Source organism: Pantoea vagans (genome assembly GCF_001506165.1).
Lineage (GTDB): Bacteria > Pseudomonadota > Gammaproteobacteria > Enterobacterales > Enterobacteriaceae > Pantoea > Pantoea vagans_C.
Genome location: NZ_CP011427.1, coordinates 3,448,413 through 3,506,083 on the forward strand (window position 1 = coordinate 3,448,413; position 57,671 = coordinate 3,506,083).

Consider the following 57,671-nt stretch of genomic DNA (forward strand, 5'->3'; position numbering starts at 1 on the left):
GTTGACGTACGGTGGTCAGCGTGGGGACATGAAACGCTGATTGATCGGTCCCGTTGAAGCACACCAGCGCGACATCTTGCGGCACACGCAAACCGTGCTCAGAGAGCGCACGGATGCAGCCTATCGCCTGGCCTTCATTACTGGTAAACAGGGCGCGCGGAACACGTCCGCTGGCGACCATACGCTTGGTTGCGTCGTAACCGCCCTGCCGCGTAAAGTTGGCTGGGAAAATCAGGGTTTCATCAATCGGTAAGCCCTGTTCGGCCATCGCCTCCCGCCAGCCCTGAATACGGTCCTGGGCATTGAGCATCTCCAGCGGGCCGCTGATGATGCCAACCTGCTGATAACCGTGGCTCAGTAAATGCGCCGTGACCTGACGTGAAGCCTCTTGTTCATTGACGCGTAACATGCTGACGCCAGGGCGCGGCTCAACGCGATCCAGCATCACCAACGGTGTTCCACTGGCCTGAATCACATCAATGTAGGGATGCCGATCAACGCTGTTATAAAACAGCCCATCAACCTGACGATTTAACAATCCCTGGATCAGTTCCAGTTCGCGTTTACGATCGTCCCCAGCATCACCCAGCAACATCACGTGGCCGTGATTAAGTGACTCCTGCAACAGCATATGCGCCATCGAAGCGACAAAGGGGTTGCTGATATTCGGCACCACCAACCCAAAAGTCTTGGTGCTGCCAGAAGCCAGCGCACGCGCCACGGCATTGGGCCGATAACCGGTTTGTTTGATCGCATCCAGTACACGCTGGCGCGTCGCTTCCGCCACCGGACGTGGACCGTTATTAATGACGTAGCTCACCACCGCCACTGAGGTTCCAGCGACTTTTGCCACATCACTGCGTGTCACATTTCCGCTTGGGGATTTCGCCAAGGATCTTGCCTCTGTATCAATGCCATTGGCCGGAGAATCCGGCCAATGGCGATGTTTAACTCATAACCTCTGAGCGCTAAATGGCATCTTCCGGGAGATTCAAATCGCGCCCGCGCGTTTCGGGTGCCACAAAAGTCGTGAGGAATCCGATGCTCGCCATCGCCGAGAAGTACACGGCAATCGCCCACCAGTGACCGGTGTAAGACAACAGCGCTGCAGCCACTAAAGGTGCGGTTCCACCTGAAAGGATAGACCCTAGCTCTTTCGCTACCGCCATCTTGGTGTAACGGTGTTTAACACCAAACATCTCAACGCCCCACGCAGCCTGCACGCCAAAAATGCCCAGCGAAGCCAGCGCCATACCGACCACAATCACCGGAATCACGATGGCCGGATCATGGCTATCCATCAGACTAAAGGCGGGCCAGGCGTAGATCATCAGCAACAGGCAGAAGCTACGATAGGTAATGCGGCGACCAAAGCGGTCTGATAACCAACCGGCAAAAGGAATGATCAGGAAACCCAGCAGCGAAGCGATAAACACCGCGGTGGTCGGCACCGATTTATCGAGCATCAGCACTTTGGCGACGTAGCCCACAATAAAGCCCTGCGCCAGATATGAAGGACCGTTTTCACCGATGCGCAAACCCACCATGGTCCAAAACGCACGGCTGCGTTGCCAGAAGCTGCGGGTATCAATCTCGGAAGCAGCCTGTTGCAAGGTGGCATTACGCTCGGCCTGCAATTCCGCCTGCTGGCGTTCAAAGACCGGGGTTTCACGCAGGTGACGACGAAGCCACAGCGCGACCACCGCGATCAGCACACTGCTGAGGAACGGGATGCGCCAGCCCCAGGCGAGCAGGCTTTCTTTATCCATCTGAATCACGGCCAGCCACACCAGTGAGGCGATCAGCGTGCCGCTGTTGGAGCCGAGGGCAATAACAGAGGAGACCAGGCCACGACGCTCAACCGGTGCATATTCACCTAACATCACGGTGCCGCCTGAAAGCTCAGCCCCTGCGCCAAGGCCTTGCGTAAAGCGCAGCAACACCAGACAAGCAGGCGCCCACACGCCAATGGTCGCGTAGGAAGGAATCAGACCAATTAAAGTGGTGGAAGCACCCATCAGGATGATGGTGGCGATCATCACGGTTTTTCGGCCTTTGCGATCGCCAATCCAACCAAACAGCAGCGCGCCGATGGGACGGGCAATAAAGCCGACCGACCAGGTGGCAAAGCTGGAGAGCAACGCCATTGTCGGGGTGGCATTGGGGAAGAATACATCGCCAAAAATGATACCGGCAGCCAGACCATAGAGCGCGAAATCCGCATATTCCATGGCAGTGCCCAGCCAACATGAAAAGGTAGCGCGCCAGAAATCTTTGCGGCCAGAGGGGGTTTCCAACCGCGCATCGGCAGCTGAAGTGGAGGTCAGTGAAGTTTGTTGCGAAACGGATTGATGTACCGTCATAACCCTTTCCCTGAAATAGGTGAAAACAGCAAACGCCCTTCCGTGGGTCGATTCCCTTGCAACAAGCGGAACACCCCGGTGACGACGTTCAGTAGGCAAACCTGGATGAAAGTCAAAGAATTCCCCTGGTGTTGGAATTCGCTTATTCGCCTGTTCTCGCCGATGTTATTTTCATCGATCGCATTAGTAAGGCAAATGTAACTGGGTCATCTCAAGGCCAACTTCGTCTCTGGCACCGTGAGCTATCACTTTGGATACAGTCTATCTACGCGCGTAGATAAATCAAGTGATAAAAGTAAAAACAATTAATTTATCTTTACTATAGCTCGGGATAAAAAGACAAAAATGGCGTCAATTCATGACATTACATCTCACGCGCCTGAATCATCATTCGTCAAACCGCATGTTATTAACGATGAATGCTTATCATTGGCAGAGTGGCAGCTGATCTTTCATCGCGGTTTTTTTCGCACAATACAGTTAAGCTTTGATGACAATTGCGAATTAATCTTAAAACGAGCTTACTCTCGCGGTTGAGTTGATGCCTGCATTACACTGGATAAAAATCAATCAGGACGCTTATGACTATCATCCTTATGCGACACGGCAAACCTGACCATCCGGTGAGCGGACGCTTCTCTGCGCGAGCGTTGGCAGACTGGTGCGAGGGATACGATCTGGCTGATATTTGTGACACGCCCCCGGCTCGCAGCAGGGCGATTGCGCATCTAGCCAGCGTGATTGCCTCCAGCTCGCTGCCGCGCGCGCGCTCATCCTTAGCACGTCTCGGTTTGCAACCGCATGCCGTGGATGACATTTTCAGCGAAGTGGCGATGCCCCTGCTGCCGTTTGAGCGCCTGCATCTGCCTCTGACGGTCTGGCTGGCACTGTTGCGCCTGTTATGGCTGTGTGGTTATGCCGGGCATGTGGAATCGGTTAAACACGCGCGAGAACGCGCGCGTCAGGCCGCAGACAAGTTGGTCACGCTGTCCAAACAGGGCACCGTTTTGTTAGTCGGCCATGGCATCATGAACAAATTGATTGCACGTGAGTTACGTAAGCGCGGCTGCCAAGCTGAGAAACATGCCAGCAGCCGCCACTGGAGCAGCGCGATTTACCACCGCCCATTCATTTAAGCTGGAAATAACTCAATATTTCACACCCTTTCCCCGCCGTCGGTGTAGCAACCACCTTCATCTGCTGCAAATCAATCACGCTCAACGAACCATCACCTTCATTGGCGATCAACAGCGTACGGTTGTCTGAGCTGAAACAGCCATCCATGGGTTTATTGCCGACCGGAATGTCACCGAGCGGATTGAGCAGATCGTCAAACAGCGTCACCAACGGCTCTTGATCGCCAATCGCCACTAAGCGTTCACCGTTGGCACTAAAACGCACCACCTGACAGGGTCGCTGATGGCCTGACAATCTAATGCGCTGACGAATACGATGACTTTGGCGATCGACCACATACAACAACGGCGCATCTGCGGCGCTCGCGACTAAATAGGGGTGCTTTGGTGAAGCGGCAATACCCGCGATGGGGCCGGGCATTAAAATATTATCAATGATGCGCCCTTCTGCCTCACACAGATCCACCACCGTGATGCTCGCGTCTTCCTCGTTCTCAGTAAACAACTTGCGCCCGCTGGGAGACAACGTCAGCCGATGGGCATTGTGTGAAGGCAGGGTGATCACTTTCTCGACTTTGTCGGTTAAAGGATCGATAACGGCCACGGCCGCACTGTTTTCACAACAGAGATACACTTTGCCATCACGCCCCAGTTGACCACTGTGGGGGGACTGCAAAGGCGATAAATCGATAAAACCGCTGATCTGGCGCTGGCGTAAATTGATCACAGCCACTTTATGGCCCGGATGCGGGTTGTCACCGTGAATGCCATCGCCATAGATCGGCACATAGGCCTTCTCCTGTTCGGGTAGCATCAACAGCTCATGCGGACGCGGCGGAAACGCATTCAACTCCTGCTGCACAGCATAGGTATCGGGATCGAGAAACAGGACACGATTCCCCTGTTTATCCACCGCCAGTAACCCACGGGTGTATGACTGCATAATGCCTCCTTTGTTTTTACCCTCTGGTGTAAGCGTAGCTAATCGGCATCAACGAGGGGCAAATCCCTGCCAGGCCAGTAGAAAATGTAGCCGCCTTAACCGATCTGATCAGCGGCTACTTTTAATCCAGGCCGCAGCTATCGCCATGCGTACGTTATTTTATTAGGAATAGTCCTAATGATGATTAATTAAAGAATCAGCAATCAACGCACTTATTTATCGAAAATTTTATGCTTAACGGATCCTTCATTTTCCGGTTTATCTGAAAGCAAAAAAAAGTAATAGCCTCTAAGGCCAGAATGTTTTATTAAGCTGAGGTGAGTACTTTTTACACACAGCCGTGAGGAAACATAAGAGCGCTTAAGCCGCCAGCATCAGGGAATCCTTGCCACCATAACCACAATAATTAGGTGCATCATGAAAACAAAACGTCTCCAGCCAGCGCTTGCGCTCTGGCATAACTGGAAAAAAATCGCCTTTACCAGCCAGACCTTACTACAGAAAAAACAGCATACTGCGCTCTGCGCGCCGGAGTACGATCCCAGCGAAGAGGACAATATCGTGTTGTTTTCTGGCGAGAAAGCCTTGCCGGAAATCCCGAAAAAAGTCTGGATGTATTGGGATGATGAGTATTTACCGAAATCAATGATGTTAAATATTCAAAAATTACGAAAAGATAATCCCGATCACGATATTTATTTATTAAATCGTTTAACAGTAAAAGAAGTGTTGCCTGATTTTATTTTCACTTCAACGCAATTAAGCAAACAGCAGAAAAGCGAAGTCATTCGTCTGGAGCTGTTATTACGCTACGGCGGCATTGCCATTGATTGCAGCACACTGTTATTTGAAGATCTCTCTTGGGTGCATCGTGCACATCAAGAGCGCCGTATGGATGTGATTGGTTACTATCGCGAAATTTCCACCGTCAACTATCTGGCTCCGGTGATTGAAAACTGGTTCCTCGCTGCTGCACCTAACAATCCGTTTATTCGCGAATGGCAGAAGCAGTACGCACCAATCAAGAACCTTGGCGAGCAAAACTACTTCAACGAACTCGCAAAGCGCGATGACTATGCGTTGCTGACACAAAAAATTGAGCAGCCCCAACAGCAGCTGGGTTCACTGGCGCAACAAGCCGCCATGCGCGAATATCGTCGCGTGAACCTCTATCTGCGTAAATGTGAAGCCAACGCCTATTATTATCAACGCCTGAGCGGCTGGAAAAGTGAAGCCTTCGCCCATGCGGTGCTATTCAACCAACGCCCAATGACACCGCCGCCGGTGATCAAATTGAGCGGCAATGAGCAACTGCATCTCGACTTTAACCTGCGCTTAGGTAATTACAACCGCAGTAGTTTGTTAGGTGAGATGATGCAACCGCAGGCCACTGTTGCACTGGCTTCAGCCATCAACAAAGCGCGCGCGTAGCCAATGGACAAAGGTGGTGACCGCCCGTGGCACTTGTGCGGCATACGGGCGCACCACCCATAAGCGATCGGCGAAAGCATCCACCGTTTGCCACTGCGGCAGAACGTGTGAAAGCGTCCCTGCGGATAACGCGGCGGTCGCGCTGAAATCCGGCAGCATGGCGATACCGAGCCCTTGCAGCGCGGCATCGCGAATCGACTCGCTATTATTGGTGGCAAAATTCCCCTGAATCTTCACCTGTACGGTCTCGCTTCCCCCGTTAAAAGGACGGAAACGCCACTGCGGTGATTCCAGCCCGCGCGGATAGTACAAACAGTTATGCTGCTGGAGTGCCTCCGGTGTCTGCGGTACGCCATTTTGTGCCAGATAAGCGGGCGAGGCCACCAGCAAAGCTTTCGTCTCACACAGCGGCAAAGCCACATGGGTTTCCGGCAATGTCTGGCTGTGACGAATCGCCAGGTCAAACCCTTCACTGCCGAGCGAGACCAAACGATCGGTCACGTCCAGTTGCAGGCGTACCTGAGGATATTCTCTGAGGAAATCGCCGATAATCGGCACCAACTGCTGGCGGGCAAACGCCACGGGCGCACTCACTCGCACCATACCCCTTACCGGCCCGGCTTCATCACGCACGCTGAAAAAGCTTTGTGCAATGCGCGCAAAAGGGTCACGCAATTCATCCACCAGTTTTTCACCGGCTGAGGTCAACCGCACGCTACGCGTGGTGCGCTGCACCAGCGAAACGCCCGCCATCTCTTCCAGCTCTTTAATTTTTTGACTCATGGCTGCTTTGCTGACGTCTAATCGTTCAGCTGCACGAGTAAAACTGCCCAACTCGGCTAATACGGTGAGCCAATGTAAATGCACCCAGAGGGCATCAGTTTTGATTTCTTTCATCGGGATTGTTCAAAATAATAAATAATCATTTCAACCAGCACGCTTTTTCTTTCCTGCAGCAAGCGGCAGCATAGAGCCACATCCTACTCTTATCTTGTGAGCAAAAACGAGGGTTTATTTATGCCGTTATTGACATTTGACATCATTCAGGGCCGTTCAGAATCAGAGATCCGCACCTTACTCGACGCCGCGCATCGCGCCGTGCTGACAGCGTTTAAAGTGCCCGCGCGCGACCGCTATCAGATTGTTCATGAAAACAAAAGCTACCAAATGGTATTCCAGGACACCGGCCTGGGATTTGAACGCACCGATAACCTGGTGATGGTACGGGTTTATACCAGCCCGAGAAGTGAAGAACAGAAATCGTTGTTCATGGCAGAGTTAGCACGCGAGCTTTTAGAAAATTGTGGCGTAAAGGGCACCGATCTGATGATTAGTTTTATCACCAACAGCAAAGGCGACTGGAGCTTCGCTGACGGTGAAGCGCAGTATCTGACTGGCAAACTCTAATCTCCCCTCCCTTCCCTCGCTGGCAGCCTCGGTGACGTTGCTGCCAGGTAAAACCATAGTCAGCCTAAACCCGCATTAAACGAATCGGAATGCGCCGCACAAATCTGTTTGGTTATGTTGCAGCCCTGTGACAGCCCAGATAGATTGACGCATAACCCCCAAAGAGGGCCGTGGGCGCAAGGATTGCGTCACTCTTCAATGTGAGGATCTGATCTTGTCCGAGATAGTTTCGGTTGTTCTCTTTTTGGCTGCAATCGCCGTTTACTCCTACAAAGCCGGGCGAAATAAATTCTGGTTTATCTTGATCTTACTGTTGTTAACACTGTTTATCGTGCTTAACGCCACGCTTTACGCCAGCAATTATTTTACTGGCGACGGCATTACCGATGCAGTGCTTTACACCTTAACCAACAGTTTGACCGGAGCAGGTGTCAGCAAATATGTGGTGCCCGCCATTGGATTAATCATTGGCCTGTTCCTGCTGTTTTGCCTGCTTTCCTGGCTGCTGCGCCGCCGAAAACGACCGCATCATTTGGGTTGGAGTCTCCTGGCCATTGCCTGTGCCGCCGGTTCAGTGCAAACCACACCTGCTTTTCGTCAGGTGAAGGATCTTATTGCCTCGCATACGCAGCAGGCAGACACTGACTTCGATGATTATTATAAAACGCCCAAAAAAGTCATCTCCGAGCCCAAGCTCAACCTGGTGTATATCTACGGTGAAAGCCTCGAGCGTACCTACTTTGATCAGCAGGCCTTCCCCGGCCTGGCACCTGAGCTCAGTCGTGAGAAAGATCAGAGCATCGACTTCAGCGAGACCGAGCAGCTTCCTGGTACGGATTACACCATTGCCGGTATGGTCGCTTCACAATGTGGCATTCCGTTGTTTGCGCCTTTTGATGGTAATGCGTCTGCTTCGCTCTCCAGCTTCTATCCACAGAACATCTGTCTGGGTGACATCCTGAAGAATTCCGGTTATGAAAACTGGTTTATTCAGGGGGCCGACCTGCGCTTCGCCGGAAAAGATACCTTCCTGAAATCACACGGGTTCTCCCCCGCGAATATGTACGGTTCGCAGGAGCTGCAAAGCCGCGTGGCCGATCCCAGTTATCGCAACAACTGGGGCTACTACGATGACACAGTGATGGACGAAGTGTTCGAGAAGTATCAGGAGCTGTCACGTCAGCAGAAGCGCTTTGCTCTGTTTACACTCACGGTGGATACCCATCATCCCGATGGTTTTATCTCTCGTAGCTGTCAACGAAAAAGCTACAGCTATGACGGCAAACCAAACCAATCCTTTAGCGCAGTGGCGTGTTCGCAGGAGCATGTCGCGCGTTTGATCGAGCGTATCAAAGCCTCACCCTGGTTTAAAAATACCATCATCGTCGTGAGCTCCGATCATCTGGCGATGAACAACACCGCGCACCAATACCTGATTAAACAGCCACGCCGTGATCTGTTTATGGTTATCCGAGGCGATCAACCTCAGGCAGAAGTGTTAACGGGCAAACGCAGCACCCTGGATAATGGCGCCACGGTGCTGGATATCATGGGCGGTGATAATGCCATTGGTCTGGGCCGCAGTGGGTTATCTTCAACCTCTCTGTCGACCCAATTCCAGGACATGACACAGAAGGTCACTGCGTGGAAAGCTGACATCATTCAGTTGTGGAATTTCCCGAAAAAACTGGATGCCTTTACCATCGATCAGCAAAAAAACACCTTCAGTTTCTCCGGTTCAACCTTCAAATTGCCGATTCTGTTTCGCGTGGGCAGCGATCGTGTTGAGCCGCTGCCCGAGGGGGAATATTCGGCACCGCTGCGTTTCCAGCTGGCCGATTTCACCTCTTCCGATAAATTCGTCTGGGTCGATCGCTGCTTTAAAATGGCACGTTTGTGGCAACCAGATTTAGCGCTGTCTACCGACCTCTGCCTTGCGATGGGTCAGATGGGTGCGCATCCCACCGTCACGCGCATAGATAAACCGCTGTGGAAGGGCAAAGCCAGTTTCCCGAAAGCCGAAGTCAGTGCTGCGACCTATCAACTTAATGAACAGCAGATACGCATTGAGGACAATGCCATTCGCTACCAGGCAGACAGTTTCTTACTAACCGTACCGGGCGCACCTGAGGGCGTGAAGAGCTTTAAAGGGATATCACGTCCTGAGAGCTGGGGGCGCTGGTCTAACGCCAATCTGGCACCGGAGGTTAACATCGAATATGTCGATCCCCTGCCGGCACGATTTGATGTGGTGATTACCGCTCGTGCTTTCGGTCCGAACGCGCATCGTCCCATCCCGGTACGCGTCGGTGATGAGGAGCAGCAGCTTAATCTGGGTGATGATTTCTCCACCACCACGCTGCATTTCAACAATCCTAACGGAAGCCACAATTTGGTTATTACGCCACCTGAGCCACAACTCTCCAATGAGGGCAATATCACCGGGCAGGACCCGCGCAAATTGGGTATCGGCATGGTGGATATAAAAATCGTCCCAACGCTGTAGCACTATAAAATATTATGTCACTCTTACTACTGGGGTGACATAATATTTCCAACGGTCACATATTATATATTTTGGATCTTTTAAGTGCAGCCTGCACACTCCACGAAATCATCATTACCCTATATTCCTCTCGCATCGATGTAACGCATGCAATAACTATGCTTTTAACCCCGCATAGAATCTCAATTGTGCAAACAATTAATTTACCCAATGAACTATGTCGTATTAAAACTTATTCTGGCACGCAACATGCTTATAAACCCTTGAGCGAATATATAAATCAAATGACCAGATCGCAGAGGTAATTTATGGCATCGAGCGGATTAAAACAAAAATTGGGGCTAGTCGATTTATCCTTGTTAGGCATAGGATCGATGATTGGTTCCGGGTGGCTGTATGCGGCATTAAATAGCTCAGGCTACGCGGGAAGCAATACTGGCTGGGCCTGGGTATTAGGTGCAGTGATAGTGCTGTTAATCGGGCTGGTCTATGCTGAGCTCTCCTCCGCCATTCCCCGTGCCGGGGGCTTTGTGCGTTATCCCAATTACTCGCACGGTAATATCGTGGGCTTTGTGATTGGCGTTAGTTCATTACTGGCGTATACCAGCACGGCGGGGGTCGAAGTTGAAGCCGTGCGTCAGTACGCGCTTTATTGGTGGCCAGCGTTAGGCCACAGTGATGGCAGTCCAACAGGACTCGGTTTTGCCGTGCAAATTGGTTTGTTAGTGGCCTTCTTTTTACTCAATTACTGGAGTGTCAGTTTCTTTGGCCGTGTGAATACCATTATCACCACGTTTAAATTTATCGTCCCTCTGTTAACCATTATCACCCTGCTGCTCTATTTCCACGCTCCTAACCTTTCCGTGCCTCCTGCACCTCCCGGCGGCGCACATGGTGTTTTCTCTTCTTTAACCGGGGCGGGAATTGTTTTTGCCTATCTCGGCTTTCGCCAGGCCGTTGATTTCGCCAGTGAGGCGAAAAATCCTCAACGCAATGTCCCCTTAGCGATTGGCATTGCGATTGTGGTGAGCTTTGTGATCTATCTGGCGTTGCAGTATGCCTTTATGGGTGCAGTGCCGACAGACGTGCTTAATCAACATGGATGGGCAGGCTTGAAGCAGGTATTCCAGTCTCCTTATGCAGATTTAGCGCGCAGTCTGGGGTTAACCTGGCTTATCAACTTAATACTGATCGATGCGGTCATCTCGCCTGCTGGCACCGGCAATATTTATCTGGCTGGCGCTGCGCGCGTGCTCTTTGCGTGGGCACGTAATGGCCATCTGTTTAAGGTGTTTGGCAAAGTGGATGCTAAGTCTGGCGTGCCGCGTGGTGCGTTATGGTTATCACTACTGTTGGCTATCGTCTGGACATTGCCTTCCGAATTTCAGGTCTGGGGAGGTTTAATTGGCGCAGTGACCTCAGCCACCGTCTTCACCTATATGCCTGGCCCAATTACGCTTGGTGCTTTTAGAAATCACCTTCCAGGGCTTAAGCGTCCCTTCCACTTGCCAGTTGCCGCTGTTTTGAGCCCGCTGGCATTTGTCGCCAGTACTCTGCTGATTTACTGGAGTGGCTGGTCAGTGAATGAAATTCTGGTGCCAATTTTAATGGTGGCATGGATTGGCTATGCGATTTTTGGCAAGAAGAACAATGAATTTCAGCAAGACCTCCATTGCGCCTGGTGGCTGTTAGCCTACTACATTGCGATCCTGGTCATTTCGATGCTGGGCAGCTACGGCGGCAGCGGCATAATCAGTTCACCCTTGGATATGATCCTGACGATCGTAGCTGCTCTGGTGTGTTACTTCTGGGGGGTTAAGGCCAGTTTACCTAAACCTGATATCAGTGATGACGAGGAAGACACTCCCACTTCCGACCGTTCTTTGAGTAAAAAATACGCCGCCAATTAACCTCTCAAGCCTGCTTATTTAAGCAGGCTTTTTCTTATACGAAAAATCGTTACCCTTTGTACTAATTGATTTTTTTCGAGGCATCGCGCAAAATAACAACGATTGCATAGGTAAACTATCACCTGTCGGATAGTCTTCCTTTTATTGAGGAAGATGACAGGAGTACACGGATGACACTCGCTATGATGAATACGCACAAAGCCTACAAATCTCTGCAACAGGCCGGTATTGAAGACAGGCAAGCAGAAGCCTTGGTTGAAATATTTGCGGAGATGCAGCAAGAAAATGCCTTAACTAAGTCTGACCTGTCTCAGGCGATGGGGAGTTTGGTGCGCGCCCAGAGTGACACCAATCATCGTATCGATAAGCTGGATATTCGCATTGCGCAATTTGAAAAGGAGGTGCGTTTACAGTTTCAGGGCATAGACCAACGCTTTGATGCTAATGATAAAGTCATTTTAAGTTTCAGGGAGAGATTCGATAAAATCGATGCCGAATTCGTCAAAATCTACGATAAATTTGACAAGATTGATGTGGAATTCGTCAAGATCAATGAGAGATTCGTTAAGATTGACGAAAAATTCGCGAAGATTGATGAGAAATTCGAGAAAATCGACGAGAAATTCGCGAAAATTGACGAGAAATTCGCGAAGATTGATGAGAAATTCGCGAAGATCGACGAGAGATTTGACAGGATCGATGAGAAGTTCGATAAGATCGATGAAAAGTTCGCTAAGATTGACGAAAAATTTGAGCAAATAGACCTTAAATTTATAAAAATGGACGCCAGGATCAGCGACTTAGATCAGCGAATGCAAATAGGCTTTGCGGAATTGAAGCGAGACAACATTTGGATCCGCCGACTGCTACTCGGGATGACCACCGCAACAGTACTCGCCGCCGCCAAATACATTTTTGTCGGTTAGCCGGGCCTGATGCCCGGCACGATCATCATCTTACACGCAGTGTCTCAAGCCTGGTGCGCTGCGCTCCATCCTCACTGAAATTCTCCACCGCCAGCCAGCGCTCAAATGCCTGTTTCAATTCCGGCCATTCACCATCAATCATCGAGAACCAGCAGGTATCACGGCTGCGGCCTTTATACACAATTGCCTGACGGAAAATACCTTCAAACTGGAAGCCCAGGCGTAATGCTGCCTTGCGTGAAGGCTGATTACAGCTGTCACATTTCCATTCGTAGCGGCGATAGCCTAATTGATCGAACACATAACGCATCAACAGATAGTGCGCCTCTGTCGCCATACAGGTTTGCTTGAGCAGCGGTGAAAAAGCCACATGCCCCACTTCAACCGACCCGTGCGCCGGGTCAATACGCATCAGCGCCAGAGTTCCCACCGCTCGCTGACTGTACAAATCAATCACTGCGAAATGCATCGGGTCACGGCCCTGTTCAATTTTTTGTGCATACGCGAGATAAGCCTCTTCATCCGGGAAAGGCTCTGCAAACATATAGGTCCAGTCGCGCCCATCAGCAGCTTGCGCGTAAGCGTTGTAGAGATCGCGCCCATGACGTTCAGCACTTAACGGCTCAAGGCGGCAATAATGGCCGGTGAAAATTTCGTAAGAGGGCCAACTGCGCGGTTGCCATGCTGTCAGTGGCGCGCCAACGGGTTGCCCGTAAGCATTAGTGTATTGCGTCATTGCTCAATTCCCTTGTCAGTGAAAGCCTGTTGCACAGCGTGCCAGTTAGCTGGCATGTTAAAAAGCACCACATTCGATGAAATTTATGGGTCCACGTGATGACCATGAACGAGAGTGAACTGCATCAACTCTTATTGGCTCCGCTGGAAATGAACAGCGAGCTGACGCTCCAACAGCAGTTGTTTAAGCGCATCAAGCAGGCCATTCTGACCGGCGCGCTCCCTGCTGGCACGCGTTTACCTTCGACCCGCCAATTAGCGGGTGATCTCAAGGTGTCACGTAACACCGTGACCGGGGTGTGGGCGCAGTTACAGGCTGAAGGATTTTTGCTCAGCGATCGCCAGGGCAGTCGCATCAGCGCTATCGCTCAACTTCCCTCTTCTCCATACGATGAAGTTGATGCCAGCAATATCACGCTATCCCCCAGAGTCGCTCAGTTGCGTTCGACCCATCGCATTTTGAGCCAGGAGATGGCACTGCGCCCTGGCATCCCAGCGCTGGCGCACTTTCCGCTGGCACAGTGGCGGCGAGCACTCAATCATGTGATGCAGCATCAACCCCAGCCATTGCTGGGCTATGGCGATCCGCTCGGTGAACACACGCTACGTGAAGCGTTGGCACAGCACCTGGCACTGGCGCGTGGGGTGCGCTGTACGCCCGAACAGATCGTCATTACCGATGGCGCACAGCAAGCGCTGACATTATGTGTGGCGTTGCTAAGCCAGCGCGGCGATATCGGATGGGTGGAAGAGCCGGGCTACCGTGGGGCTAAAGCCGCCATGCACCTGGGTGATATGTGTATTGAACCCATCGCGGTGGATGAGCAAGGATTGGCACCGCAAGCCAGCGACTGGCAACAACGCACACCGACGTTGATTTACACCACGCCCACCCATCAATATCCCACTGGCGTAGTGATGAGCGCCCCTCGTCGTTTGGCACTACTGGCTGCCGCTCGACAACATCAGTCATGGATCATAGAAGATGACTACGACAGTGATTTTCGTTACAGCGGCGAGCCGATTGCTGCGATGCAAGGCATGATGCAGCCCACGCCAGTGATTTACGTGGGATCGTTCAGCAAGACGCTGTTTCCATCACTGCGTATCGGTTTTATGGTGCTTCCTCCTCAATTACTGCCTCAGTTACGCCCGGCTTTGCATGAATTACTGCGCGGGGGAAACCGCCTCGAACAGCAAGCTCTGGCCCTGTTCCTCCGTAATGGGGATTTCAATCGCCATCTCAGCAAAATGCGCCGTCTTTATCGCCAGCGTCAGGCCAGCTTACGTAGCGCACTACAGCAGGTCTTTGGGGCACAGGTTCCGCTGTTGGGTGGTGAATGCGGTATGCATCTGGTGTTGCGTCTGTCTGAAGATCAACAGGACCGCGAACTGGTGGATAGATTGATATCCCATGGTTACGCACCTGGCGCACTATCAGGATTTTTTTGGGGAGAGGAAAAACAGCAGGGATTGGTGCTGGGTTATGGCAACACCAGCACCAGCCAGATGTTGGCTGGCGTTGCACATATCGCACAATATATATCTGGATAATCGCGGCGGCATCATGACCGCCGCAAAAAGGGATTAGCCTTTAAAGAAGATATCGCCAGATTTACCCATCACGATCTTGCCGCTATCGTCGGTGATCAGGATGTAGTTGGCATTAATATAAGCCCAGTGTGTCCCTGGCTGAGGTGCTGGCAGATGGCGTGGTTGCCACTCTACAATGGTGTACTGCTTTTTACGGTACTCATCCGGCACCACATCACCGACCTTGTACTCTTTGTAGTCGATCACAATAGTATGCAGGTCGTAGTTATTTTGGCCTGCTGGTGCATCTTGCATGCCATTTTGTGACGGGCGAATCGGTGCAACATCACCAGAGGACTCAGCCGGCTCATTGCTGGCAGGTGCATCTGCGGCCGGGGCCTGGGTTTGTGCATCAGGTGCCACCTGCTGAACTTGTGGTGGCGGTGGTACGTTATCCGTTTGCTCGCCTTCAGCCAGCGCGGCTGGGGTCAGGCTCAAAGCGCCCAGAAAAATTCCTGCAGAAAGAAGGGTGACGTGTGTCCTGCGCATTGGTGATTTCCACTCTGGTTAATTATTAACTGTCCAATTTAGTGACAAGTGCAGCACGCAGAAGGTTCCCTCCACGCGCTTAGCGCGTCAAATATTGCTGCACAGCATACCTCAGCGCTAGCTTTTTTTGGCGCAGCAAAATTGCAAGCAACCGTGTTCAGGGTTCAGCGTTTTTTTTCTGCGCCAGGTCCATTAGTAAGGCGATACCCAAATAGTTGCTCCAGTTAAATGCATTCTGCAGCACGACGATGGCATTACCATTCTGCTTATCAAAGCCGATAAAGCTGGCGTATCCGCCGATATAGCCCACTTGATAGGTAATTTTTTGTTGGCCGTAAGTATCGGTTACCCAGGCAATATTCTGCGTCTGATTACCGTGCTGCTCATAACCGCGATTCACCTGAGCAAAAGCCGCGTTAATCGGCGCATTCGCATCATCGTGCAGATGCGCATCCAGATAGCGGATCAGATCACGTGCGTTGCTGTAGAGACTCGCGGCGGCCACCATATTATTACTGAACGCCCAATCCGGCGTCAGATCGCCACGCGGGATGAACTTAGGCTGATCGCCTGCATGCCCCAAGGCGCGCCATGGATAGCCAGATAAGGTTTGTGGGTGGAAACTGCTGCTGGTCATGCCCAGTGGCTGGAACAGATTGCGTTGCGCCAGCGTCTCAATATCCTGGTGCAATTGATACTTGAGAATGTAACCGAGGAGCGCGTAACCCAGATTGGAGTATTGCGCCGCAGGTTTTGTGGGGGCATCAAAATCAGCCAGATAGCTCAGCACCGCATCGCTATCGAGATTGCCATAAAAATTCTCACCGCTGCGTAGATAAGCCATAAACTTCATGAACATCGGCAGGTCCATATCCTGCCGCGGCAAGCCGGAGGTATGCGTCACCAGTTGCAGCAGGGTGATACGTTTGGCATCGGCACTGAGCGGCACACCTGGCGGTAACAGTGTGGCGAGGGTGTCATTCCAGTGCAGTTCACCGCGATCCACCAGTTCAATGATCACCTCAGCCGTCATGCCTTTGCTGAGTGAACCGAGCGCAAACAGCGTATCCGGCGTAATGGGATAACGGTGCACGGCATCAGTGACGCCAAAGCTATAAAATTTCGGCGCGTGGCGTTCATGGATTATCGCAATGCTGATGCCAGACACCTGCTTTTGCTGCATGTAATGCTGCACAATGTCATCGACGTTTTCATTGAAGGTGGCATGCGTGAGATAGACTTTATCGCCAACCGGCGCTGAAGTTTGCGATAGCGTGCCACAGGCGCTCAACAGCAAACTGCAGCACAACAGCAGCGAGCGCGACATAATGCGGCGCATCACCGATAATTCCTGGTGAAAGTTTTCATAGCAATTGATTTATATGTTGTTTTTGATTTTTAGCAAAACGTGCGATGGGTGTTTGTGGCGAAATATAACACAGAAGAGGCTATCCGCCACCTGCCAGAATCAGGTGGCGGCAAGGGATTATTGATTAACCGGAATAACCGAACCGCGATAGTGCTGGTTGATAAATTCAGCCGTTTGTTTTGACTCCAGATCTTTCGCTAATTCGAGAATGCGCGGGTCATGAGCCAGCTTTGGCGTGGTGACCAGCACATTCGCATACGGGTTGTCCTTCGCCTGTTCCAGCGCCAGCGCATCCTTTGAGGGGACTAACCCCGCCTGCAACGCATAATTACCGTTAATGATCGCCAGCTGTGCATCATCCAGCGCACGCGGTAGCTGCGGTGCCTCGATTTCAATGATTTTCAGGTGATGCGGGTTATCACTGATATCCGCCGTCGTGACCAACGTCGTGCTACTGCTACTCTTGAGTTTAATTAAGCCACTGGACTGTAACAGATAAAGCGCTCGGCTAAGGTTAGTGACGTTATTCGGCACCGCCACCTGCGCCCCATCGGGCAGATCTTTCAGGGATTTTACTTTGTGCGAGTAAATCCCCAGTGGCTCAATATGCACCGTTGCCACCACCGCAAATTTCTCTCCCAGGGCTTTTTCCTGATCGCGCAGATAAGGCACGTGCTGGAAGTAGTTGGCATCAACGTCTCCGCGCGCCAGCAATTCGTTCGCATTGAGGTTGCCATTCAGCTCAATCACTTTGAGATCGAGGTTTTTGTCACTCTGTTTGATGTGGTTGAGGATTTCGCTGTGTGGCACCGGATCGGCTGCTACGCGCAGAGCGGCAGCTGAAGCGTATGAACTCATGACTGAGATCATTACCAACGTTGCTATCACCTTTTTAGTCATGGGCTTTCCTTACTTTTATGATTATTTAACGGGAGTCAAAGCGTCGGCGTAATAGCGTGCCGCCACATCACGATGGGAGCGCAAACGCCCCTTGAGATAATTCCAGCCTACCTCCCGCAGCAGCGGATTGGTCGGGTCGCTGGTCGGGCCCCGTGCTTCTGCAGCCAGATGCGGGGGTAATTGATAGAGAGGGACTTCGGCATCTAATTGCGCACCGAGGAAAAAGGCGATGGAGACGCGCGCTTTATTCGCAGGGGGTGACACCACGCGATGCACTGTGGCGCGCAGATAACCATTGGTGGCGATTTCCAGCAGTTCACCGATGTTCACCACAAACGCACCGGGTTTAGGCAACGCATCTACCCAGTGATCAGGGGTCACTTCCACCTGTAAGCCGGGTTGATCGTCCTGCAACAGAAAGGTCAAAAAACCGGAGTCTTTATGCGCCCCCACCCCCTGCTGGCTGGCGCTGGCCGCCTGTCCGGGATAGCGAATGAGTTTTACATGCTCATTGGGATGCGTACCGTATAACGCATCAAAGGCATCGGCGGGCAGAGACAGAGATTTTGCAAAGGCGCGTAACAGGCGCAGAGCAATGGCCGTCATTGCCTGTTGCCACGCGTGAATCACTGGGCGCAACTGCGGCAGCGCTTCCGGCCACAAATTCGGCCCTTGTAGTCGGAGCCAGGCTGGATCACCCGCCTGTAACGTCAATGCAGCTCGCTCGGCCCCAATATCAAACTGTTCACGCTGATCGCGCTGTTCACGGGTGTATTCCACGCCCGCACGGTTGTAGCCGCGAAAATGTGGCGAGTGGATCATGGAAACGCGCTGCTTCTCCTCATCTGGCAGCGCAAAAAACGCCTGAGTGATAGTCTGAACGTTCTGCAGCAGTTGCGGATTAATGCCATGATTGGTCAGGTAGAAAAAACCGACGTCGCGCGCGGTGGTTCGCAATTCAGCAAGGTATGGTGAGCGCTCGGCATCGGGTAATTCCAGCAGCGCGAGATCCAGCACAGGCAATGTTTCAGCCATTGTTTGGCGTCCTTTATGCAGAAAAATTCTGCTTTTACGCTGACATCTGGCGTCAATTCCAGCCAATACTGTTGGGAAATATGTTATGGCGAATGATTTTTAGCAAAGCTCCTGCAATCGTTATGCAAAAAGCGATAAATCGCGGTCACTTGTGGCTATAATCGCGCCCACTTAATGTCTGCCCAAGCCTCGAACAGGAGATGTCATATGAACCAGGGTCCATTAACCGAAAAAGAGCTGAACTGGCTGGAAGATATGCTGGAGAAATACGGCAACGAACAGTCAGTGGTGGATACGTCTGAACTGGACGGTATGCTGACCGCACTGCTCTCTGGCCCCAATGATATCGAACCCAGCGAGTGGCTGGTGGCAATGTGGGGCGGGCAAAAGCAGATTCCAAAATGGGCCAATGAGCGCGAGATGGATCGCTTTATGGCATTGATCTTCCAGCATTTCAACGATATTGCTGAGCGTCTGGCTGAATTCCCGGATCAGTTTGATCCGCTGTTTGGCTTCCAGGAGATGGAAGGTCAGGAGTTCACCGTGGTGGAGGACTGGTGCTACGGATATCTGCGCGGCGTGGCGTTGGATAAAGACTGGTCCGAATTGCCGGAAGCACTGCAACCCGCCATGGACGCCATCACCCTGCACGGCAGTGAAACACAGTTGGCTAAGCGCGAAGCCTTCTCGCCGGAAGAGTTTGAAGCCAGCATCGAGGCCATCCGCCCTGCCGCATTGGAGTTGCACGAGTATTGGCAAGAGCAGCGCCTGGCACAGCCCGATCCTGAGCCACAATTGCCCCATTTTGCCGGCGAGAAAACCGGTCGTAACGACCCTTGCCCGTGCGGCAGCGGCAAGAAATACAAGCAGTGCTGCGGTAAGTAACCCTGCTTTTGATGGAGCATGGCTTCAGACAATGTGCCCTTTCTGACAACACACACCTGTGCTGATGAGCAGGCTGGTGCCGCACAGGGGCTGGCATTCCGCAGCGCTGAACGGAACGAGTATGCCAGGAGAGCCCGCAGGACGCGGGCGAAAGGTGGCGCTGGAACATGGATGTTCCATCGCCACCGGTCCGTAAGGCAGACGAGTGCAGTGAGGGCACCGCGCCAGCGGCGCGAGGACCGCCAGCCCCAGTGCGGCAGCAGACGGCGTAAGCGCCGATAACTCAAATGGCAAGCATCACGCCATTAATGATGACCCGGCGCGCATAAAAGCCCACCCACCGAATTACGGTGCCGGTCTGACCTCCGTCACCAGCGTTGGCAACTGCCATGCGCCGCCCGCACGAATCGCGCGGCACATGCCGGTTGTCGCATCGCTACTCTGCACAAAATCTTTGCCATCCCATACCCAGGCAGCAGTGCTCCAGCAGTCGCCAATGCCACGACCTTTTTGCGCTTCGGACACCACTCCTTCGCTGTAATCTGAACCGGAATCGGTGATCAACTGCGGTTTGCCCTGCAAGGATTTGTCGATTAACCAGTAGCCATAACCTTCGTTATACGCCCCGCGCCAGCAAAGTGCGGCGATCAACACATGTGCATCATCTACTGGCGTTAACGTTAGCGGTTCGGCCCCCTCTTCGGGCTGATCGTCGGTCGGCGCCAGGTTGTCACAACTGTCATCGTCAGTTAGCGAAGCAATCAACTTTGGTTTCAATAGCGCCAGCTCATCATCCGTCAAGGGGCGAGGTGTGGCTTTTTCTACTTTGACCTGTTGGATCACTGGCATCGATACCGCCGCCGGTACACTGCTCTCAGACTTATTGCCCTTGCGCACCAATGCCCCTGGCGTGCTGAGTCGCCCTTGCGCATCATCCATTTTCAGCAGCGTGGCGAACGCGCCGTTGCTGGAAAGCTCAAACGGCTCTTCGCCGCCGCGAAACTCCACTTTACCGTTGCCCTTAATGGCATTGATCAGCGCCAGCGTTTGCACATCGGTGAGTGTCCACTCATCATTCTCGGCTTTTGCTACCTCACCCTGCGCATGGTCATCGATCCACAGCGCCAACGTATCCACCTGCTTGGAGTCGTCATCACCGGTATCGGCCAACACCACACGACCGTGGGTAACGGCGTTTGGTCCCCCTTCACGCGTGAGCAACACCGAACCGCCAGCCCCCTCTTCAGCGCTGTAACCGGCAGCGCGACAGGTTAAGGTATTATCACAAGCGAGCTCCCAGTCTTTGTGACTAAAGGAGACGCCGTCTTCGTCTGCTAACAGTGGCGCGCTTAAACTGGTGAGCAGCGCTAACGCCAGCAGCAATCGGGTTTTCATGCCATCTCTCCATAATGGTAAAGGTGGCTAGTGTGATGATTTTTAGCGCGCGGGAGAAGTGAATTTTTTGCGCTAAGCGTGAGCTTATAACGACGCCACAATCTGCTGTCGCAGCCACTGCTGCGCCGGATCGCGGTGCAGGCGTTGATGCCACAGCATCAAAATATCAAAACCCGGTATCTCCAGCGGAGGCGTGCAGACACGAAGATATGGCGTTTTGCGCACCAGTCGCTCCGGCACCACGGCGACTAAATCGCTGCTCGCCAGCACCTCCAGCATAAACAGAAAATGGGGCACTGACAGCGCGACCCGCCGCTTACGGCCCAGCTTAGCCAGCGCGCTATCGGTAGCCGCGCTGAATCCGCCACCATCAGGTGAAATCAACACAAACTCCAGCTGACAAAATTGATCCAGCGTGGGCGGCTGCTGCAGTTGTGGATGATCTCGTTGCCCGGCCAGCACGTAGCGCTCACTGAACAACTTGCGCTGATGTAAGGTCGGGGGCGCGTTGTCACCGGTATGAAACACCAGATCCAACTCGCCTTTTTCCAACTGCTGCGCCACCTGCGGTGGATTCAAAGTGAAGACCGCCATACGGCTGCGCGGCGCAGCATCACGAATTAAATTGAGCGCCGGCAGTACAAGTGCCGAGGACATGTAATCCGTTGCGGCAATGCGCCAGGTCTGGTCGGCGTGGGCAGGATTGAAAACGTCAGGCGGCGCCACGGCGCGGGTTAATGCTTCCAGCGCCAACCGTAACGGATCGCGCAGTGCTTCCGCTCGTGCCGTTGGTAACATCCCACGTGGTCCCGGCAGTAACAGCGGATCGTCCAGAACCGTGCGTAACCTGGCAAGCTGCGTACTCACCGAGGGTTGTGACAGGTTAAGACGTTGTGCCGCACGCGTGACATTAAGCTCTTCCAGCAACACATCAAGTGTCTGCAACAGATTTAAATCCAGCGAGTTGATATTCACCGTGGCTATACCTGAGATATCCGTAATTGATTTCTACTATAGCCAGCCTCGGCTTAACCTGCAGGGGTTTTCATCTCACAGGATTCAGCCATGAATGTACTGATTGTGTATGCCCATCCAGAACCTCGTTCACTCAGCGGTTCATTGAAAGATTTCGCCATCGAGCACCTGCAAAACGCAGGGCATCAGGTGCAAGTATCGGATCTCTACGCCATGCAATGGAAAGCGCAGCTTGATGCAGCCGATACGTTAGCGCCCCTGGTCGGTACGCATTATGACGCGACGCTGGATTCACGCTATGCGTTTGACCATCAGCAACAGCCTGCCGATATCGCGGCAGAACAGGAAAAACTGCGCTGGGCCGACACGGTGATCTTTCAGTTCCCTCTGTGGTGGTTCACCATGCCCGCCATCATGAAAGGCTGGTTTGACCGCGTCTACGCTAACGGATTTGCCTACGGCGTGGGGGAGCACAACGAACAGCATTGGGGCGATCGTTACGGCGAGGGCAATATGGCAGGCAAGCGCGCAATGTTGGTGATCACCACTGGCGGTTGGGAATCACATTATAGTCCACGGGGTATCAACGGCTCGATTGATCAGCTACTGTTCCCGATCCAGCACGGTATGCTGTTTTATCCAGGCTTTAGTGTTTTGCCCCCGCTGGTGTTTTATCGCGTACAGAAATCCGCACAAGAGCGCTTTGCAAGCTGGTGCGATGCGTTAGCGACGCGACTGGATACACTGGCCGAGACGGCACCGATTGCGTTTCGTCAGCAAAATGGCGGCGATTATGAGATCCCGGCGCTGACGCTAAAAGCTTCACTGGCGTCCAATGAGAGCGGCTTTGGTGTGCATGTGAAGTGATGACGTGGCGCTAGCTTACTCGAACAGCCAACGCCCCGCTTTGGCCGACTCAATCAACATAGCGAGCGTGAAGTCCGGCACCACCGGGACTTCACGCTTGTTAAACGGGTTGAGGATCTGCACCAGAGAAGGCTCATTGGGATAGTAGGTTTCAATCGCAAAACCGCCACGTTCAACTGCAAATTCAGCAAAGAATTCATCCATTAACGCCTGCGCTTCTTCACGCTCAAAGTTGAGATCGCTGTCGATATCAACCTGTGGAGTTAAGGTCTTCTGCTTAAACAGATAAACGCCGTCGTAGCGACGCACTAATTCATAGATGCGCTGGTCGATGTCATCGGTCATGAGCTACCCTCCTGCTAAATGAGGGGGCTATTCTGCCATGCTATCTGACCAGCGGGGTGAAAAAACTGTGCACCTGGCGTGCGCTATTCTCTTCACCACCATGGTAACCCATCGCTATAAGAGTGCGTCCGTCACCGCGTCCAGCACATGCCGTGAAACAACGTGGCTGATATGAGTCCGTTTACTGGCGCGTGAGGGCGGGCAGCACAAACTGCAAGTAAACGGGTTCTTAATATTTTCGATAATCACTACAAATCCCCCTTGGCAAATGCGGCAGGCTTTGCGTGAAATAATGCCGCAGTCAATAAAACGTAATAATGTCCATGCCCGTGTCAGATCCAGTACGGGTTTTTTCTGACTTTGGCAATAACATTGTTCAAGATAAAGACGGTAGGCTTTCATGAGCGCTTTAATAGGCGGACATTTTTCCGTTTTAATTAAATAGAGGTAAATGTTGTAAAACATGGATGAATGAATATTTTTCTCCCACGACATAAACCAGTCTTCAGAAAAAGGTAGCATACCTTTGGGAGGAGGACATCCACGTAATTCTTTATATAAACGCAAAAGGCGTCGTCGACTTAATGAGGTTTCAGACTCCAGTACCTGCATCCGCGCACCTAATGCGATCAACTCCATAGCAATATGCATTTCATGCAACTCCTGCAACAAGTTTTTCTCACACATGCCACACCTCTTAGCTAACGGTTAGAGATTCTGTATTCAATGAATTAAGCAGGTCGGTTGATAAAATAATTCCAGTGTGAATTTTCTGCAGTGCTTCTATACGTGAATCTTTTGTGAGGTTTTCGATCATCACTTCGTCATTGATTCGCAAACGACAAATAAATTGATTAGTGGCAGACATTTTAATTAACTGCGGCAATGTCAATGCTTTGATATTATTTAGCGTGGCTTCTGACAAACCCAAACGAAAGCCTGCAGCAAACTTGTCTTGCCTGATCAACTGTTGTGCTAATAGCAGGTAAGATAAATTCATATCATGGATATGTTGCAAGTACTCATCAAAGTTAGACATTAATACACCTTAATCATTCAGAGCAGAAGTAAGGTAACAGGAAATATCAATTCCTCGTTTAAGGCTGATAAGCGATTTTGCACTGCAATGGAACAGAATTGAAAGCAACGCACAACATAACCGCTTACAGCAATGGGGAAATAGTATCCTTCAGAATTTTTACGACAACCCATAAGAGAAATAACATACGCCAACCAATTGAAAATCAATAGAAATAATATTATTAAATGTTATTAACCACGATGAAAGTTTTTCCATGAATACAAAAAATAACAATCACATCGTGTAATCACGATCCATTCTTCTTCGCAACCTTTTTATTGCCAAACTGTGAAGTTGACTCACACGAGTTTCTGTGACATTTAGAATCAGGGCTATATCATGCATATTAAGATCATAGTGATAATAGAACTGAAGTATTCGTTGTTCACGTTCAGGGATAGAGGCTATATGCTCAGCAATACGCAATGCGAGGTTGTTTTTTATCGATTGATGTACCGGGTCCAGCAATGCATTCTCGTCATCTGGCTGCTCCCAAAGATCATCATAACTTTCTTGTAATTCATCAATTGATAAAATTTGAATGCTGTTAGTATCAGCCAGCATCTGCTGAAATTCACACAGCGGCACCCCCATACGCTCAGCGATTTCCATTTCGCTGGCATTTCTCCCATTTTCTTGTTCGAGCTTTTGTATAAGGGCAGAAATTTCTCGCGAATGCTTTCTGATCCGCCGAGGGACCCAATCACGATCACGCAGTTCATCCATTAACGCCCATTTTATGCGTTGAGTAATCCAGGCACTCAGTGCCACCCCTTTACGCGCATCAAAACTGTCGACAGCAGAGATGAACCCGATAGCTCCCGCCTGAATCAGATCATCGAATTCGATACTGGCTGGAAGGCGTTTTTGTAAACGTAACACCTCCTTCCTCACCAGACTCTGATATTTATTCCACAACGTGATTTTATTATCTAAGCCAACATCCATATATACCCTACGCATCACATTTCTCAACCAACATTAATTCATTCAAAGTATCGGATGAAATTCAGCGTTCACATAGCGCAATAAGACTACGTCAACTTGACTAATTCATTTAATGAATTGTCGTGAATTTTAATCATTAAAGTAGTGGCTAATATTTCTTATTTAAAAAAACCAATACGGAGCCTATTTTTCAGCCAACAATCCTTGGCGTTTATCATGCGGTTTGGCTTTCAGCCGAACGGACTAGGGTGCAGCCTCATTGCTAAGCATAAAATTGCGCCCCCCGTTTTTCCAACGCATCCAACTACGCTTCTAATCCACCCGCGACCATGGCCGCTCCTGTCACCACTGCAAACCCGCGCCTTTGTTCGCCAGCGCGCGCCACTTTCACGGCAGAATTAAGTGCCAGAATATTGGTTTGATTGGCAATACTGTCGATCACACCATTGATATCGGCAATATGGCGCTAATTCACGGTGACCTACCCCATGATTTGCTCCACACTCAGCGTTAAAGCTCAGTGCTATATCAAGCTAATCAGGTACCACAGAAAATCTAAAGTCTGCTGTGTTAACTCCGCGTAATTAATATCTTCCATGTGTATGCTTTGCCCTCCTTTCAAGGGCTTTTTTAGTCCAAGGGGCTGCAGTTTATAGACGAAAAACAGACATCATTATTTGTGACCTCTGGCGCGAATTAGCCGCTCTGGCATTGTTAATAATCGGCAAAAATTATCTAATGAACGATATGATATCTCTCGGTTTTTCTGCCACGTTAGTCAGACATAAACGCCTCCTGATCCGTAATCATGATGGGAAGTCTGTGACGCTCCCTGCCAGTGCCGCGCTCTGTTTAGCGGCACTGGTAGAGGCGCAAGGTGAAGTGTTATCACCGGAACAGCTAATGGATATTGGCTGGCGTCAGGTCGGTTTTGCCGCCACTGAAAACAGCGTGCGCGTGATGATCAGCAAATTACGTCGTGCGCTGGTGTCGCTGGATCTTGATCAACAGATTCACCTGCTGGCCGTGACACGCAGCGGTTACCGTTTGATAGTACATACCTCAGATCCTGAGGATCTTCCTCCCTGCCCAGCGCCGCTCGATGCCCACCAACCCGAAGTTCAGCCTTTCCGCTGGCAACGCGCGCTGTCGATGACCCTTGGCGGCATTGTTGCCGGTATCGCGACAGGGTTGGTCGCACAACACTTATGGCTTCTCACACCCAAAAAAATCGATTTTGTCACCTGGCATGGTGGGGCGGTGTCGGTTGAGAGCCGGGTATGGGTGCCGAAGCATCAGCAAACGCACCATGAACTGATTGAAGCCACACTGCTGACCTACACACGCTATGTTTTGGGCCCCGATCGGCCCGCTGCTCGGGAGTTGTATATCACGCTGGGTATCGCCAGCTCCCATCATCATCAAGGCTTGATCGCCTGTCACCAACCTTTGCAGGAAGCCAACAATGGGTGTGAATCCTACTATTTCCGGGTTAATTAAATTTCCACTTAGCGCGCTGTTTCTGGGTGGTTTTCTCCTCGCGCTGACCATCATTATCGGGCGGTGGTGGCTGATCTCATCCCAGCAAGCGCAATGCAGTTTCCCCCTGGCGTTTTATGACATCAAAAACCAACAGGAGGTGGTGCTGACACAAGGCATTTATCGCAGCTATCGTGATGGTTTTTATCACGGTCACACCAGTTATATCGGCACATTGTCGCGCTTTATCGATGGTGTGCCGATCGCGCCGGTGACCCATATCAATCGCGCCATCTGGTTTGAGCACAAATTCCATTACAACCTTTTGAAAATTAAGGCCACACATCTCAGTCGGGGGTTGGGGGACAAGAGTCATGACGACGACGTCAGAGAGTATGTGTTCCCCCATATCCAGTTAGGCGATATCAGCGTCATTGGCCTCTATCTGTTGAACGGCAAGGTACTGGCCTCTGGCACCGAGAATACACCGCGCAACATCTGCATCAGGTAGCGCCGGGTTAACGCAGTGCGGCCACAAAGTGCGAAAGGCAGGTGAAAATATGCGCCATCAGTTGTGTAAAGAGAGGTGCCAGCGTGACGGTGTTTAGGAACATCGCTATTAAATTGAGAAAGCGCGCAGTAACCGGCATGTTATCGATGCTGAAAAGCCGCCCGGTGCAGCTTGCTACTGCGCCACCAGCAGGAATGATTGCCACGAAACTGGCCTGCCGCATTACCACTGACGGCAAGGTGCCAATGGGGTTTCAGGTACGGGTGTGCGGTGGCAACCGCTGTGTGCGTTTGTCCGGTTTAAGCGGTGAAATGGTGCTCCCCGCAGGATTCCCGGCTGGCGGGCCACTGTGGTTTGAGTATGTTTCAACGGTGCGCGGCGTGATTGCGCCTGCGGTGACGATTTTGAGTAATCAGGTGACTGTGGGGTATGTGTGGTAAGCGGGCGCTTTACTGCGCCCCACGGCTAATATCGAGAAGTCATCGCGCTACTTTGCCAGCATCGCTTTTGCTCGATTTAGCTCATCACGTGCGTCATCCAGTTTGCGCTGCTGCTTCTCAATTTTCTCGTGGCGACCATCGGCTTGTGCTTCACGCAACGACTGTTCACGCTCCTGCACCTTCTGCTGTTTTTCCGCCACTTTCTCCTGGCGCGCTTTAAGTAAACCACTGTCTGTGCAGTGTTCACTATTTTCACGCAGTGCTTTCTCCAATCCTGCAATACGCGCCTTATTGCCCTGCTCACGTGCCATTGAAAGCTCTTGCTGAATCTCCTGCTTTTTAGCTTCACAACCGGTTGTGTCATTGGCCGCTTGTGCAGACATCACCGTCAGCGAAGTCACTAAAACTGAAAGAGAAATTAATACCTTTTTCATCATGTACCCAGTGTTTAATAATAGAGGAGCGATTATAAGGATTGTTCTTAACAGGTTCTTAAGGGTGATCAATTTCAGGCAAATAAGGGAGACGGGATGTGTCAGGGAGATAATTCAGGCAAAAAAAAAGCCGCTCATAAGCGACTTAATTTTTTGCATCAATCGATGGTGCCGAAGGCCGGACTCGAACCGGCACGTATCTCTACGGTTGATTTTGAATCAACTGCGTCTACCGATTTCGCCACTTCGGCACTGAAGAGGATGCGGAAAACGTTGGGGATTATACCGTTACGAACGAAGTGCGCAACTGGAATCAACAGGGTTGTGCGCTAAGCGTTGAAAAAATCAGCACTCTGAGTGCGAATACAGCAGTCAGAGTCCTCAAGCAGGGTAATTTTCCGTTTTGTGCATCGGGAAAAGCATCTGTGTAGGCAGCGGGCGGCCTAAAGGTCGCCCCTACAAGACTGGAGCCCACACTGGAAAAACCAGAACACTCCCAAAGTGCCGCACTCCCCTCTTTGATTTGGAACTTTCCTGGCATTCATGGTTCATAACCCAAACTGACAGTGTCAGATGTATAAAGACAACGAGGTTGAGATGATTAAAGTAGCGAAAGGCCCAATTTGGGGATTGGGGATCGCGGCAGCACTGGTTGCTGGAAGCGCATCAGCGGCGAGCTGGCAGGATCAACTGAGCAGCGCGGCGTCGCAGCTGTCTCAGCAAAACAATAGCACCTCTACCACCAGCAGCACACAGAACGGCGGTCTGTCACTTTCGTCGCTGACTGGATTGCTGAATGGCGGTGATAAAGCGGTTAGCGCTAACAGCATGACGAATGCCGCAGGCGTGATGTCTTACTGCGTGCAACACAACGTGGTGGATAACAACGTGGCATCGGTGAAGGATCAGGTCCTGAGCAAGCTCGGTCTGAGCAGCACCACCGCGCAAGAGCAGAAAACCGATTACCAGCAGGGTCTGCAAGGTTTGCTGAACACCGGCAACGGCCAGCAGCTGAACCTGCAGAGCCTGAGCAATTCACCGATGGGTGAGAAGGTGAAGACAAAAGCCTGTGATGTGGTTCTTAAGCAGGGCAAGAAGTACATCGGCATGTAATATCCGCCATCATTCAAGGCGCAGGTGCGTTGGCTGCTCTCGTTCCCCCGAGCTCATCGGGAGTCTCTCGGTTGCTGCCTGCCTGCATCATGAATGGTTTGGGATAGCAATATTCTGGCGCGAGCTGTCCCTCGCGCCTTTTTTTGTCTTCAGCGCAATAAATTGCGCCGCTACGGTTATATTGTAGGCGCGTCCGATAGCGACGACGGGTGGCCTGAAGTTCGCGCCCTAAAAAATGTGGCGTCCAACACCGTGGCTACTGCATCAAATCATGCGTTTCCGCCGCCACGCGTTCCAATACTCCCACCGCTTGCTCATAGGATTGGATATTGGTGTAGCCAATCACCAGCCCGTAGCGCTTTTGTGTTTGTGTATACCAACCGGAAAGCGGTAATACGCGCAGTTGGTGGCGCTGCCAAATCTCCGCCAGTGCCACGTCCTGAATGCCCCGTTGCAGGAAGGCGACGATGTGCATGCCGCCATCGGTCAGTTCAAACTCAAACAGCTGGGGAAAACATTGCTGGAGCGCATCCAGCATCATGCGGCGTCGTTGCTGATACAGTGTGCGCATCTTCTTGATGTGACGATAGAAATGCCCTTCACTAAGAAACTCCGACAGAATTTTTTGCGGCAGCAGCGGCATGCCGGTTTCCAGGATTTCACCCAGCTCACGGAAGCGCTCAATGGTCTCTTGCGGCATCACCAGGTAACCGACGCGCATAGCGGGCATCATGGTTTTGCTGAAGGTGCCGGTGTAAATCACGCGATCGTGCGCATCCAGGCTTTTTAGCGCGGGGATCACTTTGCGCGTGTAGTGAAACTCTCCGTCGTAATCATCCTCAATGATCCAACTCTGATTCTGCTGCGCCCACTCCAGCAACTGATGCTTGCGCGGCAACGAGAGCGTGACAGCCAGCGGGCTGTGATGTGTCGGCGTCACCACCGCAAAGCGTGCGTCTGAGTGATAGCGTTGCAAATAATCAACATCAACGCCTTCACGATCGACTGGCACGTAGTGCAGATTAGGTGCGATGCGCTTCAACAGTTTCTGGCCAAAGAAGTAGCCAGGATCTTCAAACAACACCTTGTCATGAGGATGCGCTAACACCGCCAGAATCAGCCGCAGATTCGCGCGGTAGCCGGTGGTGATGAAGATCTGCTCCGGCTGGCAGTTCAGGCCGCGCGAAATATTCAGATAACTGGCAATGGCTGCACGCAGCGGCTGATAGCCCATGACCGAAGGCATGATCATCTCGTCCGGACGCAGTGTGCGCGCCGCTTTACCCGAAATCAGCAGCCACTTTTTGTGCGGAAACTCATCCAAGGCTGGAATACCCAGCCGCAGCTCGCCTTTGCTTTCAATCACCGGACGCTCAAGACGGGCGGGCTCTGGCGCAGGTGAGACCGGTGACGCATCGCCGAGATTGAGTGCGGGATTCACACGCGTACCTCTGGCGCCCTGGCTCACGAAATACCCTTCCCCGATCAGGATTTCATAGGCGGCTTCGACGGTTTTCCGCGCCACTTGCAGTTCACTGGCCAGCACCCGGATCGCAGGCACGCGATCGCCCGGCTTCAAGCGCCCTGCCACAATCTGATCGCGATAACGTGTATAGATCTCTTTGTAACCCATCTGATGTCCTTCGCGAAACACAGTGCGCATAAATGCGCACCCTACAAAATGAGTGCTTGAATGAATAAGAGACAGAACATGTCCTACCTGTTTTTGCCGATATTGACCCTTTTCCCTCAGACATAGAAGTTTAAGATGCCTGCACTTGACGCGCTATCTCATTAAGGGGAATTCATGAAACTGCTGCACATTCAGGTTAGCCCGGATCTGGCCGGATCGGCCTCACGCATCGCCTCGGCGCGGTTGGTTGAGAAACTGCGCGCGCAGCATGGCGAACTGGAAGAGACCATTGTCGATCTGGCACAGCACCCACTGCCACACCTCGACGCCTTCACCATCGGCGCTTTCTTTACCCGCCCTGAGGAGCGTAACGATGAACAGCGTGCTGCGATTGCCACATCCGAAAAGCTGGTGGACCAGCTGTTTGCCTGCGACACCCTGGTTATCTCATCGCCGATGTGGAACCTCGGCTTGCCGTCAGTGTTAAAAGCCTGGTTCGACCATATCACCCGAGCCGGAAGGACCTTCGCCTTTACCGCAGAAGGCACCAAAGTGGGCCTGGTAAACGGCAAAAAAGTCTACAGCGTAGTCGCCAGCGGCAGCGTGTTTGCCCACGGCCCCTTTGTACAGGATGACCAGTTCACGCCTTACATTCGCGTGGCGCTGGAGTACATCGGCATCACCGATGTGAATTTTATTCGTGTTGATGGCACCCATGATCCCATCAGCCGCGACACCGCCTTACCCCATGCTCTGCAAGCTATTGACCGTCTATTCTGAATGAGGAAAACATCATGACTTCACGTGTTAACCATTTTAAAACTGCGCCAGCGCTGGCCAAATCCATGTCCGATTTCTCCAATACCGTCGCCAATACCGCGCTGGAGAAATCACTGAAACATCTGATCGATATCCGTGCCTCACAGCTGAACCACTGCGCCTTCTGCCTCGATATGCATGTGAAACAGGCGAAAATTGATGGCGAGCGCGAACTGCGTCTGCATCATGTTTCGATCTGGCGTGAGTCTCCGCTATTCAGCGCCCGCGAAAAAGTGGCCTTTGCGCTGACCGAAGCCCTGACCCGCATTGGCGAGCAGGGTGTCGATGAAGCGCTGTACGGTGAGTTGCGTGAGCACTTCTCCGAGGGTGAAATCAGTGAGCTGACTTTCAAGATTGCCGCCATCAACACCTGGAACCGTTTGATGATTTTGTCACAGATGGTGCCCGGCTCTCTGGACAGCGCTTATGGGTTAGATCGTGCTGATTTGCGTTAATTTTTCCCGCCAGTAGCCACTGCTGCTGGCGTTGTCATGTTCATCTGCGCTGCCTGACGCTATAGTGAGATTTTGCACCACACAGGACAGCGCGCATGAAAGGCATCAACATTGCGATTTACTTCGACCCCGACCTGATTCGCATCTGCGTTCACCAGCAGGATGAGAGCTATCTCAGCCAGACGTTCAATTACGACGACAGCGTCATTGAAGAGATATATCAATGGCTGGAGCAGTTCACACCGAATCGCACTCACATTTGCCTGATTGAGCACGATACTGCCGATATCCTTGCCGATGAACTGGTGGATAACGGCTATCACGTCCATCAGGTCAGCCAACACGACCTCTTAAGCTGGTTCGCCAGCGAGCCACCGACGACGCCCGATGGTTCCCCCGTGCGTGCGCTGCTGCGCTATCTGGAAAATGAAAAGCCCGCTGAATATCAGTCACGCACGCCACAGATTGAAGCACTGATGGATATGCTGGATGAGCTGGACGATTTGGAAGCCGTCGATGAAGTCGAGGATGAAGATAGCTTGCCCGATGACGTTCTGCGTCTGATGAAGCAGAAAAAAATCACTGCCGGTGAAGCGGCACAGCGTTTGCTGCCAGAGGTGAATGAGCGCATTCGCGAGCATCTGATCAGTTACCCAGAACTGATGACGCCAGAGCTGCTGGAGGATTTCTTCCCCGAGCTGCTGGAAGCGATGGAAACGCCGAAACATTGATCATTTGAGGTGCGCATGAATGCGCACCCTACGCATTGTAAGGTCGTCATTTATGGCGATCTTTTCAAACCACATCCTTGGGAAAAAACATGTTTGAACTGTTTAAAGCCATCGGTCTGGGATTGGTGGTGCTGTTGCCACTGGCTAACCCGTTGACCACGGTGGCGCTGTTTCTCGGTCTTGCGGGAGACATGAATTTCCAGGAACGTAATCGCCAGTCTTTGCAGGCGTCAATTTACGTGTTCCTGATCATGATGGTGGCATGGTATGCCGGTAATGCGGTACTGCATACCTTCGGCATCTCGATTCCTGGCCTGCGTATGGCGGGCGGACTTATCGTCGCCTTTATCGGTTTTCGTATGCTGTTCCCTGCCAAACCCGTGGGTCATTCGGTGGAAGCCGAGCATAAGCAGGATGAAATCGACGCCAATATAAAGCGCGAGAGCGTGAATATCGCTTTCGTGCCGCTGGCGATGCCGAGCACGGCGGGTCCTGGCACTATTGCGATGATCATCAGCTCTGCGTCAACGGTGAAATCTGGTGTTGATTTCCCTGACTGGGTGGTGACGGTAGCGCCGGTGCTGACGTTCCTGGCTGTGGCGGTGATTTTGTGGATTTCGCTGCGCAGTTCAGGCGCCATTATGAAGCTGGTCGGTAAAGGCGGAATTGAAGCGATTTCGCGTCTGATGGGCTTCTTGCTGGTGTGTATGGGCGTGCAGTTTGTGATTAACGGCGTGTTAGAAGTGGTGCGGAGTTTTCACTAAAATCCAGGGCGCCATCAATGGCGCCCCTACATTGTACTGTGTGTAATGACATGATTAGCGCATTCACATAGTAGGGTGCGCATTGATGCGCACCTGGTTTTCAATTTTTATTTCAATGTCTTACGTACATCTGCAACCTGATCTTTGGTCACCGCTGGTGCATTGTTGCTCCAACCCTGACGGATAAAGGTCGCCAACTGCGCCACTTCATCGTCCGTCAAACGCTGGCCAAAGCCCGGCATCGCCAGTGTTGACGGTGCTTTCTCAGTCGATGGCTGCTGCGCACCTGCAAGGATGGTGTGGATCAAACCGGTCGGATCTTTAGCATTTACAATTGTTGCCTGATCCAGCTCTGGGAAGATACCTGGCGCACCTTTGCCGGTCACGAAGTGACACGCACCGCAGTTATCGATGTACAGACGCTCACCTTCCGACAGATTTTTCGCTGCGGTCAGTTTCGCTTCCGTTGCCTGCTGCTTTTGCACGTTGTACGCCTGCAGCGGCGGGTTGCCACCAATAAACTTCAGGTAAGCGGCAATCGCTTTCAGATCGGCATCGGTCATGTGTGAGCTGGAGTGCTCAATCACTGACTTCATCTCTCCGCCCACTGCCGCTTTGTCGTTACGGCCGGTTTGCAGGTAATCAACGATCTCCTGCTCGCTCCAGCGCGGCAAACCACGCAATGACGGCACATCCCAGTTATTCAGGCTGCCACCGGCCAGGAACTGATCGTCACCGCTGTCGAGCGCTTTCTCGTTCATGCCCAGACCGCGCGGCGTATGACAGCTGCCACAGTGACCAAGACTTTCCACGATATAAGCACCGCGATTCACTTCTTCAGACGCGCCGCCAATTGGCTGGAACGGCTTGTCAGAGGTGAACGCCCAGTTCCAGAAGCGCATGCCCCAGCGCTGGCTGAACGGGAAGCTCAGTTTGGTCTCTTCTGGCTGCTCGCTGCTCGGCTTCACGCCTTTCATGAAGTAGACATACAGCGCGTGCATGTCTTCATCACTGATTTTGGCGTAATCCGGATAAGGCATCGCCGGATAGAGGCGTGAACCGTCTGGCAGTACGCCTTTACGCACCGCATCAGAGAACTGCTGCTCGCTGTAGTTGCCGATACCGTGTTCTTTGTCTGGCGTAATATTGGTGGAGTAGATGGTGCCGAGATTCGACTCAATCGCCAGACCGCCGGCGTAATCTGCCTTGCCCGCCACGGTATGGCACGCCATGCAGTCGCCAAGGCGTGACAGATATTCGCCCTGCTTGATCAGTGCGGCTTCATCTTCCGCGTGTGCCTGTACCGCAAAGCTTCCCAGCAGCACGGCGTTAGCGATTAACAATGATTTTAATTTCATGTGCTTATGCCTGTACCAGTGGGCCGGGGTTTTTCAGATAGTGTTCTTTGATCGCCTGCGCCGCCATCAGGGTAATCGCGCCGATGGTATCGGTCGGGTTGGCCTGGAAGTTTTGCGGGAAGGCGTTACCGCCCGGTACAAACACGTTATGCACATCCCAGCTCTGCAGGTATTTGTTCAGCGCCGAGGTTTTAGGGTTATCGCCCATGACGGCACCGCCCACGTTGTGGGTGGAAACGTATTTAGTCAGGTCAAAGTCTGCGCCCATTGGCAGGAAGCTCATGCTCATGCTGTCTGGGTTCAACTCTTTGGCGATATCACCGACGATGCCTTTCAGGTGCTGTTGCAGCTTGAGTTCGTTCTCTTTCCAGTTGAACGTCATGCGCAGCAGTGGCTGACCACGATGGTCGGTGTAGTGCGGATCCAGATCCAGATAGATATCGCGATACGACTGGCAAGTGGTCGTGATGCTGATCTTCATGGAATGGTTGTACCACTGCTCCAGACCCTCTTTGTAACCCATACCCCAGCTTGGCGTGCCTTTTGGCAATGCAGCCGCCATGGGTGTACCGGTGGCCTGCGAACTGTGGATTTTCGCGCCGCCGAGGAAACCAAGGCCTGGACCGTCGAAGTTGCCTGGTGAGATGTCGTTAAACATCTGGCCCGTCGCGCCCGCAGTAGCGTAAGAGTTGAAGTTCTTGTCTTTGAAGAACAGAGTTGCACCGCCGTTCGACAGGAACGCGTAGTTACGACCTACCACACCCTCTTCGGTGATCGGGTTGTACGGCTTGCCAATGCCGGACAGCAGCATCAGACGCACGTTGTACAGCTGGAAGCTGGAGAGCACCACGATTTTGGCAGGCTGGAACACTTCATTGCCGTCCACATCGAAGTAGAGAACGCCCTTCGCGGTTTTGCCATCATCATGCAGAACCACTTTGTACACTTCAGCGTGCACTTCGTATGAGAAGTTCGGCAAACGCTTCAGCGCATCCATCACTGCAGTTTGTGGTGAGGCTTTCGAGTAGTTCAGGCACGGATATTTCGAGCAGTAACCGCAGTAGTTACAAGGCGCGATTTGGTTGCCGTACGGATTTTTCCACGCGCGTGAAACGCACGCAGATGGGTTCGGGAACGGATGGTAACCGAGTTTAGTGGCGGCCTCTTTGAACATCACGTTGTTCAGCGTGTCTTCCAGCGCTGGCAGCGGATAGGGTTCAGAGCGTGGGCCTTCAAACGGATCGCCGCCTTCCAGAATCTGACCGCGCAGGTTGCCGGTGTTACCCGACTGGCCGCAGATCAGTTCAAATTTGTAGTAATACGGCTCGATCTCTTCCCAGGTGAACGGGAAGTCCATCACGCGCATATCTTCCTGCAGCACGCCTGGCTTGTAAGCCTGATCGACATAGGTCTTCAGCTTGATGTCGGTCGGCGTTGGACGAATCAGTACTGCCGTCCAGTGCATACCTGCGCCACCCACACCAGTACCTGGAGCAAATGCGCCCCATTTACGGGTTGGTAATGCCGTCTGGCTCATGTTGTAACGCACGGTGACCGCCACTTCTTTCGGGGTCGCGAACACTTTGTTACGTACGTTGTAGGCGTATTCATCCGCCGGTTTCGGGTAGGCGAAATCCGGGTAATCACGCTCACCGCCACGCTCTAACGCGCGCACTTCTAATCCTGCTAATGCCAGTTCGATACTCATCAGCGAACCGGCCCAGCCGAGGCCGCAAACAACGACGTCGACTTCTTTCTTTGTAATCTGTGCCATGTTAATCCTGTCTCACATACCAAATACGGGGGGAGGCTTACGCGCGCTCACCCAAGAGGCTGACCGGTCCCAGCGGGTACGGCACGTTGTGCTGTTTCACCCATTCGGTGAAGCTGGCACGCGCACCAGGGAAGCCGATAGCAATCCAGGCTTTCATGCCTTTGTTGCCGCCGTACATCGGATCGGCGAGGTAGCCGTGTTTGGTATCTGCAAGCAGTTGGCCAAAGAACTGCGAGGCTTTCAGGTTCGGCTCGCCCAGTGCAGCGAAGTCGATACCGTCGTTTTTGTTGACCTTGGTCAGCACCGCATCTTTCTCTTCCAGCGACAGCTCGTGGAACGCCTTTTGATAGGTGCTCTGTGTCCACTGATTCACCAGTTTAATCCCGGTGTGATACATCTCTTGCGGGGTAAACGGAATTTGATAACCCATGGTGGCGGGCGCATGCACATCAAACGGACCTTGCATGTAAATTTCGCCGCCAAATTCTGGGCTGTGTAATTGCTGATCGATGAAGATCGGCACGTTGGTTTCCAGTGCACCAGGTGCTTTGCCATTACCACCGGCCGGAATCAGACGATCGGTCGCAGCCAGAATGAACTGCCACTCCTCCGCGCTGAAAAAGATCGGTTTATAGTCGGCGAGTTCAGGTGCTGCCATTTCCGCAGCTTGCGCCGCAGTTAATCCCTTAAATACCAGGTCGCTTAATGGCAAAGCCAACAGCGACCCGAGTAAAAACTTACGTCTGGTGGTCGGTTTATTAAGAAGCATGGCGCGACGACTCTCACTTGCTAAGAAAGATAATTATTTTTGTTAATGGCTTTATAAATCGGTAAATAACCTGGCAATCTTAGGGATACAGATATTTCTGAATGTAAAAATTAAATTAAAAATGTGTTTTGATGAGAAACCATCATCATGTTGAATTTAGGTTAAGGACTGGTAAAGGGCTTTCGAGGCGGGAATTTTGCTTTTAACCGTACAAATGCTGTGTTTTTAGCGATTCATGATGGGCAATTGACCAAAACTGATCGCGAAAAGAAATAATCGCGCACATCAATCGATGAAAATAAATCATACTTCCATACAAGAGAATTATTCTCATTAATAACATTTTATTTACTTAATTGACCAGCCTGTGAACGATTTATTTCCTGGAAATGACAAGCAGCGCACAAAATAAGCGTGATAATCGCCAAATGTTATCAATTGTTAATTTCTGGCACAGCTCAGAACAAACCGGCATTTTGCCTGAGCGGCAGCAGCGATAGAGTCGATTAATCTATCACTCAGGAAAATAATAAATGCGTGCATTGATTATGTTGGTCACTTTATGGATCAGCGCGTTTGCGCTGCAGGCTGCCACCCCGAAAGACACACTGGTGGTGGCCGTGCCGTTGGATGGCATCATCAGTTTCGACCCGGCGGAAAGCTTTGAAACCGTCAGCAACAGCGTGCAGCGCAACATCTACCAGACGCTGGTGGAAGCGGACCGCAACACGCCGCAGAAACTGTCTCCGTTGCTGGCAACCTCATGGCAGACCGGCAGCACGCCACACAGTCTGGTGTTTAACCTCAAGCCGGGTGCTCACTTCTCCAGTGGCAATCCTGTGACGCCGCAAGATGTGATCTTTTCACTGACGCGCGCTGTGCAGTTGAACAAAGCGCCTTCTTTTATCCTCGCTGAGTTTGGCTGGACCAGCGCGAATATCGCCAGCCAGTTTAAGGTTCTGAATGACCATCAACTGGAGATTCAGTGGCCAGCCGCGATTGGCCAGGATCTGGCACTGCGCCTGCTGACCGCGCCGGTGGCATCGGTAGTCGACAGCAAAACCGTGCAGCAACATGCCGCAAATAACGATCTCGGTAACGGCTGGCTGCACACCAATACCGCAGGCAGTGGCGCCTTCACCATCCAGCAATATGTGCCACAGCAGGCGCTGGTGCTGAGCGCCAATAAGCAGGCTAATCCACAGCCGCACCTGAAGCGTATTTTGCTGAAAGGTGTGGCCGATGCCGGCGCGCGTCGTCTGTTGATTCAGCAGGGTGATGTCGATGTGGCTTACCAGCTGGGACCGGATCAGATTGATGCGCTGAAAAGCGATAAAAACCTGCGCATCGATGCCTTCCCCTCAAGCCTGGTGTATTACCTCGGCTTTAATACGCAGAACAAAGCACAGCCCGCGCTGGGTAATCCGGCCTTGTGGGAAGCGGCGCGCTGGTTGGTAGACTATCAATCCATCTCAAAGGATCTGCTGAAAGGGCAATACCGTATTCATCAGAGCTTCCTGCCGCAGGGCTTCGACGGTGCGCTGGACGATCAGCCCTTCCATTACGATGTCGCAAAAGCCAAAGCGATATTGGCCAAAGGCGGTATTAAACCGGGCAGCAAATTTGCGCTGACGGTGATCAATCAGCCGCCTTACATTGATGTGGCGCAGGCGCTGCAAGCCAGCTTCGCCAAAGCGGATGTGCACATTGAATTGCAGCCGGTGGCGGAATCCGAGCTGTGGAGCAAAATGCGCGGCCGTGATTTCCAGTCGATCTTTATCTACTGGGGCGCGGATTACGTGGACCCCAACACCAATGCCAGCGCCTTTGCCTACAACGTGCCGGGCGGCTCGAAAACCCTGGCGTGGCGTGTCGGTTGGGAGATACCAGAACTGAGCGCGAAGACGCGGGCAGCCGCAGGCGAAAGTGATGCCGCTAAGCGCCGTGCGTTATATACCGATTTGCAAAAGACGCTTCAGCAGAACTCGCCGTTTGTGGTGCTGCTGCAAGGGGCGCAGCAGGTCGCGGTGCGTAATAACGTGAGCCATGTCCAACAGGGGATTGGTGTGAGCCTGCTTTATTTTGATGCGGTGCAGAAGCAGTAACGTCAAATCACTCACACTGATGTAGGGTGCGGCCTGCAAGCTGCGCCCTACAAGATACCCTTCGTGGCGCAATAAATTGCGCCGCCACCAGCCTCACTTGCTATTCTTTCAGGCATAACCTGTTGCCTGCGAGTGAAAAAACATGACCACCCCGCTCTTGATTGCTCAAACGCCTGACATCCAGTTATCCCTGCTTTCCAATATGGCCAACCGCCACGGCCTGATCACCGGCGCTACCGGCACCGGGAAAACCGTGACGCTGCAAAAAATCGCCGAATCTTTCTCTAATATTGGCGTACCGGTATTTATGGCCGACGTGAAAGGCGATCTGACGGGCGTAGCAACTGCCGGGGAAGGTTCGGAAAAACTGCTGGCGCGACTGGAGAAGATCGGTGTGACCGACTGGCAAGCGCAGAAAAACCCGGTGATGGTGTGGGATATTTTTGCCGAGAAGGGTCATCCGGTCCGCGCCACCGTTTCCGATCTCGGCCCGCTGCTGTTGGGGCGTTTGCTCAACCTCAATGAGGTGCAATCCGGCGTGCTGCAAATCATCTTCCGCATTGCAGACGACCAGGGCTTATTGCTGCTGGATTTTAAAGATCTGCGCGCCATGACGCAGTACATCGGCGATAACGCCAAATCCTTCCAGACCCAGTACGGCAATATCAACAGCGCCTCGGTAGGCGCCATTCAGCGCGGTCTGCTGGCGCTGGAGCAGCAAGGTGCCGAGCACTTCTTTGGTGAACCGATGCTGGATATCCGTGACTGGATGCGCTGTGACAGCGAGGGCAAAGGGTTTATCAATATCCTGTCCGCAGAGAAGCTCTACCAGATGCCAAAACTCTATGCCACCAGCTTGCTGTGGCTGTTGGCTGAGCTGTACGAGCAACTGCCGGAAGCGGGTGATGTGGATAAGCCAAAAATGGTGTTCTTCTTTGATGAAGCGCACTTGCTGTTTACCGATGCTCCGCCGGTTTTACTGGAAAAAGTCGAACAGGTGATTCGACTGATTCGATCCAAAGGGGTGGGCGTCTATTTTGTGACGCAGAACCCGGCAGATATTCCTGACAACGTGCTTGGTCAGTTGGGTAACCGCGTGCAGCATGCCCTGCGCGCCTTCACGCCGAAAGACCAGAAAGCAGTGAAAAGCGCCGCCGAAACCATGCGCGCCAATCCCGCCTTTGACACGGTCGAGGCGATCCAGGCACTCGGCACCGGCGAAGCGCTGATTTCATTTCTCGATGAAAAAGGCAGCCCGTCAATGGTGCAGCGCGCAATGGTGATCGCGCCGGGCTCACGTATGGGGCCGATCAATCAGGATGAGCGCAACGGCCTGATCAATAACTCTCCGTTGTACGGTAAATACGATACCGAAGTGGATCGCGAATCTGCGTTTGAGATGCTGCAAAAAGGGGTGCAGGCCGCACCACAGCAAGCCAATGCGCCCGAAGCAAAAGGCAATAACGTGGAAGTTGATGATGGCATCCTGGGTGGATTGAAAGACATTCTGTTTGGCACCACCGGACCGCGCGGCGGGAAGCGCGATGGTGTGGTGCAGAGCGTGGCTAAAAGCGCGGCGCGTCAGGTGACCAATCAGATCATTCGTGGGGTATTGGGCAGCTTGATGGGTGGGCGCCGTCGTTAACCTATTGATTTAATGCGCCATCCGTAGCGACACCTCTGTCCGTGGGAATACGTTTGCAGGCCCGCGCGATGAATCGCGCCGCTACGCTTGGGTGCCAGGGGCGTGCCTTGGCGAACAGAACGGAAGTGACCTTAATCTGTGGTCTGCTAAGATCGGTATATGGATAAACATCAACAACTCATACGGAGTAAGCGCTTAGCGCTGTCGTTGCTGCTGATTGCCGCCGCGACTTTTGTGGTCACGCTGTTTCTACCGCCCAATTTTTGGGTGCTGGGGCTAAAGGCGATTGCGGAAGCCTCGATGGTCGGTGCGCTGGCGGACTGGTTTGCGGTGGTGGCGCTGTTTCGTCGCGTGCCGGTGCCATTTATCTCACGCCATACGGCGATTATTCCGCGTAATAAAGATCGTATCGGTGAGAACCTCGGACGCTTCGTGCAAGAGAAATTTCTCGATACCGACTCACTGCTGGCGCTGATTCGTCGCCACGATCCCTCGCAGATGCTGGCGCAATGGCTCAATACCCCCGGCAATGCCGATCGCATTGGCCGTCATCTGTTACAGGTGATGCGCGGTTTCCTCGACCTGACTGATGATGAACGTATTCAACGCTTTATCCGACGTGCGGTGCACCGGGCGCTGGATAAGGTCGATCTCACGCAGTCCAGCGCGCTATTACTCGACAGCCTGACCAAAAACAATCGTCATCAGGAGCTGTTGGATGCCGCCGTTCAGCAACTGCTACGCCTGCTGCATAAGCCCGGTACGCGAGAGTTTATTGCCACGCAGATTGTGCGCTGGCTCAAGCGCGAGCATCCAATCAAAGCCAAAATGCTGCCAACCGAATGGCTGGGCGAGCACAGTGCGGATTTAGTGGCGAATGCGGTCGATTCGATTCTGGACCAGGTGGCACTCGATCAGGGCCATGAATTGCGGCTCGGTTTTAACCGTGCGGTGCAACGGTTGATTGAGAAGCTAAAAACCGATCCCGAAATGGCGGAGCGTGCCGAGGTGATCAAAAACTGGTTGAAAGAGGATGAGTCACTGAATCGCTACATCGGCGAACTGTGGCAAGACCTGCGCAACTGGCTTAAAACGGATCTCGCCAGCGATGATTCCCGTGTTCAGGAGCGCGTCAGACTGGCGGCGCTGTGGTTCGGTGAAACTCTTGCCGCCGATGAAACGCTACGCACCTCAATGAATCAGCATCTGGAAGACGCCGCACGCAGTGTGGCACCTGAGTTTGCCGAATTCCTGACGCGCCACATAAGCGATACGGTGAAAAGCTGGGATGCGCGAGAGATGTCGCAACAGATCGAGCTGAATATCGGCCGCGATTTGCAGTTTATCCGCATCAATGGGACCCTGGTGGGCGGGACGATTGGCTTGATTTTGTATCTGTTGTCGCAGTTGCCGGTTCTGGTAGAGACAATTCGGCAATAAAAAGGTCGCCATCAGTGGCGACCCTACTTCGGTTTCGTAGGGGCCGCATACATGCGGCCCACTCTTCAATCAACGACGTTTCAGCAGCATATACAAGCTAATCGCAAAGAACGCGGCGCTTGGCAGGATGGCACCCAGAATTGGCGGGATGCCGTAAACCAGGCTGAGTGGGCCGAAGATCTGGTCCAGTACGTAGAACAGGAAGCCAAAGCTAATCCCCGTGACCACACGTACCCCCATCGACACGCTACGCAGCGGACCAAAGATAAACGACAGCGCCATCAGCATCATCACCGCCACGGAAAGTGGCTGGAAGATTTTGCCCCACATATTCAACTGGTAGCGTCCGGAAACCTGGCCGCTCTGCTTGAGATATTTGGTGTAGTTATACAGGCCGCTGATCGACAGGGCATCCGGGTCCAACGCCACCACACCGAGTTTGTCGGGAGTCAGGTTGGTCTTCCACTCTCCGCCCAGACTCTGTGAACCGGTGATTTGCTTAGCATCGCTGAGGTTGGACTCATCCACCTGCGACAGCACCCACAATTTCTTATCCGCATTCCAGGTGGCACTTGCGGCATAACGCACGCTCTGTAAACGACGCTGATCGGTGAAGGTATAAATGCTGACACCATCGATTTCGCTATCGCTTTTAATGCGTTCGATGTAGATGAAGTCATGGCCATCTTTTGCCCACAAGCCACTCTGTGTCGACATCAACGAACCGCCATACAACTGCTGTGCACGGTAGTTACGTGCCATCTGCTCGCCCTGGGGCGCAACAAACTCACCAATGGCCATGGTCAACAGCACCAGTGGGATGGCAGTTTTCATCACGGCCAGCGCCACCTGCAGACGGGTAAAGCCCGATGCCTGCATGACGACCAGTTCACTGCGCTGCGCCAGCGTCCCTAAACCCAGCAGCGCGCCAAGCAGCGCCGCCATCGGGAAGAAGATTTCGATATCTTTCGGTACGCTGAGCAAGGTGTAATAACCGGCATCCAGTGCGGTATAGGCGCCCTGCCCGGTTTTACGTAGCTGATCGACAAACTTGATGATGCCCGACAGCGACACCAGCATGAACAGCGTCATGATGATGGTATTGAAGATGGTTTTACCGATATAGCGATCAAGGACCTTAAACATCACACCGATCCTCCACGGCTAAAGCGGCCACGAATGCGTCGCATCGGTACCGTATCCCACAGGTTCAAGATCACCGCCAGCGCCAGATAAGCGAAGTTCACCACCCACATCCAGATCGCGGGATCGAACTTGCCTTTCGCCGCGTTGGACCGCAACGAACTCTGCAACAAGAAGAAGATCAGGTACAGCAGCATGGCGGGCAGCATTGACAGCACACGGCCCTGGCGTGGGTTGACCACACTCAGCGGCACCACCATCAGCGCCATCACCAACACGGCAAATACCAGGGTTAAACGCCAGTGAAACTCCGCCTGGAACTGCGGTGTTTTGTTCTTATACAGCGTGCTGATGCTCGCCTGATCGGCGTCGTTTGGATCGAGCGTGGCTTCTTTGTAGCCCACCAGCGCCTGATAATTGGTGAAATCCGTGATACGGAAATCGCGCAACATGGCCGTGCCTTCAAAGCGCGTGCCTTTATCCAGGGTCACCACCTGCGAGCCGTCTTTACGCTGCTCCATATGACCGCTGTCGGCTAGCACCACTGAAGGGCGTGCATTCCCTTTCGGACGCAGTTGCGCCAGGAACACGTTACCAAAATGATTGCCTTTCACGTTTTCCACAAACAGCACGCTATTGCCGTCGCTGGAGGTCTGGAACTGACCCGCCGCAAGCGCCGCCGCACCTGGGTTGGCTTTGGCATTTTGTGTCACTTCGTCCTGATAACGTGATGACCATGGCCCTAACCAAATGACGTTGACTGCCGCTACCGCCGAGGTAAGCAACATCAGAATCATCGCGGCCTTAACCAGCACGCTTTTACCCAGTCCGCAGGCATGCATCACCGTAATTTCACTTTCGGTGTACAGCCGCCCAAGGGTCATTAAAATCGCCAGAAACAAGCTTAGGGGCAGGATAAGTTGTGCCATTTCAGGCACGCCCAGTCCTAACAATGTCAGAACCAGATTTGTTGGGATCTCGCCATCCACCGCAGCACCCAAAATCCTGACTAACTTCTGGCAAAAGAAGATTAGTAGCAGGATGAACAGGATAGCCAGCTGGCTTTTGAGCGTTTCCCGAACCAGATATCTAATGATGATCACGCTTAGTACGCCTGTGATAACTTGTCTTTTTGCAGGAAAATCGCTAGTTTCAACGCTTATCAGCCATTTTTCTTCATCAATGGCCGTCATCGTAGCTAAAATAGTATGACGAACGCGTTAGAGTGGTGAAAAACCAACACATTTCCACCCCTACTCATTATGACCGCCAGCGTTAAATTGTCATGGCGTCGCAACAAAATAATGGGTTACGAACGCGCTACATTCTAACGACAGCTAAGGCCGTTGTCTTTAAGATTCAGGAGAGTGCATGGAGTTCAGTGTAAAAAGCGGTAGCCCGGAAAAACAGCGTAGCGCCTGCATCGTTGTTGGCGTTTTCGAACCGCGCCGTTTATCACCTATTGCCGAGCAGCTGGATAAAATCAGCGACGGCTACATCAGCGCTCTGCTGCGCCGCGGTGAACTGGAAGGCAAGGTTGGCCAGACGCTGTTGCTGCACCATGTGCCGAATATCCTGTCCGAGCGCATCTTACTGATTGGCTGTGGTAAAGAGCGTGAGCTGGATGAACGCCAGTACAAACAGGTGATTCAGAAAACCATCAATACGCTGAACGACACCGGCTCAATGGAAGCCGTATGCTTCCTGACTGAACTGCACGTTAAAGGGCGCAATACCTATTGGAAAGTTCGCCAGGCGGTGGAAACCTCTAAAGAAGCGCTCTACAACTTCGATCAGTTAAAAAGCAATAAGGTCGAGCCACGCCGCCCGCTGCGTAAGCTGGTGTTCAATGTGCCAACGCGCCGTGAACTCACCAGTGGCGAACGTGCTATTCAGCACGGTTTAGCGGTGGCAGCCGGTGTCAGAGCCGCCAAAGATCTTAGCAACATGCCGCCAAATATTTGTAACGCCGCGTATCTGGCGTCGCAGGCGCGTCAGTTGGCCGATGCTTACAGCAAAAATGTCACCACGCGTGTGATCGGCGAACAGCAGATGAAAGAGCTGGGCATGAACGCTTACCTGGCGGTCGGTGCCGGTTCGCACAATGAATCGCTGATGTCAGTGATTGAGTACAAAGGCAGTACCGATCCGGAAGCACGTCCGATTGTGCTGGTCGGTAAAGGCCTGACCTTCGATTCCGGTGGCATCTCGATCAAACCCGCTGACTCGATGGATGAGATGAAGTACGACATGTGCGGTGCGGCCTCAGTGTACGGCGTGATGCGCATGGTGGCGGAACTCAATCTGCCGCTGAACGTGGTCGGCGTACTGGTCGGCTGTGAGAACATGCCGGATGGCCGCTCGATGCGTCCTGGTGATGTGCTGACTACCATGTCCGGTCAGACCGTGGAAGTGCTGAATACCGATGCCGAAGGCCGTCTGGTGCTGTGTGACGCGCTGACCTACGTAGAGCGTTTCGAGCCAGAAGTGGTGATTGATATTGCTACCCTGACCGGTGCCTGCGTGATTGCACTGGGTCACCATGTCAGTGGTTTGATGTCAAACCACAACCCACTGGCCCACGAGCTGATCAGTGCTTCCGAGCAGTCCGGTGACCGTGCGTGGCGTCTGCCAATGGCCGATGAGTATCAGGAACAGCTGGAATCCAATTTTGCCGATATGGCGAACATTGGTGGCCGTCCGGGTGGTGCTATCACTGCCGCCTGTTTCCTGGCACGCTTCGCCCGTAAGTTTAACTGGGCACACCTGGATATCGCAGGCACCGCATGGCGCTCTGGCAAGGCCAAAGGTGCCACTGGTCGCCCGGTTCCTCTGCTGTCGCAGTTCCTGTTGAACCGCGCCGGATTGAACGGCGACGATTAAAGTCTTCTGCGATCATTGAAACGGTGCGCATAAATGCGCACCCTACAGGACTTGTAGGGTCGCCTTTAATGGCGACCTTATTATTGGACGCAGCGGTCTTGCTGAAGCACAATGCCCCACTGTCATCAATGGAAATAACCCCGCCATGAAAAACGCCATTTTCTATGTGATGGAGTCAGAAAGCCCCAGCGACGGCCTCAGCGCCATCGAAGCACTGGTGTGCGATCTGGCAGAAACACGCTGGCGTGACGGCAAGCGCATTCTGATTGCCTGTGAAAACGAAGAGCAGGCCAACCGTCTGGATGAAGCGCTATGGCAGCGCCCCGCCAACGCTTTTGTGCCCCATAACCTGGCCGGTGAAGGCCCGCGTTACGGTGCGCCGGTGGAACTGGCCTGGCCGCAGCGCCGTGGCAGTTCACCGCGCGACCTGTTGATCAGTTTGCTGCCACAGTTCGCAGATTTTGCTACGGGTTTCCATGAAGTGATAGACTTTGTTCCTTACGAAGAATCCTTAAAACAACTGGCGCGCGACCGCTATAAAGCCTATCGCAGCGTTGGTTTCCAATTGAATACGGCGACGCCACCTCCGCCGCAAACGACAGTGTAGAAATGGAAAAGACATATAACCCGCAAGATATCGAGCAGCCGCTCTACGAGCACTGGGAACAGCAGGGCTACTTTAAACCGAATGGCGATACCAGCCAGGAAAGCTTTTGCATCATGATCCCGCCGCCGAACGTCACCGGCAGCTTGCATATGGGTCACGCTTTCCAGCAGACCATCATGGATACCATGATCCGTTACCAGCGTATGCAGGGGAAAAATACCCTGTGGCAGGCAGGTACTGACCATGCCGGTATCGCGACGCAGATGGTTGTTGAACGTAAGATCGCCGCTGAAGAGGGCAAAACCCGCCAGGATTATGGTCGTGACGCCTTCATCGACAAAATCTGGCAGTGGAAAGCGGAATCTGGCGGCACGATTACGCGTCAGATGCGTCGCCTCGGCAACTCCGTGGATTGGGAGCGTGAGCGCTTCACCATGGATGAAGGCCTGTCTAACGCGGTGCGTGAAGTCTTCGTCCGCCTGTATAAAGAGAACCTGATTTACCGTGGCAAGCGCCTGGTGAACTGGGATCCTAAACTGCGCACGGCTATCTCCGATCTGGAAGTGGAAAACCGCGAGAGCAAAGGCTCTATGTGGCATATCCGCTATCCACTGGCTGACGGCGTTAAAACCGCAGAGGGCAAAGATTATCTGGTGGTTGCCACCACCCGTCCGGAAACCCTGTTGGGCGATACCGGCGTAGCGGTAAACCCGGAAGATCCGCGCTACAAAGATCTGATCGGCAAAGAGCTGATCCTGCCGCTGGTGAATCGTCGCATCCCGATCGTCGGCGATGAGCACGCGGACATGGAAAAAGGCACCGGCTGCGTGAAGATCACCCCGGCGCATGACTTTAACGACTATGAAGTCGGTCGTCGTCACAAGCTGCCGATGATTAACATCCTGACCTTTGATGGCGATATCCGTGAACGTGCGGAAGTGTTCGACACCAATGGCGAAGTCAGCGACGAGTGTGCGGATGAGATCCCAGCCCAGTTCCAGAAAATGGAACGTTTCGCGGCGCGTAAAGCCATTGTGGCTGCGGTTGACGAAATCGGCCTGTTGGATGAAATCAAACCTCACGACTTAACCGTTCCTTACGGCGACCGTGGCGGCGTGGTCATCGAGCCAATGCTCACCGACCAGTGGTATGTTCGCACCGCTCCGCTGGCGAAAGTCGCGGTTGAAGCGGTAGAGAATGGTGATATCCAGTTCGTACCAAAACAGTACGAAAACATGTACTTCTCGTGGATGCGTGACATTCAGGATTGGTGCATCTCACGTCAGCTGTGGTGGGGCCACCGTATCCCTGCATGGTACGACAATGACGGTAACGTCTATGTTGGCCGCACGGAGCAAGAAGTGCGTCAGGAAAATAACCTGGCTGACGTGGTCGTTCTGCGTCAGGACGACGACGTGCTGGATACCTGGTTCTCGTCTGGTTTATGGACGTTCTCCACCCTGGGCTGGCCAGAGAATACTGAAGCGCTGCGCACCTTCCACCCAACCAGCGTGCTGGTGAGCGGCTTCGATATTATCTTCTTCTGGATCGCGCGCATGATCATGCTGACCATGCACTTCATCAAAGATGAAAACGGTAAGCCGCAGGTACCGTTCAAAACCGTCTATATGACCGGTTTGATCCGTGATGAAGAAGGCCAGAAGATGTCGAAATCGAAAGGTAACGTCATCGATCCACTGGATATGATCGACGGGATTTCGCTGGAAGATCTGCTGGAAAAACGCACCGGTAACATGATGCAGCCACAGCTGGCTGAGAAGATCCGCAAACGTACCGAGAAGCAGTTCCCGGACGGTATTGTGGCATCCGGTACCGACGCGTTGCGCTTTACCCTGGCTGCGCTGGCCTCAACCGGCCGCGATATTAACTGGGATATGAAGCGTCTCGAAGGCTATCGCAACTTCTGTAACAAGCTGTGGAACGCCAGCCGTTTCGTGCTGATGAATACCGAAGAGCATGATTGCGGCCAAAATGGCGGCGAGCTGAAGCTGTCGCTGGCGGATCGCTGGATTCTGACCGAATTCAACAGCACCGTGAAAGCCTATCGTGAAGCGCTGGATAGCTATCGCTTTGATATCGCTGCCAACATTCTGTATGACTTCACCTGGAACCAGTTCTGTGACTGGTATCTGGAGCTGACCAAGCCAGTGATGGACAACGGTAGCGAAGCGGAACTGCGCGGTACGCGTAATACGCTGGTCACCGTGCTGGAAGCCTTGCTGCGTCTGGCGCATCCGATCATTCCTTACATCACCGAAACCATCTGGCAGCGTGTGAAGGGTCTGAAGAACATCGATCACGATACCATCATGCTGCAGGCCTTCCCGCAGTTTGATGCGGCGAAAGAAGATGCCGAGGCGAAAGCCGATATCGAGTGGATGAAGCAGTCGATTGTCGCGGTGCGTAACATCCGTGCTGAGATGAACATTTCTCCAGGCAAACCGCTGGATGTGCTGCTGCGTGATTGCTCTCCTGCGGCACAGCGTCGCGTGGAAGAGAACCGCAACTTCCTGTCTCGTCTGGCGCGTCTGGCCAGCCTGGAGATTCTGCCTGCGGGTGAGAAAGGGCCACTTTCAGTCACTAAGATTGTAGAAGGCGCTGAGTTGCTGATCCCCATGGCGGATCTGGTGAACAAAGAAGCGGAGCTGGAGCGTCTGGCGAAAGAGCTGACCAAGCTGGATGTCGAGATTGAGAAGATCCAGGTCAAGCTGGCGAACGAAGGCTTTGTTGCTCGTGCACCGGAAGCGGTGGTGGCGAAAGAGCGCGATCGCATCGTTGAGCTGGAGCAATCAAAAGCAAAACTGATTGAACAGCAGGGCGTGATTGCGGCATTGTAAGCACATCAGTCCAATTGCTAAATCATAGCCGGGCACTGCCCGGCTTTTTTACCCCGGAAGAGAATGATGACCACCGCTACGCCACTGAATTTGCAGGTGCGCCCGATTACTGCGGCCGATAACCCTCTCATTGCGCAAGTGATCCGTGATGTGTCAGCCGAATTCGGCCTTACGGCAGATAAAGGCTACACCGTTTCGGATCCCAACCTCGATCGGCTGTTCGAACTCTACAGTGAAGCCAATAGCGCGTACTGGATCGTCGAGCATGACGGGGTGGTGGTTGGCGGCGGCGGTGTGGCACCGCTGGCGTGCAGCGCGCCGGATATCTGCGAATTGCAGAAGATGTACTTCCTGCCGCAGGTGCGCGGTTTAGGTCTGGCGCGTGGGCTCGCGCTGCGTGCCATGGACTATGCGCGTCAACAGGGCTTTCGCCGCTGCTATCTGGAAACCACCGGCAGCCTGACGCGAGCGATTAAGCTCTACGAGTCGCTGGGATTCGAGTTGATTGATAACGCCATGGGCTGCACTGGCCACGGTGACTGCGAAGTACGGATGCTGAAGGTACTGTGATGCAGACATGAGGGCGATTCTCGCCCTCACCCCAACCTTAAAACGCTGGCACACCACTGTGAAAACGCAATTCGCCATCAGGCTCGCTGATCAAACGCGCCTCAGCCTCACCAAAAGTCTGCACGCGTGGGGCAATATCCTTAACAGAGATCTGTTCCGCCAGCTTCAGGTAATCCTGATAGTGGCGTGCTTCAGAACGCAGCAGCGAGATGTAGAATTTCTGCAGCTGATCATCAAGATACGGCGCCAGGCTGGCAAAACGTTCACAGGAACGCGCTTCGATATACGCGCCGCAAATCAACTTATCCACCAGCGCATCGGGTTCATAGGTGCTGATTTCGCGAATCAATCCTTTGGCGTATCGGCTGGCGGTGGTTTTGCGGTATGGCAAACCGCGTGACTGCATAATCTCCCAGACCTGATAAAAATGATGCAGCTCTTCTTTGATCAACAGCACCATCATCTCGACTAAGTCATCCGCCCACGGCAGTTCGTTACGCACAATGATGCTTTTGGTCAGATTCTTATGCGCATTGATAAAGTTGCTGTCCGGCTCATCGCGATAAATGAAATCTTCATAAGGTTTGAGCCACGCCAGAATGGCATCGCCACTCGGCTTATCGGCCACATACTTACGAATAATAAACACCGCAGTTTGTGCCGCCTTAAGCTCACACACCATGTGATCGGTGAGCAGCAGCGTCAGGTTTTCCGGTTTGCGCGCCTCATCAATCCACGCTTGTGGCGTGCGGCAATGCAGAAAATTATGAATGGGTTCTAACAGGGGAGCGTAGTTCATCGGCGTTCTTTATGCTGGCGGGAGAAGTCAATCAGGGCGGCAGCTGCCGCCCATTAAGGCTTAGTGACGCACACCGTCGTCTTCTTCGTCGTCGATGAAATCACCGTCGTCATCTTCATCTTCGGCGTCTGGATCTTCAAAGTAGGTGCCCCAACCGTCGTAATCGACGTTGAATTTACCCGCCAGATTCACCAGCTGCTCAACCTGCGCATCAATCAGTTCGGCTTTCAGCGCCCCTTCGCTCAGGATGTCCACGCACATCACGGTGCCGCCCTCTTCCAACTCCAGCTCTTCCGGTTCGCTGACCTCAAAGCCCAGTTTGAAAGCTTCCACCGCCACTTTTTCCAGTGAGTCGAAGTTGTTGCAGGAGAGGTGATGCTCGATAGTGTAAAGCGCATCCGGATCGCTGCCGTCCTCCAGCAACTCTTCAATGATCAGGCGGGTTTCTTCGCGCTGTTCTTCCAGCAATGCTTCGTATGCCATGGGCGTGTCCTCAAAATGTTCGGCGTGAATGCAATTATTTTCCCACACTGCCTCGCGCGCCACTACACAAAACAGAAAGTTTCTTAACGCCGGGGTTGAAAATGAATATTCATACGGTTAGATTGAATTTTAATTCATTATTGATCCACATCTGGAGCGCTGTATGAGTCAGCTGTATTCGAGACACTTCCTGAGATTGCTGGATTTCACCCCAGCTGAAATCGCCAACCTGCTCAATCTCGCAGGTGAATTAAAACACGCAAAGAAAAATGCCACTGAAACCCAGTACCTGAAAGGCAAGAATATCGCGCTCATCTTCGAAAAAGACTCGACCCGTACACGATGCTCTTTCGAAGTTGCCGCATACGATCAGGGCGCTAACGTGACTTACCTCGGCCCAAGCGGCAGCCAGATTGGCCATAAAGAATCGATGAAAGACACCGCGCGCGTATTGGGCCGTATGTATGACGGTATCCAGTATCGTGGCTTCGGTCAGGAACTGGTCGAAACCCTGGCAGAGTTTGCCGGTGTCCCTGTGTGGAACGGTTTGACCACCGAATTCCACCCTACGCAGTTGCTGGCCGATTTACTCACCATGCAAGAGCACTTACCGGGTAAACCGCTCAGCGAGATGACGCTGGTGTACGTGGGTGACGCGCGCAATAACATGGGCAACAGCATGCTGGAAGCTGCTGCACTGGTTGGGCTGGATCTGCGTCTGGTGGCACCAAAAGGCTGCTGGCCGGAAGAGCAACTGGTGGAACAGTGCCGCGTGGCGGCGCAGCAAACCGGTGGCAAAATCACGCTGACCGAAGACATTGCCGAAGGCGTGCAAGGTGCGGATTTCATCTACACTGATGTTTGGGTGTCGATGGGCGAAGCCAAATCGGTGTGGGAAGAGCGTATTGCGCTGCTGCGCCCGTATCAGGTGAACAGTGCGATGCTGGCGCTTACCGGCAATCCACAGGTGAAATTTCTGCACTGCCTGCCTGCCTTCCATGATGACCAAACCACCTTGGGCCGTCAGATGGCAGAGCAGTATGGCCTGAATGATGGCATGGAAGTGAGCAACGAGGTGTTTGAGTCAACGCACAGTATCGTGTTCGATCAGGCCGAAAACCGCATGCACACCATCAAAGCGGTGATGGTGGCAACGCTGGGTAAGCCGTAAAAGCAAACGTTTACCCCGTGCGCGATTTCTGCTTGATGCAAATCAGTGAATGCGTATAATGCGCCACAATTTGCCGGAGGAAACATGCAACAGCGCAGCGTACAATTTGCCGCTCTACCCCGCCTGACCACAGGCGATGCACCTGTTTCTTTCCGTCATTCATTGATCGTAAAAAAAGCCCCTTAAGCAGGGGCTTTTTTTTGTCCGCAATCCGGCAGCGCAGAGGAGAACGCTATGGCCAACCCGCTATATCGCAAGCACATTATTTCTATTAACGACCTCAATCGCGATGAGCTGGAGCTGGTGTTACACACCGCCGCTCAGTTGAAGGCGCATCCCCAGCCGGAACTGCTGAAGCACAATGTGATTGCCAGCTGTTTCTTTGAAGCCTCCACCCGTACGCGACTCTCATTCGAGACGGCGATGCATCGTTTAGGCGCATCAGTGGTGGGCTTCGCCGATGGCAGCAACACCTCGCTAGGTAAGAAAGGTGAAACCCTGGCAGACACCATTTCCGTGATCAGTACTTATGTGGATGCGATTGTGATGCGTCATCCACAGGAAGGTGCAGCACGACTGGCCACCGAGTTCTCCAGCGGCATCCCGATTCTGAATGCCGGAGACGGCGCGAACCAGCATCCAACACAAACATTGTTGGATCTGTTCACCATCCGCGAAACCCAGAGCCGCCTCGACAATCTGAATGTGGCCATGGTCGGTGACCTGAAATATGGTCGCACCGTGCACTCGCTGACGCAGGCGCTGGCCAAGTTCACTGGCAACCGTTTTTACTTTATCGCTCCCGATGCACTGGCGATGCCGTCTTACATCACTGACATGCTGGATGAACAGAACATTGTGTGGTCGCGCCATGACAGCATTGAAGAAGTGATGCCAGAACTGGATATTCTCTACATGACGCGCGTGCAGAAAGAGCGCCTCGATCCTTCCGAGTACGCCAACGTGAAGGCGCAGTTCATTCTGCGCGCCACGGATTTAGTCGGTGCCCGCGATAACATGAAGGTGCTGCACCCATTGCCACGTATTGATGAGATCACCACTGATGTCGACAGCACGCCGCACGCCTGGTATTTCCAGCAGGCGGGCAACGGCATCTTCGCCCGCCAGGCCTTGTTAGCACTGGTACTTAATAGCGAACTGGCCCTGTAAGGAGAAACCGATGACTCACGATAATAAATTGCAGGTTGAAGCCATCAAACGCGGCACGGTGATTGACCATATTCCCGCGCAGGTCGGTTTTAAATTACTGTCACTGTTCCGTCTGACCGAAACCGATCAACGCATCACCATTGGCCTGAATCTCCCTTCTGGCGAAATGGGCCGCAAGGATCTGATTAAGATCGAGAACACCTTCCTGACCGACGATCAGATCAACCAGCTGGCAGTATACGCACCACTCGCCACGGTGAATCGCATCGACGATTACGAAGTGGTGGCCAAGATCGCCCCTACGCTGCCGGATCGCATTGAGCGCGTGCTCACCTGTCCGAACAGCAACTGCATCAGCCGCAGTGAACCGGTATTCAGCAGTTTTGCGGTGAAGCAGCGTGATGATGATGTGCACCTGAAGTGCAAATACTGCGAGAAAGAGTTCGCGCGCCACGTGGTTCTCGGCCACTGGTAATCACTCGTGTCGCCTCTATACCTAAAATTATTCGAGGTTCAGGAAGGCGGCAAGTGCATGAATCCTCAGGAGATTACTGAAATCGGTGACTGAGGTGAATGCACGTAGCCAACGCACCTGCAACTCGAAGTATGAAGGGTATATAATGGGGCGATCATTTTCGTGATTGGCAGGTGTCAATCGCACACTTTCAAGGAGAAACAATGTCTCGCGAAATCAGCACTGAAAAAGCACCCGCAGCAATTGGCCCTTATGTGCAGGGCGTGGATCTTGGCAGCATGATCATCACTTCAGGCCAAATTCCAGTGGATCCGGCGACCGGGGCCGTGGCGGATGATGTCTCTGCGCAGGCGCGTCAGTCGCTGGAGAATGTGAAGGCGATTGTTGAAGCCGCTGGCCTGAAAGTGGGCGACATTGTCAAAACCACCGTGTTCGTGAAAGACCTGAATGACTTCGCCACCGTAAATGCCACTTATGAAGCCTTTTTCACTGAGCACAACGCCAGCTTCCCAGCGCGTTCATGCGTAGAAGTGGCGCGTCTGCCAAAAGATGTGAAGATTGAAATCGAGGCGATTGCGGTTCGCCGTTGATTTAAAACATCGCGCAATAAACTGCGCCGCTACAACATAAACGTAGCGGCGCGATCGGTTATTTAGACGCTCGCAACAACTTCTCCAGCGGACGAACCAGCGCCAACACCGTCTCATCCTGCACCTGTGCAGCGGCATCCAGTTTGGTATGCATGTCGGCCACTTCACTGGCGCCGTACGCCTGATTGCGCTGCATCGCATTGACCAAATCCAGCCCCATCCGGCTCAGTTGCGCCACTTGCTGTGCCTGCTGCTGCAACGGCTTAAGCTGGTAATTCGCTAAAATCAGCGGCATCACCGCATCGCTGTTGTTTTGCCAACGCTGTAGCTGCTGGCGAATGGCGTTAGCAGCGGCGTGATCCTCTCGGTTGGCAATCAGCGCATCCACCTGTTTATCCAGCAAGCGCACCGGCTCGCTTTCGGCTGGCAGCACATCCGCCAGGCGATTGAGCGGCTCAAAGTAATCATAATGCCCTGCCTGGAACTTCAGATGCTGGCGCGTGTAGTACTGTGCCGGTTCCAGCACTTCCGCCAGCACGCGCAGCGGTGTAATGTCGCTGGTATTCGCCAGACGCATCATCTGCACTTCCGCCTGCTGATGCTGCTGAAGCCCCACCGACACCGTGCCCCAACGATCCACCGCGCTCAGGCGCTGATACATATTGTCGCTGTCCGTGACATCCTTCGCAGACCACAGGCGTTCTGCCACCACAAAGGCGCGCGGCCACAGGCGGGTATCAATCACCCGGCTATTGACGTTTTCCGCCCACAGTGCCGCTTCACCGCCCATCAGGTTATTTTGCATCTGTTCCGGCGAAGGCACGGAAGGTTGAATCCCAGCGGGCACCTGAGCCAGCTTGCTGCCTTCAGCCGGATAACGCACATTGCCCACCAGCATATAGCCAGTTAGTTTGTCCTGTGTCAGCGTGACCATCGGCTGGAAAGGCCCCATCCAGGTATCAACGCTAAACGTTAGCTGAGTGGGGGACAGCCAGCGAATGTCGCTGACCATCCGCCGCGCTTTGCCACTAAAGTCAATAAATCCACGCCAGCCGCTTTTGCCTTCCACCAGGGTGAAGCTGCCTTTTACCGGGCTGCCTTTCAGGCGCGGCATGGTGAACTGCCAGCTCTGCGCCTGCTCATCGGCTTGAATCTGGTCCTGGCCATTGAGGCCCTGCGGCCAGGGTTCGTTGCGATAGTGATAGGCCGCAGTTTGGGGCTGATCAAGATAGAAACCGGTTGAGAGAATGCCGCGGAAATCGTGTTTTGCCGCCTCTCCCAACGCATCTTGCCCCTGCCAGGATTGGATCAAAATACTTTTCGGCAGATCGGGATGATAGACCTCATCCCAACCAATCATCCGGCGTTGGTGGGCTTCGAGGATCTTCTCAACACGCTGATTGAACCATGCCTGCAAGGCGTGCGTGTCTTTCAGGCCGTGGTCGCGCATAAACTGCTGAATCTTCGGTGAGTCGTTCCATTGTGTTGGATCGACTTCATCACCACCGATGTGAACATAAGGATCGGGGAAGATGGCCGTCACCTCCCCCATCAGCGTATCGATAAAGGTAAACACCGCTTCGTTGCTGGGATCGAGTAACGGTTTAAACACCCCCCAACCGCGCTCCATCTGATAAGGACCCGGCGCACTCAGCAATTCAGGCATCGCCACGGCGATCGCGGAAGCATGTCCTGGCAGGTCAATTTCTGGCACCACACGCACGCCCCGCTGGGTGGCGTAACGCACCACATCGCGCATCTGCTGCTGAATGTAGAAGAGACCATCGCTGGCCTTCTCCTGTAGCTGCGGATAGTGGCTGGAAGCAAAACGCCAGCCTTGGTCATCCGTCAAATGCCAGTGGAATACGTTCATGCGCGCAGCGGCGATACCATCAATCTGTCGCTTGACGGTTTCGATTGGCAGGAAGTGGCGCGCCGAATCGATCAGCACCCCGCGCCACGGGAATCGCGGTTTATCGTCTATGGTGACGTAAGGGATCTGCGTTCCCGTCTCATTATTCTCAATCAACTGCAGCAGCGTTTCCATGCCGCGCATCGCACCAAAGCGCGTGTTGGCTTTCAGCAGTACACCGCTGCTGTTGACCTCCAGATGATAGCTCTCATCGCTGTCAGGCTGCGGCAGCGGGTCAATCGCTTGGGCGATTTGTACCTGAATAGTGGCCGGGTTGCTCGGTGCACTGGCGGGCAGCAGT

The 57,671-nt window shown here is 52.9% G+C and carries 53 protein-coding genes, 1 tRNA gene and 1 pseudogene (2 of these 55 cut by a window edge); 28 read left to right on the plus strand and 27 right to left on the minus strand.

All coding sequences use genetic code 11. The features are described 5' to 3' along the window. A protein-coding gene (locus tag LK04_RS16040) for a LacI family DNA-binding transcriptional regulator (protein ID WP_039329547.1) crosses the window boundary here: on the minus strand, positions 1-892 show its 5' portion. Its footprint begins 131 nt before the window's first position; 892 of the gene's 1,023 nt are visible here — the first part of the coding sequence; the start codon lies at positions 890-892; its stop codon lies beyond the left edge, outside the window. Between the two features lie 76 nt (positions 893-968). Next, positions 969-2,363, minus strand: coding sequence for an MFS transporter (locus LK04_RS16045; RefSeq protein ID WP_039329549.1), 1,395 nt, complete (start codon positions 2,361-2,363; stop codon positions 969-971). 581 nt (positions 2,364-2,944) lie between these two features. Here LK04_RS16045 and LK04_RS16050 point away from each other — a divergent pair. After that, positions 2,945-3,499 (plus strand): histidine phosphatase family protein, encoded by a 555-nt coding sequence (locus LK04_RS16050; RefSeq protein ID WP_039329550.1) that lies wholly within the window; start codon positions 2,945-2,947, stop codon positions 3,497-3,499. Here LK04_RS16050 and LK04_RS16055 read toward each other — a convergent pair. Then, entirely contained in the window at positions 3,492-4,442 is a 951-nt protein-coding gene (locus LK04_RS16055) for a YncE family protein (protein ID WP_039329552.1), read from the minus strand. The two genes, LK04_RS16050 and LK04_RS16055, sit on opposite strands and share 8 nt — an antisense overlap. A gap of 417 nt (positions 4,443-4,859) precedes the next feature. Between LK04_RS16055 and LK04_RS16060 the strand changes: the two genes are divergently transcribed. Further along, positions 4,860-5,873 carry a glycosyltransferase family 32 protein gene (locus LK04_RS16060; protein ID WP_039329553.1) on the plus strand — a complete coding sequence of 338 codons (1,014 nt, stop codon included), beginning with the start codon at positions 4,860-4,862 and terminating at the stop codon, positions 5,871-5,873. Here the strand turns inward: LK04_RS16060 and LK04_RS16065 are convergent. Continuing rightward, on the minus strand, positions 5,847-6,770 hold the full coding sequence (locus LK04_RS16065; protein ID WP_039329555.1) for a LysR family transcriptional regulator: 924 nt from the start codon (positions 6,768-6,770) through the stop codon (positions 5,847-5,849). The genes LK04_RS16060 and LK04_RS16065 overlap by 27 nt on opposite strands. A gap of 120 nt (positions 6,771-6,890) precedes the next feature. On the opposite strand from LK04_RS16065, the gene LK04_RS16070 reads away from it, so the two are divergent. The 4 genes from LK04_RS16070 to LK04_RS16085 all read left to right on the plus strand — a co-directional run bounded on the left by LK04_RS16070 (position 6,891) and on the right by LK04_RS16085 (position 12,622). Then, on the plus strand, positions 6,891-7,280 hold the full coding sequence (locus tag LK04_RS16070; RefSeq protein WP_039329557.1) for a tautomerase family protein: 390 nt from the start codon (positions 6,891-6,893) through the stop codon (positions 7,278-7,280). 214 nt (positions 7,281-7,494) lie between these two features. Then, positions 7,495-9,786: a phosphatidylglycerol--membrane-oligosaccharide glycerophosphotransferase gene (gene opgB, locus LK04_RS16075; protein WP_039329559.1), complete on the plus strand. Its 2,292-nt coding sequence runs from the start codon at positions 7,495-7,497 to the stop codon at positions 9,784-9,786. Positions 9,787-10,094: 308 nt separating this feature from the next. After that, entirely contained in the window at positions 10,095-11,696 is a 1,602-nt protein-coding gene (locus LK04_RS16080; RefSeq protein WP_039329561.1) for an APC family permease, read from the plus strand. Positions 11,697-11,866: 170 nt separating this feature from the next. Next, positions 11,867-12,622 (plus strand): hypothetical protein, encoded by a 756-nt coding sequence (locus tag LK04_RS16085; protein WP_052205991.1) that lies wholly within the window; start codon positions 11,867-11,869, stop codon positions 12,620-12,622. A gap of 25 nt (positions 12,623-12,647) precedes the next feature. Here LK04_RS16085 and LK04_RS16090 read toward each other — a convergent pair whose 3' ends face one another. After that, entirely contained in the window at positions 12,648-13,358 is a 711-nt protein-coding gene (locus LK04_RS16090; protein WP_039329563.1) for a GNAT family N-acetyltransferase, read from the minus strand. Between the two features lie 104 nt (positions 13,359-13,462). Here LK04_RS16090 and LK04_RS16095 point away from each other — a divergent pair, with 104 nt between their 5' ends. Beyond that, positions 13,463-14,911, plus strand: coding sequence for a PLP-dependent aminotransferase family protein (locus tag LK04_RS16095; protein WP_039329590.1), 1,449 nt, complete (start codon positions 13,463-13,465; stop codon positions 14,909-14,911). A 33-nt stretch (positions 14,912-14,944) separates the two neighbouring features. Here the strand turns inward: LK04_RS16095 and LK04_RS16100 are convergent, their stop codons facing one another. The 4 genes from LK04_RS16100 to LK04_RS16115 form a co-directional block, all read right to left on the minus strand. Beyond that, positions 14,945-15,439, minus strand: a complete 495-nt coding sequence (locus LK04_RS16100) for an RcnB family protein (RefSeq protein ID WP_039329564.1) — start codon at positions 15,437-15,439, stop codon at positions 14,945-14,947. A gap of 157 nt (positions 15,440-15,596) precedes the next feature. Next, entirely contained in the window at positions 15,597-16,778 is a 1,182-nt protein-coding gene (locus LK04_RS16105) for a serine hydrolase domain-containing protein (protein WP_052205994.1), read from the minus strand. A 147-nt stretch (positions 16,779-16,925) separates the two neighbouring features. Continuing rightward, the gene (locus LK04_RS16110; RefSeq protein ID WP_039329567.1) at positions 16,926-17,708 is read right to left on the minus strand and encodes a MetQ/NlpA family ABC transporter substrate-binding protein; all 783 of its coding nucleotides are present in this window, start codon (positions 17,706-17,708) and stop codon (positions 16,926-16,928) included. 21 nt (positions 17,709-17,729) lie between these two features. Next, the gene (locus LK04_RS16115) at positions 17,730-18,743 is read right to left on the minus strand and encodes an isopenicillin N synthase family dioxygenase (RefSeq protein WP_039329569.1); all 1,014 of its coding nucleotides are present in this window, start codon (positions 18,741-18,743) and stop codon (positions 17,730-17,732) included. Between the two features lie 207 nt (positions 18,744-18,950). Between LK04_RS16115 and LK04_RS16120 the strand changes: the two genes are divergently transcribed. Then, positions 18,951-19,628, plus strand: coding sequence for a YecA family protein (locus LK04_RS16120; protein ID WP_039329571.1), 678 nt, complete (start codon positions 18,951-18,953; stop codon positions 19,626-19,628). A gap of 345 nt (positions 19,629-19,973) precedes the next feature. Here the strand turns inward: LK04_RS16120 and LK04_RS16125 are convergent, their stop codons facing one another. Together LK04_RS16125 and LK04_RS16130 are read right to left on the minus strand one after the other, a co-directional pair. Continuing rightward, complete coding sequence (locus LK04_RS16125; protein ID WP_039327660.1) at positions 19,974-21,023, minus strand: DUF1176 domain-containing protein; 1,050 nt, start codon at positions 21,021-21,023, stop codon at positions 19,974-19,976. Positions 21,024-21,107: 84 nt separating this feature from the next. Then, on the minus strand, positions 21,108-21,998 hold the full coding sequence (locus tag LK04_RS16130; protein WP_039327658.1) for a LysR family transcriptional regulator: 891 nt from the start codon (positions 21,996-21,998) through the stop codon (positions 21,108-21,110). A 90-nt stretch (positions 21,999-22,088) separates the two neighbouring features. On the opposite strand from LK04_RS16130, the gene LK04_RS16135 reads away from it, so the two are divergent. After that, positions 22,089-22,865, plus strand: coding sequence for an NAD(P)H-dependent oxidoreductase (locus tag LK04_RS16135; RefSeq protein ID WP_039327656.1), 777 nt, complete (start codon positions 22,089-22,091; stop codon positions 22,863-22,865). Between the two features lie 15 nt (positions 22,866-22,880). Here the strand turns inward: LK04_RS16135 and LK04_RS16140 are convergent, their stop codons facing one another. From LK04_RS16140 to LK04_RS20190, 5 genes and pseudogenes are all read right to left on the minus strand, one after another. Next, positions 22,881-23,210, minus strand: a complete 330-nt coding sequence (locus LK04_RS16140) for a DUF1493 family protein (RefSeq protein ID WP_039327654.1) — start codon at positions 23,208-23,210, stop codon at positions 22,881-22,883. 114 nt (positions 23,211-23,324) lie between these two features. Then, positions 23,325-23,897, minus strand: a complete 573-nt coding sequence (gene flhC / locus LK04_RS16145; protein WP_039327652.1) for a flagellar transcriptional regulator FlhC — start codon at positions 23,895-23,897, stop codon at positions 23,325-23,327. Between the two features lie 10 nt (positions 23,898-23,907). Continuing rightward, positions 23,908-24,249, minus strand: coding sequence for a flagellar transcriptional regulator FlhD (gene flhD / locus LK04_RS16150; RefSeq protein WP_039327651.1), 342 nt, complete (start codon positions 24,247-24,249; stop codon positions 23,908-23,910). 276 nt (positions 24,250-24,525) lie between these two features. Then, positions 24,526-25,254: an RNA polymerase sigma factor FliA gene (fliA, locus tag LK04_RS16155; RefSeq protein WP_039327649.1), complete on the minus strand. Its 729-nt coding sequence runs from the start codon at positions 25,252-25,254 to the stop codon at positions 24,526-24,528. Positions 25,255-25,582: 328 nt separating this feature from the next. After that, a pseudogene (locus LK04_RS20190) lies at positions 25,583-25,705 on the minus strand (methyl-accepting chemotaxis protein); the annotation flags it as partial. A gap of 356 nt (positions 25,706-26,061) precedes the next feature. Here LK04_RS20190 and LK04_RS16160 point away from each other — a divergent pair. From LK04_RS16160 to LK04_RS16170, 3 genes are all read left to right on the plus strand, one after another. Beyond that, positions 26,062-26,739, plus strand: a complete 678-nt coding sequence (locus LK04_RS16160) for a winged helix-turn-helix domain-containing protein (RefSeq protein WP_158649444.1) — start codon at positions 26,062-26,064, stop codon at positions 26,737-26,739. Beyond that, a complete protein-coding gene (locus LK04_RS16165) occupies positions 26,705-27,229 on the plus strand; it encodes a hypothetical protein (RefSeq protein WP_039327645.1) in 525 nt (174 codons plus the stop codon). The genes LK04_RS16160 and LK04_RS16165 overlap by 35 nt, the downstream gene beginning before the upstream one ends. A gap of 137 nt (positions 27,230-27,366) precedes the next feature. Continuing rightward, positions 27,367-27,669: a flagellar protein FlhE gene (locus LK04_RS16170; RefSeq protein WP_052205873.1), complete on the plus strand. Its 303-nt coding sequence runs from the start codon at positions 27,367-27,369 to the stop codon at positions 27,667-27,669. 47 nt (positions 27,670-27,716) lie between these two features. Here the strand turns inward: LK04_RS16170 and LK04_RS16175 are convergent, their stop codons facing one another. Both LK04_RS16175 and LK04_RS16180 read right to left on the minus strand, forming a co-directional pair. Then, the gene (locus LK04_RS16175; protein ID WP_039327643.1) at positions 27,717-28,103 is read right to left on the minus strand and encodes a DUF1090 domain-containing protein; all 387 of its coding nucleotides are present in this window, start codon (positions 28,101-28,103) and stop codon (positions 27,717-27,719) included. A gap of 166 nt (positions 28,104-28,269) precedes the next feature. After that, positions 28,270-28,354: transfer RNA gene (locus tag LK04_RS16180), tRNA-Leu, on the minus strand. Positions 28,355-28,700: 346 nt separating this feature from the next. Between LK04_RS16180 and LK04_RS16185 the strand changes: the two genes are divergently transcribed. Next, positions 28,701-29,216 carry a DUF2501 domain-containing protein gene (locus tag LK04_RS16185; RefSeq protein WP_052205877.1) on the plus strand — a complete coding sequence of 172 codons (516 nt, stop codon included), beginning with the start codon at positions 28,701-28,703 and terminating at the stop codon, positions 29,214-29,216. A 256-nt stretch (positions 29,217-29,472) separates the two neighbouring features. On the opposite strand, the gene LK04_RS16190 is transcribed toward LK04_RS16185, so the two are convergent. Further along, positions 29,473-30,849 carry a PLP-dependent aminotransferase family protein gene (locus tag LK04_RS16190; protein WP_039327641.1) on the minus strand — a complete coding sequence of 459 codons (1,377 nt, stop codon included), beginning with the start codon at positions 30,847-30,849 and terminating at the stop codon, positions 29,473-29,475. A 174-nt stretch (positions 30,850-31,023) separates the two neighbouring features. Between LK04_RS16190 and LK04_RS16195 the strand changes: the two genes are divergently transcribed. The 4 genes from LK04_RS16195 (at position 31,024) to LK04_RS16210 (ending at position 33,618) form a co-directional block, all read left to right on the plus strand. Continuing rightward, positions 31,024-31,629, plus strand: a complete 606-nt coding sequence (locus tag LK04_RS16195; RefSeq protein WP_039327639.1) for an FMN-dependent NADH-azoreductase — start codon at positions 31,024-31,026, stop codon at positions 31,627-31,629. Positions 31,630-31,643: 14 nt separating this feature from the next. Continuing rightward, positions 31,644-32,123, plus strand: coding sequence for a carboxymuconolactone decarboxylase family protein (locus LK04_RS16200; protein WP_039327637.1), 480 nt, complete (start codon positions 31,644-31,646; stop codon positions 32,121-32,123). A gap of 95 nt (positions 32,124-32,218) precedes the next feature. Then, positions 32,219-32,854, plus strand: coding sequence for a hypothetical protein (locus LK04_RS16205; protein WP_039327635.1), 636 nt, complete (start codon positions 32,219-32,221; stop codon positions 32,852-32,854). Between the two features lie 89 nt (positions 32,855-32,943). After that, complete coding sequence (locus tag LK04_RS16210) at positions 32,944-33,618, plus strand: MarC family NAAT transporter (RefSeq protein ID WP_039327634.1); 675 nt, start codon at positions 32,944-32,946, stop codon at positions 33,616-33,618. A 107-nt stretch (positions 33,619-33,725) separates the two neighbouring features. Here the strand turns inward: LK04_RS16210 and LK04_RS16215 are convergent, their stop codons facing one another. Genes LK04_RS16215 through LK04_RS16225 form a run of 3 tightly spaced genes read right to left on the minus strand, consistent with a single transcriptional unit; the run spans position 33,726 to position 37,519 of the window. Beyond that, the gene (locus LK04_RS16215) at positions 33,726-34,976 is read right to left on the minus strand and encodes a c-type cytochrome (RefSeq protein ID WP_039327632.1); all 1,251 of its coding nucleotides are present in this window, start codon (positions 34,974-34,976) and stop codon (positions 33,726-33,728) included. A gap of 4 nt (positions 34,977-34,980) precedes the next feature. After that, positions 34,981-36,750 (minus strand): GMC family oxidoreductase, encoded by a 1,770-nt coding sequence (locus LK04_RS16220; protein ID WP_039327630.1) that lies wholly within the window; start codon positions 36,748-36,750, stop codon positions 34,981-34,983. 37 nt (positions 36,751-36,787) lie between these two features. Further along, positions 36,788-37,519, minus strand: coding sequence for a gluconate 2-dehydrogenase subunit 3 family protein (locus LK04_RS16225; RefSeq protein ID WP_039327627.1), 732 nt, complete (start codon positions 37,517-37,519; stop codon positions 36,788-36,790). A gap of 533 nt (positions 37,520-38,052) precedes the next feature. On the opposite strand from LK04_RS16225, the gene LK04_RS16230 reads away from it, so the two are divergent. The 3 genes from LK04_RS16230 to LK04_RS16240 all read left to right on the plus strand — a co-directional run bounded on the left by LK04_RS16230 (position 38,053) and on the right by LK04_RS16240 (position 42,709). Next, positions 38,053-39,624 carry an ABC transporter substrate-binding protein gene (locus LK04_RS16230; protein WP_039327625.1) on the plus strand — a complete coding sequence of 524 codons (1,572 nt, stop codon included), beginning with the start codon at positions 38,053-38,055 and terminating at the stop codon, positions 39,622-39,624. Positions 39,625-39,766: 142 nt separating this feature from the next. Beyond that, positions 39,767-41,269, plus strand: a complete 1,503-nt coding sequence (locus LK04_RS16235) for a helicase HerA-like C-terminal domain-containing protein (protein WP_039327623.1) — start codon at positions 39,767-39,769, stop codon at positions 41,267-41,269. 159 nt (positions 41,270-41,428) lie between these two features. Further along, entirely contained in the window at positions 41,429-42,709 is a 1,281-nt protein-coding gene (locus LK04_RS16240; protein ID WP_039327622.1) for a DUF445 domain-containing protein, read from the plus strand. Positions 42,710-42,778: 69 nt separating this feature from the next. On the opposite strand, the gene lptG is transcribed toward LK04_RS16240, so the two are convergent. Both lptG and lptF read right to left on the minus strand, forming a co-directional pair. Next, positions 42,779-43,855 carry an LPS export ABC transporter permease LptG gene (lptG, locus tag LK04_RS16245; RefSeq protein ID WP_039327620.1) on the minus strand — a complete coding sequence of 359 codons (1,077 nt, stop codon included), beginning with the start codon at positions 43,853-43,855 and terminating at the stop codon, positions 42,779-42,781. Next, complete coding sequence (gene lptF, locus LK04_RS16250) at positions 43,855-44,955, minus strand: LPS export ABC transporter permease LptF (protein ID WP_039327618.1); 1,101 nt, start codon at positions 44,953-44,955, stop codon at positions 43,855-43,857. The genes lptG and lptF overlap by 1 nt, the downstream gene beginning before the upstream one ends. 268 nt (positions 44,956-45,223) lie before the next feature. Between lptF and pepA the strand changes: the two genes are divergently transcribed. From pepA to LK04_RS16270, 4 genes are all read left to right on the plus strand, one after another. Further along, complete coding sequence (pepA, locus tag LK04_RS16255) at positions 45,224-46,735, plus strand: leucyl aminopeptidase (RefSeq protein ID WP_039327616.1); 1,512 nt, start codon at positions 45,224-45,226, stop codon at positions 46,733-46,735. A 145-nt stretch (positions 46,736-46,880) separates the two neighbouring features. Then, a complete protein-coding gene (locus LK04_RS16260) occupies positions 46,881-47,342 on the plus strand; it encodes a DNA polymerase III subunit chi (protein WP_039327614.1) in 462 nt (153 codons plus the stop codon). A gap of 2 nt (positions 47,343-47,344) precedes the next feature. Continuing rightward, entirely contained in the window at positions 47,345-50,200 is a 2,856-nt protein-coding gene (locus LK04_RS16265) for a valine--tRNA ligase (protein ID WP_039327613.1), read from the plus strand. A 63-nt stretch (positions 50,201-50,263) separates the two neighbouring features. Further along, a complete protein-coding gene (locus LK04_RS16270) occupies positions 50,264-50,770 on the plus strand; it encodes a GNAT family N-acetyltransferase (protein ID WP_418903610.1) in 507 nt (168 codons plus the stop codon). A 37-nt stretch (positions 50,771-50,807) separates the two neighbouring features. Here the strand turns inward: LK04_RS16270 and miaE are convergent, their stop codons facing one another. After that, positions 50,808-51,569 carry a tRNA isopentenyl-2-thiomethyl-A-37 hydroxylase MiaE gene (gene miaE, locus LK04_RS16275; RefSeq protein ID WP_039327609.1) on the minus strand — a complete coding sequence of 254 codons (762 nt, stop codon included), beginning with the start codon at positions 51,567-51,569 and terminating at the stop codon, positions 50,808-50,810. A 60-nt stretch (positions 51,570-51,629) separates the two neighbouring features. After that, a complete protein-coding gene (gene rraB, locus LK04_RS16280) occupies positions 51,630-52,052 on the minus strand; it encodes a ribonuclease E inhibitor RraB (RefSeq protein ID WP_039327607.1) in 423 nt (140 codons plus the stop codon). A 163-nt stretch (positions 52,053-52,215) separates the two neighbouring features. Here rraB and argF point away from each other — a divergent pair, with 163 nt between their 5' ends. The 4 genes from argF (at position 52,216) to ridA (ending at position 55,458) form a co-directional block, all read left to right on the plus strand. Then, on the plus strand, positions 52,216-53,223 hold the full coding sequence (argF, locus tag LK04_RS16285; RefSeq protein WP_039327605.1) for an ornithine carbamoyltransferase: 1,008 nt from the start codon (positions 52,216-52,218) through the stop codon (positions 53,221-53,223). Positions 53,224-53,457: 234 nt separating this feature from the next. Then, positions 53,458-54,393, plus strand: a complete 936-nt coding sequence (pyrB, locus tag LK04_RS16290) for an aspartate carbamoyltransferase (RefSeq protein WP_039327603.1) — start codon at positions 53,458-53,460, stop codon at positions 54,391-54,393. 10 nt (positions 54,394-54,403) lie between these two features. Then, positions 54,404-54,868 (plus strand): aspartate carbamoyltransferase regulatory subunit, encoded by a 465-nt coding sequence (pyrI, locus tag LK04_RS16295; RefSeq protein ID WP_039327601.1) that lies wholly within the window; start codon positions 54,404-54,406, stop codon positions 54,866-54,868. Between the two features lie 203 nt (positions 54,869-55,071). Next, positions 55,072-55,458, plus strand: coding sequence for a 2-iminobutanoate/2-iminopropanoate deaminase (gene ridA, locus LK04_RS16300; protein WP_034826478.1), 387 nt, complete (start codon positions 55,072-55,074; stop codon positions 55,456-55,458). A 58-nt stretch (positions 55,459-55,516) separates the two neighbouring features. Here the strand turns inward: ridA and LK04_RS16305 are convergent, their stop codons facing one another. After that, positions 55,517-57,671: the 3' portion of a beta-N-acetylhexosaminidase gene (locus tag LK04_RS16305; RefSeq protein ID WP_039327598.1), read on the minus strand. The gene runs 230 nt beyond the window's last position; only the last 2,155 of its 2,385 coding nucleotides appear in the window; its start codon lies beyond the right edge, outside the window; the stop codon is at positions 55,517-55,519.

Coding starts and splice junctions, on each gene's coding strand:
- flhD (WP_039327651.1), bottom strand. CDS start 24,249: ATGTCTAACTTTGATGAGTACTTGCAACATATCCATGATATGAATTTA.
- LK04_RS16050 (WP_039329550.1), top strand. CDS start 2,945: ATGACTATCATCCTTATGCGACACGGCAAACCTGACCATCCGGTGAGC.
- LK04_RS16095 (WP_039329590.1), top strand. CDS start 13,463: ATGAACGAGAGTGAACTGCATCAACTCTTATTGGCTCCGCTGGAAATG.
- LK04_RS16225 (WP_039327627.1), bottom strand. CDS start 37,519: ATGCTTCTTAATAAACCGACCACCAGACGTAAGTTTTTACTCGGGTCG.
- LK04_RS16240 (WP_039327622.1), top strand. CDS start 41,429: ATGGATAAACATCAACAACTCATACGGAGTAAGCGCTTAGCGCTGTCG.
- LK04_RS16260 (WP_039327614.1), top strand. CDS start 46,881: ATGAAAAACGCCATTTTCTATGTGATGGAGTCAGAAAGCCCCAGCGAC.
- LK04_RS16195 (WP_039327639.1), top strand. CDS start 31,024: ATGAAACTGCTGCACATTCAGGTTAGCCCGGATCTGGCCGGATCGGCC.
- fliA (WP_039327649.1), bottom strand. CDS start 25,254: ATGCGTAGGGTATATATGGATGTTGGCTTAGATAATAAAATCACGTTG.
- miaE (WP_039327609.1), bottom strand. CDS start 51,569: ATGAACTACGCTCCCCTGTTAGAACCCATTCATAATTTTCTGCATTGC.
- LK04_RS16055 (WP_039329552.1), bottom strand. CDS start 4,442: ATGCAGTCATACACCCGTGGGTTACTGGCGGTGGATAAACAGGGGAAT.
- LK04_RS16080 (WP_039329561.1), top strand. CDS start 10,095: ATGGCATCGAGCGGATTAAAACAAAAATTGGGGCTAGTCGATTTATCC.
- LK04_RS16215 (WP_039327632.1), bottom strand. CDS start 34,976: ATGAAATTAAAATCATTGTTAATCGCTAACGCCGTGCTGCTGGGAAGC.
- rraB (WP_039327607.1), bottom strand. CDS start 52,052: ATGGCATACGAAGCATTGCTGGAAGAACAGCGCGAAGAAACCCGCCTG.
- LK04_RS16235 (WP_039327623.1), top strand. CDS start 39,767: ATGACCACCCCGCTCTTGATTGCTCAAACGCCTGACATCCAGTTATCC.
- LK04_RS16045 (WP_039329549.1), bottom strand. CDS start 2,363: ATGACGGTACATCAATCCGTTTCGCAACAAACTTCACTGACCTCCACT.
- LK04_RS16270 (WP_418903610.1), top strand. CDS start 50,264: ATGATGACCACCGCTACGCCACTGAATTTGCAGGTGCGCCCGATTACT.
- LK04_RS16100 (WP_039329564.1), bottom strand. CDS start 15,439: ATGCGCAGGACACACGTCACCCTTCTTTCTGCAGGAATTTTTCTGGGC.
- lptG (WP_039327620.1), bottom strand. CDS start 43,855: ATGTTTAAGGTCCTTGATCGCTATATCGGTAAAACCATCTTCAATACC.
- LK04_RS16060 (WP_039329553.1), top strand. CDS start 4,860: ATGAAAACAAAACGTCTCCAGCCAGCGCTTGCGCTCTGGCATAACTGG.
- LK04_RS16230 (WP_039327625.1), top strand. CDS start 38,053: ATGCGTGCATTGATTATGTTGGTCACTTTATGGATCAGCGCGTTTGCG.
- LK04_RS16125 (WP_039327660.1), bottom strand. CDS start 21,023: ATGAAAACCCGATTGCTGCTGGCGTTAGCGCTGCTCACCAGTTTAAGC.
- LK04_RS16135 (WP_039327656.1), top strand. CDS start 22,089: ATGAATGTACTGATTGTGTATGCCCATCCAGAACCTCGTTCACTCAGC.
- LK04_RS16105 (WP_052205994.1), bottom strand. CDS start 16,778: ATGCGCCGCATTATGTCGCGCTCGCTGCTGTTGTGCTGCAGTTTGCTG.
- pyrI (WP_039327601.1), top strand. CDS start 54,404: ATGACTCACGATAATAAATTGCAGGTTGAAGCCATCAAACGCGGCACG.
- LK04_RS16165 (WP_039327645.1), top strand. CDS start 26,705: ATGGGTGTGAATCCTACTATTTCCGGGTTAATTAAATTTCCACTTAGC.
- LK04_RS16065 (WP_039329555.1), bottom strand. CDS start 6,770: ATGAAAGAAATCAAAACTGATGCCCTCTGGGTGCATTTACATTGGCTC.
- LK04_RS16220 (WP_039327630.1), bottom strand. CDS start 36,750: ATGGCACAGATTACAAAGAAAGAAGTCGACGTCGTTGTTTGCGGCCTC.
- argF (WP_039327605.1), top strand. CDS start 52,216: ATGAGTCAGCTGTATTCGAGACACTTCCTGAGATTGCTGGATTTCACC.
- LK04_RS16085 (WP_052205991.1), top strand. CDS start 11,867: ATGACACTCGCTATGATGAATACGCACAAAGCCTACAAATCTCTGCAA.
- LK04_RS16110 (WP_039329567.1), bottom strand. CDS start 17,708: ATGACTAAAAAGGTGATAGCAACGTTGGTAATGATCTCAGTCATGAGT.
- LK04_RS16190 (WP_039327641.1), bottom strand. CDS start 30,849: ATGGGTTACAAAGAGATCTATACACGTTATCGCGATCAGATTGTGGCA.
- LK04_RS16090 (WP_039329563.1), bottom strand. CDS start 13,358: ATGACGCAATACACTAATGCTTACGGGCAACCCGTTGGCGCGCCACTG.
- LK04_RS16200 (WP_039327637.1), top strand. CDS start 31,644: ATGACTTCACGTGTTAACCATTTTAAAACTGCGCCAGCGCTGGCCAAA.
- flhC (WP_039327652.1), bottom strand. CDS start 23,897: ATGTGTGAGAAAAACTTGTTGCAGGAGTTGCATGAAATGCATATTGCT.
- pyrB (WP_039327603.1), top strand. CDS start 53,458: ATGGCCAACCCGCTATATCGCAAGCACATTATTTCTATTAACGACCTC.
- LK04_RS16265 (WP_039327613.1), top strand. CDS start 47,345: ATGGAAAAGACATATAACCCGCAAGATATCGAGCAGCCGCTCTACGAG.
- LK04_RS16140 (WP_039327654.1), bottom strand. CDS start 23,210: ATGACCGATGACATCGACCAGCGCATCTATGAATTAGTGCGTCGCTAC.
- LK04_RS16170 (WP_052205873.1), top strand. CDS start 27,367: ATGTTATCGATGCTGAAAAGCCGCCCGGTGCAGCTTGCTACTGCGCCA.
- LK04_RS16175 (WP_039327643.1), bottom strand. CDS start 28,103: ATGAAAAAGGTATTAATTTCTCTTTCAGTTTTAGTGACTTCGCTGACG.
- LK04_RS16120 (WP_039329571.1), top strand. CDS start 18,951: ATGAACCAGGGTCCATTAACCGAAAAAGAGCTGAACTGGCTGGAAGAT.
- LK04_RS16205 (WP_039327635.1), top strand. CDS start 32,219: ATGAAAGGCATCAACATTGCGATTTACTTCGACCCCGACCTGATTCGC.
- LK04_RS16185 (WP_052205877.1), top strand. CDS start 28,701: ATGATTAAAGTAGCGAAAGGCCCAATTTGGGGATTGGGGATCGCGGCA.
- ridA (WP_034826478.1), top strand. CDS start 55,072: ATGTCTCGCGAAATCAGCACTGAAAAAGCACCCGCAGCAATTGGCCCT.
- LK04_RS16115 (WP_039329569.1), bottom strand. CDS start 18,743: ATGGCTGAAACATTGCCTGTGCTGGATCTCGCGCTGCTGGAATTACCC.
- LK04_RS16210 (WP_039327634.1), top strand. CDS start 32,944: ATGTTTGAACTGTTTAAAGCCATCGGTCTGGGATTGGTGGTGCTGTTG.
- LK04_RS16070 (WP_039329557.1), top strand. CDS start 6,891: ATGCCGTTATTGACATTTGACATCATTCAGGGCCGTTCAGAATCAGAG.
- pepA (WP_039327616.1), top strand. CDS start 45,224: ATGGAGTTCAGTGTAAAAAGCGGTAGCCCGGAAAAACAGCGTAGCGCC.